Raw genomic sequence first — 57,671 nt, forward strand, 5'->3', positions numbered from 1 at the left:
AGGTGCTTGCCGCGGGCCTGGTCGACGAGGTGCGCATGGACGTCGTACCCGTCGTGTTCGGGTCCGGCAAGCGCTACTTCGGGTCGGTCCACGCACAGCACCTGTTGGAGGATCCCGACGTGGTGATTCAGGGCAACCGGGTGCTTCACCTGCGCTATCGGGTGCGCCGTTGACCGATCTGAGCGGGTACTCGAAGAAGTCCACTGCGAACGGTGACACAAGATCGGGCCTCCGGCTGCGTTTGCGCATCGCTGCCCCGGGACCGACGCGCCAGCCAACATCCAGCCAGCGATTACACCCTCAACTGTGAAGAGCCCACAATGCCACCGCCTCGCTCGACACGGCCCCATTGCGGCAGTCTGATCGACCCGATATCCCGCTGCGTCTCGTCGGACAACGTCCCTCACCTCCGTGTTTGAGAGATGCCTACGCGGCCGTGCAACGAGTCCGGTGTCGGCAGGACGGCGTGTCGCTACGTAGTCCGGTCACCAGATCGATGCCGTTTTCCGGATGGTCGATCCGGCCTGTCGACGGCAGGCCGGAGTCGGCTCTGGCCCCCTTTCCCGATTGCGTCGTCAGGCATGCCTGACGGCCGAGCACTACGAGATAATCGTGCGCGAGCAGTTGTGCGCCGGCTGACCGCCGAGAGCCCGCTCACGGTGTGGGTGGTGATCGGGTGGACCCTCGTGCCGGCGAAGTCGAGCCCCTCGGCGAAGGTCCATGATCATCGGCGCACTGCTGTTCCACACCGGGCTCCCACAGAAGTCATGCCCGAAAGTGTGCCGTACCCCCGCACCGGGTGCCGCACCCGACGTCCCGCGCCGTTGTCCTGCGGCCCGGAGGGGACGGTCTGGCCCCGAACGGCGAGGGGACGTGCATTTCCCTGTTCAGGAAGCGTTCTCGGCGGTGCGGGCGATCTCCACGACGAAGCGGCCGTCCGCGGTCGGGGTGACGCGGGAGTCGATGTGCAGCCCGGATCTGCGCACCGCGGCGATCCTGCCGGTGCGCAGGTCCCGGGCGACGACGCTGGCCAACTGGCGGCGGCTGCGGTCGTAGACCTTCCAGATGACCCATTCCCGGGCCGGGCGCCGGCCAGGGCCTTGATCTCGGCTTCGGCCTGCTGACGCGTCGTCGGGACCGGACCCCGGGACGGGTTGGGCGCCGAAGACGTCCCCGACCGACCGCCGGTCCGGTTCGGCGTCGAGCTTGGCCAGCAGAAAACAGTGGTGGACCGTCCGCGTCCTGAGCTCAGGAAACCGGCACGACCGTAGGTCCACACCCGCGTGCCTCGAGTACGAGACACGAAGACATAGCGCCGGGGGACGAACTGGTCGTCACCACTCCTACTCCACGAGGTCGAACTCCGGCATTGCGCCGATCCCCGCGAGGTCAGCGGCACCAACGTCTCGAAACCCGACCTACGAATCGTCCGATCATCCGATTCGGTCAGAAGCCGGCACCATCGTCGGCAGTGCGATCGACTACACCCGCAACCCGATAGTTCGTCCGTTGCCCTGGCGCAACGAACGCGTCGACCCGCCCCGCGACGACGAGCTCTTCCAGCACCGCGAGAACGACCGTCCAGTCCATCTCGAGCCGATCGGCAAGCTCGACGACCGGATATTCCTCACTCCCGAGTGCCTCCACAATGGTGTCAGCCAGCGATGACGACACCGGCGTGGCCACCGACGACTCGGTGAATCCGGAAGGCTCGGCGTCGGACACAGCAACGACATCCGCACCCTCGGAGGTAATGCCGCGCCGCTCGAGCTCGCCCCACAGCCCCGACATCGACGCGTCCGGATCGAGGTAGTACTCGGATTCGCGGACCCTCCAGAACCTCCACCCGCTCCGGCGCAGTTCACGTTCACGCTCGAGGTCGGCGCGCTGCCGGTCGGGATTGGTGTGCCACTGCTCGCCGTCGCACGCCACAGCCAGCTTGCCTGCCGCGCCGGTCACCACCAGATCGATGACGTGACCGTTCACCTCCACCCGGGGGTTCACGTGATATCCGCGGGCAGCGATGTCGAGGAACACCTCCTGCTGGAAGAGACTGTCGAATGCCTCGTGCCGCTCCTCACCCGTCACACCCGCCGGCATCGGCGCCGCAGGCATCGGCGACGTCGACTGCATGTAGGTGAGCAGCGAATGCCGCAGGTCCGTCGGCCGCAACGTGTCGACGGTCCGCGAATGGAACAACCACAACTGGTCCTGTGCCCTCGATGCGGCGACGTTGAACCGTCGTTGGTATTCGGTCCTCGTCATCGCCGCGATGTTCTGGTCGGGCGCGACCACCATGGACAGAAACACCACGTGCCGCTCGTCCCCTTGAAAATCCGGAGGCGTGCCGACACGGAGTCTGCGTTCGTCCCATTGGTGCGGGGTGAGCCGGTCGAGCAGTTCGTTCTGGATGACGTCGACCTGCGACTGCCCCTGCAAAACCACCACGCCGAAGGTTTTCCCATCGTAGGCGGGGTCTTCGACACACTGCACCACAGTGTCTACGAGGGCACCGGCCTCGACACGGTTCGTCAACGTCGAGTTCTGTCCGGTGACGACACCACCGTCGACGTAGGTGGTGCGCAGAGGCGGAAGGCGGTCGGACCCATACTGCCGCAACGGAACCAGGGGGTCGTCTGCATAGAACTGTTCGCTCGACCAGGCGATGATCTCCGGCATCGATCGGAAATGCTCACGCAACCGGACGATGCTCCCGAACCGCGACCGCAACAACGAGAACATGCTCGAGCGGGGAGTGAAACTATCGCGCAAGTACTTCGGGATGTCGGGCAGGGATGAATCGAGACGACGGAACACTCCGTCGAGCGCACCCAACGACACCGCACTCGGCGCGCATTGCTTATCGTCCCCGACCACGATCACACGCGGCGCCAACCACAGCAGGAACAAGCTACTGATGTCGACCTGGCTTGCTTCATCGACAATGACGACATCGAACAGGTTCTGTACAGGCGGAACCGAAGACAGCACCTGCTGCAACGGCATCACCCACGCCGGCACCGCACCCTGCGCGACCTGCATGGCCTCACGCGCTGCAGCCCGATAACGCTCTGCATATCTCCCGGTACCCTTTCCGATACTCGCGACATGGTCGCGGTACGAGTGCAGGGCTTGGACCTGCTCGGCGGTCGTGCGGTCGAGACACGCGCTCCACGCCTTCTCCGCGACGAGCTGCGTGGTCAACCGCGAGATGTCTTTCTCGACCGCGTCGAGGTCACGTTCGAACTGCCCGTCCTCACGCCCCTCGTTGACGTTCCGCACCCACTGCTCTGCGCGACGCCACGCCCACGCGCTCTCGATGTTTGCCAGACGAACCGGCCACTGCGGCCACGACGGATCTTCGGCGATGGCCTGCGCGAGCGCCGGTGCGGCGTCGGTCAAACGCGCGTGCAGCGACAAGAGTTCGAGCTCCTCCCGCTGTTCACCGGCCGCACGATCCCATGCATCCAAAGCTGCATTGATACCGTCGAAGTCCGCATCGTGGAAGGCCCGTGCCAGGGCGCGCCCTTCGGGCGACGCTCCCCCGGCGATCTGGCCCCGCACATACAGGCCGACGGATTCGAGCCAGGCCTTGCTGGCTTGCGCAGTGCCGACCGCGGCGATTGCCCGCGCCGACTCCGCAACCGACCGCGCCTGTTCGACACTCACAAGCCGCGGCGCACCAGGGTGGATGTCTCGTAACGCCGATTCGACATCCCGTACCCGTGTGACAAGGTTGTCCACGATGCCACGGTCCCGGTTGATCAGTGCCAGGGTGCCGATGGCACGGCTGCGTGACTCGTCGAGTGCGATGTCGATACCGAGATCGCGCAGGACGATCCCCACGACCCGCACCGCGTCGAGCGCACGGAGGTGCTCGGCGACGATACGCACCGAGTGGGCGGTCGTGGCCGCGACCCCGTCGACGGTCGCAGGCTCGCCGAGCGCCTCGACCGCCGACTGCTCGTCACTCCTCCGGAACCGGGAGAGGCCACTGCGCCATGTGTCCCCCGCCTCCAGCTTGCGAGCCAGCGCGTCATACGCCTCGAACGCGGGCCGCCCGGTCACCGGCGTTGCCACCGTGCTGGCACCGACGACGCGATCGGCCTCCTGCGCGGCCTGCACGAGACCTGCGAACTCGGCGGTCTTTCCCCACAGGTGCTGCGCCCTCCCCGACAGGACATCGTCGGCCACGCGTTGAAATCCCAGGTCGAGCCGTTCTGCATCGTGCAGAGCGCCCTGCAGTTGTTCGCAGAGATCGCGGATACGGGCCAGTATGTCGGGGGAGGCGCCCTCGAGTACCCGCAGCAACTCCGGCATTTCGCCGGTCACGTCCTGCGATGCCTGTGCGACCGCGGCGCACGCGTCCTGCACCTCTGTCTGGGTGGGCAGGGACAAGTCGGGGAACGCTTGGTGCCGGCGACGCGCCCGCTCGACGCTCGACCGCTGATGAAGCGCATGGAGGGTGATGAATTCGTCGACGCTCAGAGGTGGGGCGTCGGTGAACAGCGGTGCGGGCAGCCACCCCTGTCCGGATTCCTGTGCGCGGACCCTCCGGACGATCGACGCGACCGTCCCCTCGTAACCGGCGGCGACCGCGGTGTGAACGACCGTCTCCTGCGCGCGCGTCTGCCGGATCTGTTCCGTCAGGATCGCCCGACGGTTGAGCACGTCGTTGCGTTGCGTGGTGAGTTCGTCGATGCGCTGCGCTGCGCGCCGCCCGTTGAATTGCGCCTTGCGGGTAGCGATCTCGCTGACACTGCGGTTGAGCTCCGCAGACCCTCCCCGCGCCGGGTCGGTCACCGCCACACACAGTTCTTGCAGTTCGAGCGGAAGTTTGTCGCGCAGTACACGCAGCGCCTGAGCCTTCTCACTGGTGACCAGCACGCGCTGGCCACCCGCGAGCAGCGCGGACACCAGGTTGGCGATGGTGTGTGTCTTACCAGTACCGGGTGGGCCCTCGACCACGACGCCGCTGTCGCCGGTGAGGCGATCGAGGATGTCGCGCTGCTCATCGTTCGCGGGCAACGGGAACAACGGATCATCGGCGAACAGCGCGGACGGTGTGCCGATGCGGTCGAGCCATGCGACACGGTCGGCCGGTTCGATCGCTTCGACGAGTTGCGCCAGACCCAGCGGCACCTGGTTCGACTCGTCGGCGACGGCCTCGCTCATGCGGTTGTAGTACTCGATGAGCGCATAGGCGCCGCGCTTGCGGAGCACCAGAGCCGGCGACGGTCTCACGAACGCCTCGGGCGACGATGCCTCCTCCGCCTGGTCGACGACGTCCACGCGCACTGTAAGTGCCCGGTCGGTCCAGTCCTTGAGAAACACCCGAGCCGCGGGGTCGAGGGGCGACGCGACCTGAGTCGCGAGGGATTGGTGCAGGTCGCGGGTACTCGATGGATCGAACACTTCCAATCCGGTGAGGAGCTGGGTGTCTTCGAGCGACGGGACGGCGTCGGGATTCAGCCGGACCAGCAGGTCGCCGGATTCCTCGTGCCGCTCGATGAGGGCGGACTGGGTGATCAAGTGTGTGTGCACCCGCGCGCCTGCGACATCGTCGGAGAGGTGCAGCAACCCCGATGCGACGACGAGCTCGAGCGATTCCGGTTGGGCGTCGAGGTCCAGCATCGCGTGCTGCAGGAACGTGTACAGCTGCGACGCGGGCCGTCGTTCCCGATCCACAGCCGCCCACGCCCGCCATTGCGCCAACCAGATCTCGACGCCGTCGACGGCGTCGGGGGCCTGTGGGTCGAGTGTGGGTTCGGCGGCGGAGTTGTCGATTGCCCCCTGCACATACTTCGCGACCAGCGCGGGGGGACGCGGTGGATCTTCGAGGACAACGCGCCGTGCGCGGAGGACGACGTCTCCTGCCGCGGCATCGGCGCTCAGGCCGACGTCGAGGTTTTTCTCGTCGAGCGACAGCACGGCACGGTGTTTGTCGAGGGTGCGGACAGGTGCGCTCCGTGCTTTGACGAGCTCGGCCAGAAAGGCGAGCAGGCGTTGCACGCGATCCCTGAGTTCAGGTTCGCTCACCCTCGGCTCCACACCCACTCCACTCACCCTGCGGACGTCCTTCCGCCCGTCGACGGAAACCGGGCAACTCCAGCTTAGGAACCACCTCCGGCATGTCCGTGTCCGGTCTCGCTTGTCGCCGATTGCGGCCCCCCGAACCCGTCACTGCGATCGCACCTGGCCTGCGTGAAGGACGGCTATCGAGTGCACGGGGGGATGGTACGGGCGGGTACGTCACGGCAGACGCAAGCTCATAGCCCCCGGGGATACCTGCCGCCGACCCGGTCGGGGTCGTCGGCCAGGAACACCACGTCCCGGCGGCCCTGGTTGAAGGCGCGGAAGTTGTCGTAGTCCCAGCCGGCAGGGGCGTAGTCGTCGTTCCACCGCACTCGCGCGGCGGGCACGAACCCGGCGTCGGCATACAGGTCCGGCAGCACGGTGTCGACACAGTCCAGACGGCGGCCATCGAGCGCGGTGGCGTACCGGACCATCGCGCGTGCCGCGCGCGGGTGGGCGCAGTCCCGGTGCGCGGACACCGAGACGATCTCGTCGCCGTGCAGGGCGGCGCCGGCCTTGCCGTCGTCGGTCACCAGTAGCCGCATCCGCCGGTAGTCGTCCTCGTCGTGGACGGACACCGAGGCGGCATAGGGATTCTTGTGCCGGCCGTCAGCGCACCACCAGCTCCGCGCACGCCCGGAACGGTATCGCGTCCACATCGACGACGCCCTTGCCGGCGAGGGTTTCGCCCAGGTCGGGCAGCGGCGGGATGCTGAATCCGGCGGCGAGAGCGATGTCCTGGCCTTCTTGTACCGGTGCGAGGCTGTGCTCGTCGCCTTGGCCCCGGTCTGATCGGCCAAGACCGCGAAGGTCCACTCCGGGTGGGTGATCTCGAGTTGGGCGGCCGCCTTGACGACCGGAGCGAGGTCGGCGCTGTCGAGGAACGCCAGCAGTTGCGCGATGGTCTGCTGTGCGGGTCGCACCGCCGGCCGGAGGTACCGGCGGTGGGGTCACCTCGTCGAAGTGGGCGAGGTCCGCCGCGACACGAGCGGCACCGTCGCGCGGTGCCACGGGCTCGGCAACGGCGGCCGTCGGTGCGCCGGCGCGGGTGTCGACCGCACGGTCGATGGCCTGTCTCGTCACGACCGTTCCGGCTCAGCCGCGTCGTCGCGCCCGCAGCACCGAGTCGCGGACGGTGACCTGCTCCCCGGAGTGCGGGTGTGCCGTGGTCCGGGACCGGACCTCGCAGAGCTCGACCTCCCACTGACCGTCCTCGAGCGCCGGAATCAGCGACTCGGGGGTGAAGAGGAACCAGTGGTGACCGTGGCGCAGCCCGGTCGCCAGGTCGTCGGGGTGGTGACCGACCACCAGCAAGGTGCCACCGGGGGCGACCGCGGAGCCGAGGCGCCGGGTCAGCTCGACCATCCCGCCGTCGGGAAGATGCAGGAACTGCGAGGACACCAGATCCCATCGCTGCTGGCCGGGCTGCCAGCTGCGGACGTCGGCGGCAACCGTGGTGACACGGTCACCGACGCCGGCCTCGGCTGCGTGCGCGGCCGTCTTCTCCAGGGCGGCGACCGCGAAGTCCAGGGCCGTGACCGACCAGCCGCGGCCGGCCAACCAGACCGTGTCGGCGCCCTCACCACAGCCCACGTCCAGGGCCCGTCCGGGTGTCAGGGACGAGACCTCGGCCTCGAGTTGGGGGTTGACGCGTCCGCTCCAGACCCGCTCCCCGGAGTAGCGATCCTCCCAGGCGGGCTGCTCGAACAGCTCGGCCCGGCGCTCGGCGACCGCGCGGTCGGCGTCCTCGGCGGCCAGGTCGGCGTTGACGAACGCTCCCACCCGGGTGCCGTGAGCGGCCGCGCCGATCAGGGTCATGCCGATGTCGGTGGCGTTGCCGGCCGCGTACAGGCCCGGCACCGCGGTCGCCCCCACCGGGTCGACCGCGATCACCGACCCCACCGGCGCCCCGCCCCACTCGACGTGCTGCGGCTCCAGGCCGAGGGAGGTCAGGAAGTCGAGGCGTACCTGCGGCCGGGAGGCCGCCACGATCGCCTCGCGCTCGAGCAGCGAGCCGTCGGCCAGGCGCACCCCGATCAGCCGGTCGCCGTCGGTGACGACCTCCCGCGCAGTGCCGTGCTCGATCCGCACCCCGATCGCGGCCATCCGCTCCACGTCGGCGGCCGGCAGCTCGACCCCGTCGGCGACGACGAGGACGACGTCGTCGGTGAGCTGGCGCCAGAGCAGACCCTGGTGTCCCGCGACCGGGCTGGTCGCCAGTACCGCAATCGCTCGACCGCGCACCTCCCAGCCGTGGCAGTAGGGACAGTGCAGCACATCGCGGCCCCAGCGTTCGGCGAGGCCGGGGACATCGGGCAGCTCGTCCACCACCCCGGCGGTGACCAGCACCCGCCGGGCGGTGACCTCGCGTCCGCTGCCGGTGGCCACGGCGAAACCGTGCTCGGTGCGGGTCACGGCCGTCACGCGGTCGCTCGCCAGCTCCACCCCGTACGCCGCCACCTCGGCCCGGCCGTCGGCCAGCAGGTCGAGCGGGGGCACCCCTTCCCGGCCGAGATAGTTGTGGGCGTGCTCGGCCGGGGCATTGCGAGGCTCGCCCGCGTCGAGCACCAGCACCCGGCGACCGGACCGCCCCAGCACCATCGCACCACTCAAACCGGCAGCGCCGCCACCGACCACCACCACATCGAAACTCTCGTTCTCCGTCATGCCTCCAGGGTGCAGACCCCTCCCGGGATATGGCAAACATCCTTGCCGGATTGGCAAAACTCCGGCACACTGAGCGACATGGAAGACCAGGACGTCTTGAAGAACGTGGGCCCGAGACTACGACAGCTCCGACTCGAACGGGAAGCCACCCTGAGCGACCTGGCGGAGGAGACCGGCATCTCGCTCAGCACCCTCTCCCGACTGGAATCCGGACAGCGCAAGCCCACCCTCGAGCTGCTGCTCCCCCTCGCCCGCGCCCACCGGGTCGCACTGGACGAACTCGTCGACGCCCCGGACACCGGCGACCCCAGAATCCGGTCCAAGCCGGTGACCCGGCACGGCCGGACCTTCCTCTCCTTGACCCGCCGCCCCGGGGGCCTCCAGTCCTTCAAAATGGTGCTGCCCACCGTGGACGACGTCGCCCACCCGACGCCGCAAACCCACGAAGGCTACGAGTGGCTCTACGTGCTCAACGGCCGACTGCGCCTGATCCTGGGCAGCCGCGACCTGGTGCTCGAACCCGGAGAAGTGGTCGAATTCGACACCCGCACACCGCACTGGATCGGCAACCCCGGACCCACCCCCTGCGAAGTGCTCGCAATCTTCGGCCCCCAAGGAGAACGCATGCACGTGCGCTCATGACAAGCGCCCAGCCCCCGACCACGCACCCCCGACACCCCACCGACACCGGCGGCCGGCGACGAGCACGGCCTTGGCGCGGCGATACCGATCCTCACCGCCCCGACAACCTCGGACACCGGGCCCACACCGCCAACGTCGGCACGACCACACCACCCCCACCCACCGGAAACTGCACCCTCAACTCCATTGCGCGGGAGGAGTTGCGCCGTACATGACACTTGAGGCTACGGACGTCCAGCTCTGCATTTACGCGGGTATGCGTTGCGCTGGGGGCCTGCACGTCACTCACCATCTCGCCGCGCCCCGCACGCAAGGGGACCGCAGGCGCGGTCGAGGCTCTAGACCGCCCCCAGAACCGCGGGCAGCGTTGTCGGTCGCAACCCGAAAGCTTCTCGACCGACGTGACAAGGCGTGTCGAGACCGCTGACCGTGAGGTCACGTGGCCCAACCCGCCCGCATGATGTCTTCGAGCGCGCCGCCGGACGTCTCATCGGCCAAGGCGGCCTCCCGCACCCAACTGATCGCGAGCACGTTCAGGAACAAGTCTTTGCCTCGCACGGTCGGTCGGGCGCCGCCGTCGCGTTGGGGAAAGAAGTTGGCTCGAGGTCGGTGGCCGCCGCGGCGAGGCGCGCGTGGACCTGCCCGATACCGGCACCACCCGGTGCCGGCCTGGCGGCGACGGCGCAGGCGGTGTACGAGGTGGCCACCGCACCGATCACCGTCAGCGGCGTGCTCACCTGCCCCACCACGTCCCTCGCCGCCCTCGCTGCCCAAACCGTGACGGTGCCAGGCAGCAACGCCGCCGAGATCGTCCTGCCGAAACGCGCAGACACGCCGAAAGAGATTCTGCAACAGCGCAAGAACATCGCCGAAGACGTCGAAAGGATGCTCGACGACCACCCTCTTTCCCGAGTCTTGATGTCGATGCCCGGCATCGGTGTCAGCACTGCAGCTCGCATCCTGCTCGAGGTCGGCGACGGTTCGGCGTTCACTTCCGCGGCCCATCCGGCCGCCTACGCCGGCATCGCCCCGGTCACCCACCGGTCCGGCCCCTCGATCCGCGGCGAGCACCCCGCGCGGTCGGGCAACCACAAGCTCGAACGAGCGCTGTTCCTGTCCGCGTTCGCGGCGTTGCACGACCCGACCAGCCGTGCCTACTACGACCGCAAACACGCCGAAGGTAAGAAGCACAACGTCGCCCTGATCTACCTGGCCCGGCGACGTTGCGACGTCCTCTACGCAATGCTCAAGAACAAGACCTTCTATCGAGTCCGTGATTCCGTCTCGAGAAGAACGTCGGGCTGCGCGGCGGACCCGCCCCGGTGCGGGGCCTACCTCCCCGACCTGCTCGACCGGGTTTGGAACGGACGCATCGAGCCCGGCAAGGTCTTCGACCTCACCCCGCCCCTCGCGCTGGTCGCCGAAGCCTACGCAGCCATGGACAAGCGGCGCGCCACCAAGGTCCCACTGCGCCCCTGACCGGATTCCGGCACCCCTGCGAGCGGTCCAGCCATGACGCCACCGCCCGCGACGGTTCAGCGCGTGCCGCCGCTCACATTCTCGTGTGCCCCCGTGTAGTGCATCGGACTGTCCAGCAGATGCGCCGGCGGCAGGTTGCGATCGGGCGTGTGCACGACGGGCGCGTCCGCCGGGATACGGCCCGATGCGCGGTCCCAGCCTGCCCGGGCCCGCGGGTGGTAGCGATAACGACGCGGAATCAGCTTCTCCCCCAATCCGATCGAGCGGCCGACGAGCCGATGCAGCCGCTGTTCGCGTGGGGAGAAGGTGTAGCCCATGAGTTCGCGCACCGGTGGGTCGTACAGCCCGATCGTGAGCCAGACGAACCCGCGCGTCATCGGCGGCCGCAGCACCGTCCACACGCTCGCGGGCACCCACCGCAGGAACGGCGGCCGGTCGAGGTGCGACAGGTCCAGCACGTCGCGGGTCGCCTTGTTGTCCTCGAGCACCTCCCGACACATGCGGTCCCAGTAGGCGAGGAAGTCCTCCCAGCTGCCGGGGACGGGCCGCATCGACACCCCGTAGAGCCGGTACCACCGGACGTGCTCGTCGAACAGCCTGTGCTTGTCGGCGAGGGACAGCGGGCCGTCGAACCACTCGATCGAGACGACGAGGCTGTAGAAGAACGTCGCGTGCGCCCAGTAGAACGTGTCGGGGTCGAGGGCGTGGTAGCGCCGGCCCTTCTTGTCGATCCCCTTGATCGTGTCGTGGTAGCCACGCACCTGGGCGGCGGTGTCCGGGGCGCGCGGGCCGTCGAAGACGACGCCGTAGATGGGGTACAGCGACCGGTACAGGCGTTCCCAGCGCTCGTCGAAGAACTGCGAGTGCTCCTCCACGGCCGCGCCGAGGCCCGGGTGCATGTTCTGCATCGATCCGGCCCACGGGCCGAACAACATTCCGCGCCAGCCGCCGAAGTACCTCCACGTCAGGCTGTCGGGGCAGAGTGGCACGAGCTCACTTTGACTACGCACGTTGTCAGTTTGGGCGCGGCAACGACGCGTGTCAAGGTCGCGAAAGCTCGGCCCCCGAGGCACCCCCCCTATTGCCTCATGTCAAGATGCGCGCGAGGTGCGCTTCGTTGACTCATTCAAGGATGCGCGCGTGGAGGAGGGCTCGACGATGGGGCTACGCCCCGGGCCGGCCTTGGCGGTGGTGAGCGTGAGCAGCTCGGCGGTCAGGGCCTGAATCTGCCGCTGGATCGCTGCCGGGTTGAGCGTGACGTAGGTGCCGGCGAGGATCGCCTTGTCCTCGGCCGCGACGGCATCGTGCCGCTCGACGCGACGATGCGGAGTGGTCGCGGTGTCGTACTTCTTGGTCACCTTCGCCCCGTCACGGACCTTCGAGATCAGCTTCTGCTGCGGGCAGAAGAAGTTCGACAGACTCGACTGCAGAACCCAAATACTGTTGAGCAACAACAACTCTGCCGATGTGTCGTAGCGGTGGTAGCCGACCACGGTCCGTACGATCGCCCAGTTCTTCTGCTCGACGTGCGCGCCGTCGTTGGAGTTGCCGGGCCGGGACCGTGTGAAGGTGATCTGCCGCTGCGCGCACCAGGCGAGCAGGTGATGGTTGATGAACTCACTGCCGTTGTCGGAGTCGACCCCGCGGATCGGGAACGGCAGGATGCCGGCGATCTCCTCGAGGGCGGCGAGCACCCACTTGCGCGCCTTGTTCGGCACGCTCCGGTTCTCCGTCCACCCGGTGGCGATGTCGGTGACCGTCAACGTGTAGGCATGGTCGCCGACCGCGTTGCCGCCCTCGTGCCCGACCAGGTCGATCTCCACGAACCCGGGCACCGCGTCGTCCCACTGCGCCCACGTGCGGATCGGGATCTGCGACTTGAGCAGCGACCCCGGCTTGGTGTGCGCTCTGCCCTTCGGATCGAGCCTGCGCCGGTCCTCGGCCAGCCGACGGTCGATGGTCGCCGCCGACATCGACACCAACAACGCTGCGGTGGCGTCGTCGATGCTCAACTCGCCGAACCGACGCAGGATCGGCACCAGGTCCGGCAGCACCGCCGCGAGGCGTTTACCCGCCGGCGCACCGAGCACCGCCCAGCAGAACCGCAGCGCCGCAACCACCTCCGAGCCGTACTTCGGCGATCTCGGGGTGCGTCCCCTGACCGTCGTGGGGTGCAACGCCTGCGTCAACGCCTTGCGGGCGTGGTTGCGGTGCCAGCCGGTCGTCGCACACAACTCGTCGAGGATCACACCCTTGGTGGCCTTGTCGGCCCGGGCGTACCGCGTCGCAATCGTCTTGGTCACGGCCTTGCGTTGACTCATCGACAGCCCCATCGTCCGGGCCTACAGCCCGGCCCAGGCCGGACACGGCAGGCGCTCCGTACGCGCGCATTCTCATTTGAGGCAACGACTACCTCTACGCGCGCATTTTGGATGAGTCAACGCGCCCCCTTGCCACTCGACGATTTCGGACCTATGGTCAGTCCAATACTTCGGAAAGGGGTTCTCGTGGCGGTCCAAGTCGGTTTGTCGATCACCGATTCCCTGTTGGTTCCCGACCCCGCCGCGCGACGGCGACTGCTCAACTCGGCCGCCGACGCCGGGCTCGATCACATCACGGTCGGGGACCACATCAGTTTCCACGGCGGTACCGGCTTCGACGGTATGGTCTCCGCCACCTCGGTGCTCGCGGCCCACGACACGCTCTCCGTCGTCATCGGGGTCTATCTGCTGGGGCTGCGGCATCCGATGCTCGCAGCGCGCCAGATCTCGACCATCGCGCAGCTCGCCCCAGGGCGGCTGGTCCTCGGCGCAGGAGTCGGCGGCGAGGACCGCTCCGAGATTTCCAACTCCGGGGTGGACCCCCGCACCCGGGGGCGCCGCTTGGACGAAACACTCCAGGTTCTCCGAGCATTGCTCTCCGGCGAAGAGGTCACCCACACCGGAGAGTTCTTCACCCTCGAGCGCGCCCGGATCCTGCCCCCGCCCCAACCGGCCGTGCCGATCGTCATCGGTGGCCGAGGAGACGCCGCGATCCGTCGAACCGCGAAGTACGGCGACGGGTGGCTCGCCATCTTTTCGACCCCCCGCCGATTCGGCGAAACCCGCACCGCGATTCTCGAGGCCGCCGCTCGCGAGAACCGCACTCTGAGCACTTTCGGGGTCACCGTCTGGTGCGGTCTCGACGACGACGCCGCCACGGCCGACCACTTGGTGGGCGAGCAGATGCAGACGCTCTACCGCCTGCCCCGGGACAAGTTCCGGCACCTGGCACCGGCCGGCACGCCCGAACAGGTGGCCGAGTGGCTGCGCGCGTTCGTCGACGCAGGAGCGGACAGCATCACGCTCATCCCCGCCGCCACCTCCATGGAGGCATCCGTCGAGCACGCCGCCGCCGTTCGGAAGCTGCTCGTCGAGAGCTGATCGCGCCGCACCTCGGGCTCCGATTCCGCACACGCCGGCTTCGCGTCCGCCGGCGTGCTTGTCGCAGACGACTCCCGCGGGGTGCTCCTACCCGGCACCAGATCCGTGTCGACACCGCGCCGCGTTCGCTCGGGCTGCCCTCTCGTGCGCCGCGCACTGAACTCCTCCGACGCCGTCCACGCATCGGGCCGATCGCTGTCCGGAACCGACCTCGACGGCCCCGGCGTCGCCCGGGCGGCTTACTGTGACAGTCGGACGACGGTGAAGCACCGCTCGCCTCCTCGTCCTTACCGATGCCGATCCCACCGCCGAGTTCACTGTCCGGCAGAGAACTGCCCTCACCACGGTCCGCACGCTGCTCGACGACGCCGCCACCACCGTCCTCGACGCGGAGGAATACAAGCGCCGGGGGCGAGATCTCGAGCAGAGCCGAAAACTCGCCGCCGAGGGAACCTGGGTCAACTCGTAGGCGGTACCGGAGCTTTGGACGATCTGGAGTCGCGCCATACGCCGCCAGGATGTTCGACTTCGGTGCGCGCCGCTCCCGAGCGCCGCGGCACCGAAGCGCATCGGCCCCAGGGTGCGGACGGTGGTGGCGGTAGTCAGCCGCGGAAGGCGTCGAGCCCCTCGTTGGTGAGACGGACGATGAGGTCGGCCAGTCCGGGGGTGCGGCTGACCTTGCTCGGCCAGTAGGCGATCGAGAAGATCGTGCCCAAGCAGGTCTGGGTCGCGACGGCGACCTCCGCCGGCGTCGCCCGAGGGAGGCACCGGGCCACCGCGGCTTCCCAACAGCCGACGTAGAGCTTGCGCCGGCGGTTGACCTTGCGACGCCACGGGTCCACCAGTGACCGGTCTTCACGCTGGGTCACATTGACCAGGTGCCGGTGCCGGATCGCGAACTCGACATGATGGCGGACCAGACGCTCGAAGTCGGAGTCGGCGTCCTCGTCCACGGGTTCCGCGGCGCGGATCAGCTCGTCCATCGCTTCGTCGAACAGGGTGGCCAGGATCTCGTCCTTGCCGGAGAAGTGACGGTAGATCGCCGGCCCGGTGAGGCCCGCGCGAGCGCCCAGCTCGTCGACGCTCGTACCATGGAATCCCTTCTCGTAGAACAGTTCCGCGGCGATATCGAGAATCTTCCGGCTCCTGTCCACTCGGCGAGTTTAGCACGATGCGTGAACGATCGTTATACTCCGGGAACGCTCCCCGCCATGCGGCGCCGACCCGGGCGACAGGAACGGCGCCGGCCGACAGTCGCGCCGAGCAGATCTCGATGCGCCGGCAACCGACCGCAACCGTCAGGAGATCCCGTGACCGACACTGTCACCCTGCCCACCTACGACCAGGTCGTTCGTCTTCCCCGCGAGTACGGCCCACTGGTCGTCCCGCCGGAGTTCGAGGACGCGAACGGCCACATGAATATCCGGCACTACCTGGACCTGGGTGCCGAAGCGATCGACATCGCGTTTCGCCGGATCGGCCTCACCGACGATTACCGGGCGACTCGCAAGCAGGGCTTCTTCACCGCGGAGCATCACCTGAAGTACTACGCGGAAGTGCACGTCGGCCATAGAGTCTCGGCCTACTTCCGGATCGTCGAGCGCTCCGACAAGATCATCCACGGCATGGCCCTGCTCGTCGACGACACGACCGAGGCACTGGCGAACACGCTCGAGGTCGTCGCACCCCATGTCGACCTCACCACCCGTCGCGTCGTTCCGTTCGCCCCGGACGTCGCGGAGGCGGTCGATCGGGAACTCGCGATCACCGAGCGGGTCGACTGGCCGGCGCCGGTGTGCGGCGTGATGGGGATCAGGTCACAGCGCAACAGAGCCGGTCGATGACCGACGCATACTTGTCGCGATCACGCGCCGGCGCAGCTTCATCGTGGCCGTGACCTCGTCGCCGCCCGGCGGCCACTCCTGATCGAGCAGCGTCCACGCACGGTCCCCGGCCCGAGGCGAGGCGCCGGAAGTCATCGGTGGCGTACGCCCCGGCCCAGCCGACCAGTGCATCCTTGCCCGGGCTGCGCCGGACGAGCCGCTCGAGCATGTCGCCCACGACCATTCGCATCTCGCGCCGGTCGCGGATGCCGACTTCTCCGGAAATCCCGTGCGAGAGTTCGACCGGAATCGTCCCTCCCCCCCGCCTCGCTGTGGGCAGATTGCGCGGTTCCCACCCGGGCTCAGGACGCGGCAAGCAACTCGCCCTTGAAAACGATCGTTAACGCGGATACATTTGTCATACGGTCGGACCAAACCCGACGACCCCGTCCCCGCGACCTGTTCTCGCGGCGACGGCGAAGCCACCCGAGCAGGAAGGGACCAGCAGGTCGATGACTGATTTCACCGCATTCACGGACGTGACGTACGAGGTCGACAACGGGCTCGCCTGGATCACGATCAACCGGCCGGACCGCTACAACGCCTTCCGCGCCCGCACAGTCGACGAGCTCGTCAAGGCCTTCAAGGCAGCCTGGGGCAGCCCCGAGGTCGGCGCCGTCGCACTCACCGGCGCCGGCGAGAAGGCCTTCTGCTCGGGCGGCGACCAGAAGCAGCGCATGGAGACCGGCGACTACGGCCCGTCCGACAGCGGCCTGTTCGAGGTCGAGGCCCTGCACCGTGTCATCCGGGACACCCCGAAGCCCGTCATCGCCGCCGTCAACGGTGTCGCCGTGGGCGGCGGACACGTACTGCACCTGCTGTGCGACATGTCCATTGCCGCCGAGCACGCCATCTTCGGACAGAACGGCCCACGGGTCGGATCCTTCGACGCCGGCCTGGGCACCGGCTACCTCGCCCGCGCCATCGGCGAGAAGCGGGCGCGGGAGATCTGGTTCATGTGCCGCCGCTACAGCGCCCAGCAGGCCCTGGAGTGGGGTCTGGTCAACAAGGTCGTGCCCGCCGACCAGCTCCGCGCCGAGGTCCGGGCGTGGGCCGACGAGATCCTGCAGCTCTCCCCCACCTCGCTCAAGGTGCTCAAGCAGTCACTCAACGCCGACACCGAGCACTTCATCGCCCAGGGCAACATGGCCTACTCCACGCTCAAGCTGTTCGGTGAGTCCGCCGAGGCACTCGAGGGCATCAGCGCGTTCAACGAGAAGCGCAAGCCCGACTTCTCGAAGTTCCGCGGCGCCTGACCATCCCTTGCTCCCGGGCGGCGGGACACCACCGTCCCGCCGCCCGGTGACCTGCCCCCAGATTCCGTCGCCCTCCCCGGTCCTTCACAGAGAGCAGTTGTCGACATGCGCTTCAGCCGAGAACAACGAGAGTTCGCAGTCGCGGTCCGCGAGTTCTGCGACGCCGAGTGCAAAACTCTTCAACAACGCGATGCGCTGACCGAGGGTGGCACCGTGGCCAACAGCCAGGTCATCCTCGACAAGTTTGCGGGGCTCGGCTGGCTCGCGGTGTCGTTGCCCGAGGAATACGGCGGAGGCGGCGCCGGGATGGTCGAGGAGTGCATCTTCCTCGAGGAGACCTCCCGCGGCCTCGCCCCCATCACCGGCTACTCGACCGGCCTGACCGCCGCCCAGACGTACCTGCGCTACGGGACCGAGGAGCAGAAGCGCACGATCGTCTCGAACATGGCCGCGGGCAAGCTCGAGGCGATCGCCCTGAGCGAGCCCGGCGCAGGATCCGATCTCGGTGGCGTCCGCATCAAAGCCGAGCTCGTCGACGACCATTACGTGATCAACGGCCAGAAGACGTGGATCTCCGCGGCCCACGTCGCCGAGCACATCCTGCTGCTCGCCCGCACCGATTCCTCCGGCTCCAAGCACGAGGGTCTGACCCTGTTCATGGTGCCCACCGATACCCCCGGCCTCGAGATCCACGGCATCGCCACCATGGAGGCCCGCACCTGCAACGACCTCTACTTCACCGACGTGGCCGTCCCGGTCACCGCAGTGGTCGGCACCCCGAACCAGGCGTGGCGTCACCTGATGCGCGGTCTGAGCGTCGAGCGGCTCATCATCGCCACGATGTCGCTCGGTGCGGCCGAACGCGCGCTCGACGACGTCATCGCGTTCGTCACCGAACGTGAGCAGTTCGGTCGCAAGATCGGCAGTTTCCAGGCGATCCGCCACCGCATCGCCGATCTCGCCACCGAGATCGCCTTCGCGAAGTCCTTCGTCTACGAAGTTGCCGAACGCATCGATGCCGGTGAGGAGGACAATCTCAACCGTGAGGGCTCGATGGCCAAGCTCAAGTGCACCGAGATCGCGAAGAAGACCACCCTCGAAGCCATGCAGATGATGGGCGGCTACGGCTACACCCGCGAATACGGCATGGAAGAGCAGGTGCGTCGATCCCTCGCACCGACGATCTACGGCGGCACCAACGAGATCCAACGCGAAATCATCAGCAAGAGCCTGGGACTGTGATTCCCGTTCCCCGACCGATAGGACCCGATGGCATGACTACCTCCCCGTTCACGTCCGAGGCCCTCGCCGGCAAGCGAATCCTCATCACCGGCGGCGGAACCGGCCTCGGTCGCGGCGTCGCCCGCCACCTGGTCGACCACGGCGCCGAGGTTCACCTCTGGGGTCGCCGGCCCGCCGTCCTCGAGGAAGCCGCCACCGAGGCGTCCGTCTCGCGGCCCGGCTCGGTCCACTGGCAGACCGTCGATGTCCGCGATGCTGAGATGGTGTCCGCCGCGATGGACGAGATCTGGACCCTGCACGGCCCGCTCACCGGCGTGATCAACAACGCCGCCGCCAACTTCATCGCACCGACCGAATCGCTCAGCCCGCGGGCCTTCGAAGCGGTGACGTCCACGGTGATGAACGGTTCGTTCAACACCACCCACGCCGCCGGTCGACGCTGGATCGAGGGCGGCACGAAGGGCGTGGTCCTGTCCACGCTGACCACCTGGGTGTGGAGCGGGTCGGCGTTCGTCGTCCCCTCCGCCATGGCCAAGGCTGCCGTGCATTCGATGACCATGTCCCTCGCCGTCGAATGGGCGCGCTACGGCATCCGCCTCAACGCCCTGGCCCCGGGACCCATCCCCACCGACTATGCCTGGGAGATGCTCAACCCCACCGACAAGAGTTCGGTCGGCGCCACGCAGGCCGACCAGGTCCCGATGGGGCGGATGGGCACCATCGAGGAGCTTGCCAACCTGACGATCTTCCTGCTTTCGGATGCCTGCGACTACCTCACCGGTCAGACCATCGCCATGGACGGCGGCCAGATGCTCGCCGGACCCGGCACTTTCGCCGGTCTGACCTCCATGACCGATGCGGACTGGGCCTCCGCACGCGAACGCAGCAAAGCCGCAAGCGAGGCCGCCAAGGCCCAGCGCGGCGTCTGAGCTCCCCGCCCGACGGGCCTTACCGCCGGAAATCACTCTCCGGCGGTAAGGCTCTCGGGCGCGTTCCCGCACTCGGCTACACCGCACGGCCGTCAGGAGAGCCATGACCACCGACAACCCCACCGCGCTCCGGTTCTTCTCCACCGGCGCCGAACGGCTGTTTCGAGTCGCCGACGTGACCGGTGACGACACCCACGGGTACACCGAAATGGTCACGGGACCATGGCTTGCCGACAAATTCGGACGAGCGTGCCGAGGGACTCTCGGTGTCGTGATGGACGACGTGATGGGACATCCCGTCAATGGAATGACGCCCGAGGGATTCTGGGCGGTGAGCACGGAAATCCACCTCGACTTTGTAGCGGATCCACCGGTCGACGGCTCGGTTCTGCGCGCCGAGAGCCGGGTTCTCGGTCGAGGCTCACGGACCGGGCTGGCCGGTGGTCGGGTCGTCGACGCGCAGGGCCGCCTGATCGCCTGCGGGTCCACCCGCCTCCAGACAGTGCCGCTCACCGACCCACCGGGCGCACCAGCGGTCTCCCCCGACGATCTGGACTCTCGAGTCCGTGCCCGCTCGATCGTCGAACTGCTGGGAGCCGAACACGCGTGTGGGGCCAGTGGGATCGAGTTCGGCCCGTCTCCGACGCTCGCGAATCCGATGGGCAACATCCACGGCGGTGTGCTTCTGTGCGCCTCCGAGATCGCCGGCTCGGCTGCGCTGGCCATCGACGCGGACTTCCGCACCACTTCGATCCACATCTCGTATCTGCGGCCGTGCCCGTCGGACGAACCCGTCACCTTCGCACCGAAGGTTGTGCACCGGGGTCGCAGCCTCGGGATCGTCGAAGTCTCCAGTCGCAACGCAGCCGGGAAGACGTGCACCGCCGCCACCATCACCTGCAGTGCCGTCCACTGACCGGCGAGGACACCCCTTTCGACCCGCAACAGCCCCAGGGAGTGCTCATGACAGCCTCGGTCGTCGTCGCCGGCGCGGACTGGCAGAGGCACGGCCGGTGCCGAGATGCGGACCCCTCGCTGTTCTTCGGACCGGAGAACGAAGGCGGTCACGAACGAGCGCTGCGCGAAACTGAGGCGAAGAGCGTGTGTCGGCGATGCCCCGTGCTTCTCCGATGCCGAAAGCATGCACTGGCGCATTTCGAGCAGTACGGCATCTGGGGCGGCCTGACCGAGAGCGAGCGCAAACGACACCGGCGACCGCTGTGGAGATTCCCGTAGCCATCGGGCCTAGGGCCGGAATGAAACCGATCCCGGCGGTATCCACCGGTTCGTCCATCAGATCGGCGCCGGTGACGAATGCAGCCTGCCCATTACAACACCCCGGGGGTATGCAGTATCGTGCAAATGGTACGACCGAAAGGATCTTTATGGACGCCGTGGTGATGCAGGAGTTCGGGGGGCCTGATGTCTTGAGGTGGCAATCGGTCCCCGATCCGATAACCGGCCCCGGGTGGATCACCGTCCGGCTGAAGGCCGCCGCACTCAACTGGCACGACGTCCTGGTGCGACAGGGCAAGTACTCGTCACCCCTGCCGCACATCCTCGGCGCGGACGGCGCGGGTATCCGCACGGACACCGGCGAGGAGGTCCTCGTGCTCCCCTCGCTGTGGTGGGGCGATCGCGAAGCCGCCCCGGGCGCACAGTGGGAGATCCTCGGTGATCACCAGCGCGGCACCTACGCCGAGTTGGTCCGAGTCCCGAAGGACTGCGTCGCGCCCAAGCCGCGCAGCCTCACCTGGGAACAGGCCGCTGCACTGCCCCTCGTCGGCCTCACCACCTACCGCGCCCTGTTCACACGCGGCCGCCTCCGCTCCGGCGAAAACCTCCTGGTCCTCGGCGCCGGCGGCGGCGTCGCGACCATGGCCGTGATGCTCGCGGCCGCCGTGGGCGCGCGCGTCACCGTCACCTCCTCGTCCACGTCCAAGATCGCGCAGGCGCAAGAACTCGGCGCGACGAACGGCGTGTTGTACACCGACCCCACATGGCCGGACGCCGCTCGCCGACTCTCACCCCATGGCCAGGGCTTCGATCTCGTCCTGGACTCCGTCGGGACGTGGGAACAGTCCATCGCCGCATTGCGACCAGGGGGCCGATTGGTCGTGCTGGGGGCGTCACGCAGCGAACACGCCACCCTCGACGTCCGCCCGTTCTACTTCGGGCAGTACGAACTGATCGGGACCACGATGGGCAGCCCGCACGACTTCACGGGCCTCCTCCGTCTGCTGGACGCCGAAACAGTCCCCCCACTGCCCATCAGCGCGGTGTTCCCTCTCGCCGAAGCGGCCGCCGCACACAAGCACCTCGAGCAGGGAAGCGGGTTCGGGAAGATCGTTCTCTCGCACAGCTGAGAGCCGTTCGCGCACCGGCAGTCGACGCCCCTGTCGCTATCATCGAATCCCGATACAACTGACTGTCGGTGCGAGACACGGTTCGGCGACGACGAGAGGACGCGTAGTGGCGAGTGAACGGCCGACGCCTGCCCGCGACAGCCGCGACGTGATCGACTGGATGCGCGCCGAGTGGTCGGAACGGCGGGATTCGGCCGAACTGGAGTTCGCCACCACGATGGCCCTACTTCGTACGCATCAGTGGGTCGTCCGCGCCATGGACCGGGAACTGCGCTCACTTCGATTGTCGCGCAACGCCTATCTCATTCTGACGTCGCTGCAACTCTCGGAGGATCGAACTCGCCCACTCGGAAAGCTGAGCAAGTACCTCATGGTCCATCCCACCACGGTGTCGATGGCGGTCGACCAACTCGAGAAGGCCGGCCTCGTCGAACGTCATGCTCATGCGACGGATCGCCGGACCGTCCTCGCCACTCTCACCCCGGCCGGCTTGGACGTGGTCGAGGAAGCGAACGATCGACTCGCCGGCGCCCGGTTCGGTCTCACCTCGGTCGACACCGAGACTCTGGAATCGCTGATCGCACACCTGCAACTCGTCCGCCACGCCGTCGGCGACATCGAGACCGGCCACTGAACGACTGAGCTCCTCGCGGCCGAAGCCGTCGAGTGCCGCGCTCCCCTGCGTCGACCGCACACCTCTTGCCACTTGAACTTTGTCGACCTACTATTCAAACCTAGAGTTCTTTTCGGCAGGGAACAGGTCCACTCGCCTTCACATTGTGCGTCAGCACTTCCCTCGCCGTGATCACCCCCGATCGAATCACGCACAGGAGCACACTCCGATGGTTTCCTTCGCATTCACCGACGAGCACGAGGAGTTCCGAAAGACGCTGACAGCGTTCAGCGACCGCGTCCTCCTCCCCGGCTACCGCGACCGAGCCGCATCGACGGACTTTCCCTTCGACATCCTGAAAAGACTCGGCGACATCGGCCTGCTGGGCATCGGGCTACCCGAGCAATACGGCGGGACCGGCACCGAAGATCCGATTCTGCTCGGAATCGCCACCGAGACTCTCGCATACGGCGACGTGAACATGGCATCGGCTCCCGTACAGATCGGTCTGGTCGCCTCCCAGCTGGCGCTGTGCCGGGACGAGGTCCAGGAGCGTTACCTCCCGCCCCTGATTCGCGGCGAACAGACCGTCGCCATAGCCTTGACCGAGCCGGGCTCGGGATCCGACGCGAGCGCCCTTCGCACCACCGCCACCGCCGTGGAGGGCGGGTGGCGCCTGACCGGTGAGAAGACCGCGATCTCGTGGGCGATGAACGCCACCGCGGCACTCGTCTATGCCCGCGAACCCGGATCGGAGCGGGCGCGGGGCGTCAGCTGCTTCGTCGTCCCGCTCGACGCGGACGGAGTCACACTCAGCCACATGCCGGGCATGGGTTGCCTCCCGCTGGGCTGGGGAAGCATCCACCTGTCCGACGTCTTCGTCCCCGAATCGCATCTCGTCGGCGAACTCGGCAAAGGCTTCCACTCGGTCATGGAGCACTTCGACTTCAGTCGTGCCGCCCTCGGGCTGATGTGTCTCGGAGCCGCGAAACAGAGCCTCGAGGAGGCCGCCGACTACGCCCGGCATCGGGAAACCTTCGGGCAGCCGCTCTCCGAACACCAAGGCCTCGCGTTCCAATTCGCCGAACACGCCACCTACCTCGAGGGCGCTCGCTGGATCTGCTATCGGGCGCTGTGGCTTCGGGAAACCGCTCAACCGCACACCGCCCTCGCGTCGATGAGCAAGTGGTGGCCGCCCGTCGTGGCCAAGAACGCGATCGAGTTCGCCATGCGGGTACACGGAAACCTCGGCTACTCGACCGAATCACCTCTGCAGCAGAGATACCGCGACGTCACCGCCTACCTCGTCGCCGACGGCACGGCCGAGATCCAGAAGCGCATCATCGCCAAGGACATCTTCGCCCGCGGCACGGTATCGCTCTGACCCACCACTCCCGAACGGACTACACGAATGAACACGCGTGACATTGCAGCACCGAAGGAACTGAAGGACAGCAGCGCCCTGGTCGTGGGAGGCACAGCCGGAATCGGCCTGGCGACCGCCGTGGGTCTCGCCCAGACCGGCGTACCGCGGATCATGATCGTCGGTCGCGGATCGCAACGTGGAGCTGCTGCCCGAGAACGCATCTCGTCCGCCAACTCGTCGTGCGACGTGACCTTCCTGTCCGCCGATGCGACCACCGTCGACGGCGCCACGCACATCGCGTCCGAGGCCGAACGGGTCCTGGACGGCGTCGACATCCTGGTCTCCACGACGGCCGCCGACACCCGGCCGGAACTCTTCGCGAACATCCCCACCGACGACATCGCACGCATCTTCAACCAACTCGCACTGCCGTGCATGTACCTTGCGAGCGAAATCGTTCCGCACATGTCTGCAAGGAAGTCCGGGGTGATCATCAACGTCGCCTCGGATGCCGCGAAGACCGCCACGCCCGGCGAAGCGGTCATCGGAGCAGCCAAGGCGGCGATCGTGATGTTCACCCGAACCCTCGCCATCGAAGCCAAACGCAACGGGATCCGAGCCAACGTCCTGACCCCGTCACTGGTCGCCGGCACCGGTTCGACCGAGCGGATCACCTCCGACGGATTCAGCGCCAAACTGTTCGCCAAGGCCGCCCAACAAGCGCACCTCGGCGTCCCCGAATCCGAGGACCTGGCAGCACTCGCGGTCTTCCTCGCCTCCCCCGCTGCACGACGGCTCACCGGTCAGGCCATCAGCGTCAACGGGGGAATATCCGCGGCCTGAGAACTGCCTCCGAAGCGGGGGCAAAACCCCTCACCTGGGTGACGCGACGGCACCGCAATTGCATGAGACTCGAGTCCAGCACGAGAGGACGTGCAACGAGAGCGCCGGTACGTCCTGACACTGTTCAACCCCCACCCAGAGAGAAGGTTGATCATGACGACGATCGAGTCCGCAGAAATTGCATCGATTCCAGACGAGATCGCACGACAGATCGTGCTCCCCGAGGGACACAGCGATGACACGAAGCTGCACGAAGCCTACCGGTGGCTGCGCGAGAATCAGCCGCTCGCGCAGGGACGGGTGGAGGGATACGACCCACTCTGGCTCGTCAGCAAGCATGCCGATCTGATGGAGATCGAGCGACAACCGCACATATTCAGTGCCGGTGGGGGCGAGACCAAGGGCTCCCACAATCCCATTCTCGCCAACCAGGCCGGGGACGAGTTCACAAAGAAGCTCACCGGGGGAAGTCTCCGCATCCTGGATGCGTTGCCCTATCTCGACCCTCCGGAACACACCACCATCAAGGATGTCGCGTTCGATTGGTTCCGACCGGCGAACCTCAAGAAGTGGGAAGAACGCATTCGCGAGACCGCGAAGGATTCCGTCGATCGCCTCGTGTCCGGGAGCCACGATCTGGACGCCGTGCAGGAATTCGCGGTGTTCTTCCCGCTGCACGTCATCATGTCGCTTTTCGGTGTCCCCGTCGAGGACGAACCGCGCATGATGGCGCTGACCCAGGACCTCTTCGGGGTCGCAGACCCGGAAGCGACGCGCGAGGATATCGAAAACGTGTCTCCCGATGCCGCAGCCCAGCAGTGGGCGGCCGCGATCTCGGACTTCTACGCCTATTTCGATGTTCTCGTCGAGAACAGGCGAGCCGAACCGCGAGACGATCTCGCGACCCTCATCGCGGTTGCCAAGGATGCGAACGGCGAGTATTTCCCCAAGACGTTCGCCTACGGATGGTTTGTTGCAATTGCGACCGCGGGCCACGACACGACAGCGAGCACACTCGCGGGATGCCTGCAACAACTGGCCCTGCGTCCCGACGTCCTCGATCGAGTGCGGGGCGATCTCGACCTGGTACCGCACCTGGTGAACGAGGCGCTGCGCATCGTATCGCCGGTGAAGCAGTTCACCCGCGTCGCTCTCAGCGACTACGAACTCCGCGGGCGCACGATCAAAGCCGGCGACCGCCTGATGCTGTTGTTTCAGTCCGGCAACCGCGACGGAGAAGTGTTCGACGACCCCGATACCTTCGACATCGACCGGCGTCCGAACAAGCAGATCGCTTTCGGGTACGGACCGCACATGTGCATCGGACAACATCTCGCGAAGCTCGAGATGCGGGTCATGCTCGAGGAACTGCTGCCGAAGCTTCGCCGCGTCGAGGTAACCGGGGAGCCCAAGATGATCCAGACCAACTTCGTCGGCGGGCTACGGCACCTTCCCGTCCATCTGACCTTCGCCTGACCAGGGGGTGTGCCGAGGCGATGATCGCACTCGGCGCACCACCCTCAAGTGAGAAAGCACCCGGAGCACATGACGAAAGTTACGTACCATCTGCCGGACGGGACATCGGCGCGGATTGACGTCGAACCCGGCGAGACGTTGATGAACGCCGCGTTGCGCAACAATCTTCCCGGCATCGTCGCCGAATGCGGCGGCAGTTGTGCATGCGCGACCTGCCACGTTCACCTCCCCAAGAAGTACAGCTACTGCTTCACCCCACCGACCGACGAAGAGACGGATCTGATCGCGTATCTGGACGCCGCGGACGACGAGTCCCGCCTGTCCTGCCAGCTCGTCGTCGACGACAGCGACAACGAGATTCACATCCGCGTCGCAGACAGTAGGTGAGTCGATGACGACTCGGATGCGCGGGGACACCACGATGAACGTCAGGCACGCCTTCTACCTCGTCGTCGGGATCGCTGCAGTACTCTTGACGTGGCCATTCGCGTTCGACTGGATCGGCGACGGCGGCAACATCCTCAACCCGGTGGCATTCTTCGGTGATGGTCTCGCACCTGGCGGAACAGCTGCCTTCCTGAGTATCGACATGTTGATCGCGTGGACGGTATTCGTTGTGTGGGTGCTCACGGACACCGCTCGGATCGGCATGGGCCGGAAGTGGGGCGTGGTATTCGTGCTCCTGTCCTACATCGGCGTGTCGATGGCCTTCCCTTTCTATCTTATTGCCCGCGAGCGCTTCCTGACTCGCACGACGGCCGGTCGACCGGTGACGGCCGAGGTGCACTCCCCGGGATCCGGTGTGATGCAGGACTAGCAGCCGACAAGACCCTGTGTCGAGCCGAGCTCGACATCGCCGTCCCTCGGAAGGTGCACGACCACCGCCAAGGGACCGACATGGAGGACGGGCGCGCGAACACGTCGCTTCTGCCGCAGAAGTGCGTATTCACAAAACAACTCGAACTGACGACAGGGACCGGCCATGACCGAGAACAACTACGCCTTCCTCATCGGAGGTAAGTGGCGCGCACCCACCTCGCGCGTCATGACCACCGAGGAATCTCCCAACGACGTACACGTGGTCTGGCACGGCCCCGAAGACGCCGAGGCCGACGTGGACGCGGCAGGGCGCGCGCTCGACGATCCGACCGGGTAGTCCCGGCGGGACCGATACACCGGGTGCAGGCGAGCTGGGCCCCGAAGCAGTCGAGGCGTACCTCCCCCGAAGTCGATCTACCTGGGACCACGCGGGTGGGGATGCGGCATATCCGCGCCCACACCCGACGGCTCATCCCATCGAGGCATTTCCTTCGCCCGGAAGGCTGAGATCGCGGCCGAACAGTTCTTTTCCCTCATTCCGGTCGACATCATGATTCGACCACCAACTTGGGCCCGCCTCCCGCTGCGGAGGGGCACCTGAAAGCAAGGATCTGCACATGGATGTCATGGAGCACTCAGGGGCAATCCTCCCCGAGGACCGCTACAGCGCGAGCACTCTGCACGCGTTCCGGTCGCACGGTTACTGGCGCGACGAATGCCTGACCGAGCACATCGACCGCTGGGCGGAGACAGATCCGGATTTCGTCGCCGTCACCGACGGCTACGGCGTGCTCACCCGCAGCGAGCTTCGCGCGCAGGCGTACCGTCTCGCGGCGTCCCTGAGAAAACTCGGAGTCGCCCCTGGCGACCGGGTGCAGGTGCAGCTGCCGAACTGGAACGAATTCGTCGTCATCTATGTGGCCGTGGCCCGGATCGGCGCCGTTCTGGTGCCCACGATGCCGGTCTACCGACATGACGAGGTGCGCTACGTCCTCGAGCACTCCGGCGCCAAGATCTCCTTCGTCACCGAGGAATTCCGCAAGTTCCGCTATGCCGACATGTTGACCGAGGTACGCCGCGAGGTGACCGGACTCGAGCACGTCGTCGTCGTACGCGGGGCGGTAGGCGTTGGAGAGCTCGCGTTCGATTCGCTGATCGCCGGCGACCATGTGCCCGGTAACGACGAGCTCGGATCGCCACCGTCGGCGGATGCCGCCCACGCAATCATCTACACCTCCGGGACGGAATCACGCCCGAAAGGTTGCCAGCACACGTTCAACACCCTGTCCTTCACCGTCTACGGTCTCGGTCGCGAGGTGATGGGCTTGAATTCCGACGATGTGGTCTTCATGCCGTCCCCGGTGACGCATGCGACCGGGCTCGCCGTGGGAGTGGCGACACCGTTGATCCTCGGAAGCGGAATTCACCTTCTCGACGTGTGGGAGCCGCACGAGGGACTTCGACGTATCGCGGAGTACAGGACCACGGTCAGCATGGCTGCGACGCCGTTCCTCCAGATGGCGCTCGGGGCGATCGAGGCCGGCGCAGTTCACGACCTGAGCTCGATGCGACTCTGGGTGAGCGCCGGGGCCCCGATCCCCGAAACCCTACTGCGGAATTGGAAGGCGGCGCTCCCCGATTGCACCCTCCTTCCGGTGTACGGCAGCAGTGAGGGACTTCTGGTGACGGCCGTGCGCGTCGACGATCCCGTCGAGAAGGTGCTCTCCTCCGACGGGCGGGCTTTCGACGGTGTCGATCTCGAGATCCGCGACGGAGAGGGGACCGTCCTGCCGGCAGGCGAGGAAGGTCAGATCTTCTACGGAGGACCGGGCATCTTCCTCGGATACTGGCGTGATCCCGAGCGCACGGCCGCGGCGGTCGACGGCCGGGGATTCCTCGCGTCCGGTGATCTCGGCCGCGTCGACGCGGACGGCTATCTCCGGGTCACGGGACGAATCAAGGACCTCATCATCCGGGGAGGCATGAATATCTCGGCACGGGAGGTGGAGGAGCACCTCTTGGCACATCCGCGGATCATTGCGGCAGCGGCGGTGTCGATGCCTGACGCCCGCCTCGGCGAGAAGGTGTGCGCCTTCATCGTCGTCAACGGCTCCGCGCCGACTCTGGAGGAGGTGGCCGACTTCCTCCGGAACGAACGCAAGGCCATGATGCAGAAGATTCCGGAAAAGCTCGTGGTTGTGGATCAACTCCCTACCACCGCGACCGGAAAGATCCAGAAGTTCCTCCTCCGCAAACAGGCAGCCGAATCGGTTGCCGACGCCTGATCGGCTACCGCCGCCCGGGGCGGCTCATCGGGAGCCGACCTCGGACGGCAGGCCACGAAGGAGTCGTGCACTTCGAGATCGCTGGCCGCCGCGTATCTGCCCGTCAGCGAAAGGACTCGAGCTGCCTACCGCGAGCCTGTCATCTCGAGGTAGCGGTAGATGGCTTCGGACCGATTCATCGCGCCCAGTTTTCGGAGAATCTTCTTGACGTGTGTCTTCACCGTGAAGATGCTGATCACCAACTCCTCGGCGATGTCGGCGTTGGAGGCGCCCCGGACAACCAGTGCGAAGACCTCGCGTTCACGAGCAGTCAGAGAGCCGAGCACCGGGGTACCCAGGTCTTCGTTCAAGCCCCCCGCCGGCGCGACGGCCCACCGAGTGGAGTTCTCGTCGACGAAATGCACATCGGCATGCTCGAGAAGCTCGGCTTCCCTGGCCTCCTGCTGCAATCGTTGGACTATCAGATTCTTCTGTTCGCTGAGGCAATCGGCGAGCATCACCCGTTCGAACAGCGTTCCGGAACTTCGCGCGAATGCGCCAACCACATCTCGTACCACCGCATCCAACGCTTCACCGGTGGTGCGACTTCCGTGCACGAGCCCGATCACACCCGTCGACACGGTGATCGGAGCCACCACGTACGAGCTCGAGGCGAGCATCTGCGCAACCTCCGGGCTCGGTCCGATGTCGGCGTCCGATCCGGCGAGTACCGCCGACCGTGTCTCCCAGGCCCTGCCCTCGGCCGATTCGGAGGTGAGGGGTAGGGCGTGCGGCAACTGGAGTACCTCTTCCGTCCTTGCCACGCTGTAGAGTTCGAGCGCTGTCCACGTTCCGTTGTGTACCTCGGACAACAGTATTCGGTCGAGGTGGGCGGTGTGCGCCACTTCTCGGCAGATGAGTTTGCGGAGACCGGCGACCGACTCGGCTCCGCGAAGACGACGGATCGCGCCGGCGAAGTCGTGGGGAGAGAACACATGTTCCGGTCCGGAATGCTCCGCGCGGATTCGCCGGCGCAAGTCCTGGAGATCGACGATGAGTCGACCGAGTGCCCGTTGCCGCTCGGGGTCGAGTTCGGTAAGCACGGTGAACGCAGATTCGGTGGCTTCGTCCAGCAGTGTCACTCGAGTGTCGAGAGATTCCGACCGAGTCTTGCAGGTACGCGGGCCGACGCCGTAGGTGTTCCGGAGCTGGTCGAGGAGGGCGATGACGGCGTGTGACAATTCGCGGTCGACGGCGGCCCGGGCGGCTCTTTGCCCCTGAGATTTCTCCTTCATCGCTGTCGTCGAGCCTGGCCCGAGTAGAGAGCAGCCGCGGCAGCGCGCGTAGGTGCGTGCAGCTTCTTGAGTACCGCTTTCACGTGCGATTTCACGGTGCCCTCGGAAATGACCAGCGCTCGGGCGATCTGGCTGTTCGTTGCTCCGGTGGCGAGATGGGAGAGGATCTCGCGTTCCCGGAAGGTCAGTACCGAAGCCAGTTCGACCACATGGTGGTCGTCGGGCTTGCCATCGGCACCGTCCGCCGGACCTTCGGCACGGCGGGAGAGAATCGCGTCGGCCTTCGAGATCCGATCGAGCATGGCCTGAGTTGCGTCGAACGACTTCTCGATCCGTGCACGCTGTAGTTGTAATCGATGCTTGAGAACGGCCTGTTCGTAAATGATCGCCAGGATGGTTGCGAACGTGTCCAATCGGTCTCGATCACCCGGGTCGAGCGCATCGGTCGACCCAGGACGATCGGCATGGAGCAGCCCGATGACCTTTCCCCCGGACATGACCGGCGCAGCAACGTACGCCGACGTCCGGGACGCACTGACCATCTCCTTGTGTGTGCGGTTGTCATCGGCCGGGGCCGCAACCAGCGCCGGAACCCGTCGACGTACCAGCTCGGTTTCCAGAGGTGCCTCCACCAACGAGAGTTCGGCGGAGTCTACGTAGTCGGAGAAGTCCAGTGGGGAGCCGTCGAGTTCGGGCCGCAGATAGAGGCGGCGCGGCTGCCACCGAGTGCCCGACACCGCGGAAATCAACGAGCGTGCGAACGGCAACGCGGTGCAGACGGCCTCTGGAGCCGACTCGATGATCTCGCGCGGCGGAAGCTCCCGAAGTTGGAGTGCCGCGTCGTGCACCTCGACCACTTCGGCGACAGGACGAATCGCCTCGACCTTGGCGAACTCCTCCTCGAGGTGTTCGATGCGGACGAGAACTCGACACGCGTCCTCGATGTCCGTTCCGGTCACCCGTCCCTCGGTCAGCGCCCTGGCGAGTCGACGCCGTGCCATGGCCAGCGACACCGACAGGGCGGAAGAGGACAGGGCGGAAGAGCGCATGTCGCAGGATTGGTCGCCCAGCAGTTTGCCGGCCGTACAGAGGCACTCGGCGGCTCGCTCTACGAGATACGTGAAGTCATCCGACTCACCTTCGCATCGCATCCCGACCTCGTTGTCCACGGCACTCCCACCTCTTTGTGATTGAAATCACCGATCGATTGTACCTAGACCGAGGCCCTACAGTCCAATGGTATGACCTATCGAAGGAACTCCGGAGGACTTCCGCTGGATCAGCGGCCCACCCGGGCTCCGCCCACAGGAGCACGCTGCGCCGCATGTGCAGCACGATGTTGCCTCCTGTCCCACGTCATCCGAACGCTTTGGACTGTCCTTTACATTGGACTGTCCTTATGTTCTCATCGTGTGACGGAGACCACTCCTCGTGGTTCCGTGCGCAGCATCGCCGCCCCGACCACCGATATCAATCACAGGAGCTTCCATGAGCGCAGTCGGCACGACTGGGTTGCAGGCGCCCACGCGGCACTTGAATCGCTGGTGGTACGTCATCACCGGCTTTGTCACCCTGTTGTTCGGCACCAGCACGGTCAACGTTCTGTTCAACGTCCTCGGCAAGCCCATGACCGAGGAGTTCGGATGGGACCGCAGCGTCATCGCCAACGGCCTGTCCATCGAGACGGTGATGGTCGGAGTCAGCATCGTCATCCTCGGCTTCCTCATCGACCGCTACGGTCCGAGGATGCCCTCGGTACCGATGGCCTTGGCGTTCGGAATCGGCCTCATGCTGATGTCCGCACTTCCGAACAACGAAATGCTCTTCTTTGCCCTCTGCATCGTGATCGGTGCCGGCGCGGGCGCCGTGAATCCGGTGGCGCACTCCACCGTGGTCAGCGCGTGGTTCCAGGATCGCCGTGGCATGGCGCTGGGCGTCCTCATGGCCGGTCTCGGCGCCTGCGGGGTACTGATGCCCTATCTCGCGAACTGGGTGCTGGGCATGGGTGGCTGGCGCCTCGCCTTCCTCGTCATCGGCGCCGTGTGCACCGTCATCCCGGCGTCGGTCTACGCATTCGTCACCCGGATGCCCGCCGAACACGATGCCGAGCGCGCAGCCGCACGTCTGCAGGGCCGGATGGCCGGGGAGTCCCTCCTCACCGTGGCGCGGAAATACCGACAGTTCTGGCTGCTCTCCGTCGCGATCTTCGTGGTGTCCTCGGCCACCTTCGGTCTGATGTCACAGGTCGTGCCGATGACCACCGACAAGGGCATCAGCCAGGGGGCTGCCGTTTCCATCCTGTCCGTACTCAGCCTGGCGTCGATCTCCGCTCGTCTGCTCGTCGGCTACCTGCTCGACCGGTTCTACGCTCCAGTCATCGGCTCGATCATCTTCGCTTTGTGCGCAGTCGGAGTCTTCCTCATGATCACCTCGTCGGAGATCGGCCTGCTCTTCGTGGGTTCCGCGTTGATCGGCCTGGGTTTGGGATCCGAGGGCGACCTCGCCGCCTACATGGTGAGCCGATACTTCCCCAAGCACTCGTACGGTCGGGTGCTGGGATTCATCTACTTCCTCTACGCCCAGGGTGCGGCATTCGGCATCTTCCTGCTCGGACAGATCTACGGAGCCACCGGGTCGTATCGCGCCGGTGCCGTACCGATCATCGTGCTGGTCGGTATCGGGATCGCCTGCCTGCTCATGATGGGCTCCTACCGCTTCACCCTCGACCACAAACAGGTCGATGCTGTTGAAGAAGCCCGGGAGACGATGACATCGCCGGTTTCCACCTGATACCCCGCCGACCCGAAGGAGCACGATTAACGCCCCTCCTTCCCGAAGGCAGGAGATTCCCGACTCGGACCGCAACCGCACCACCACCACCACCACCCGGAGGGAGGTGATCCGTTTGACTCACGTCGTCGACACCGGTGTGGCCACGCTCCGCCACAACCAGAACCACCCTGGCAGCGTTCCGGTCCCGGCACGCGGTGTGCCCGCATGCTCGGCATCGGAAAATTCGTTCCTCGAGTCCGAGGGGTTGCTCGGCTCTCGCGAAACACCTCGCACACGTCATGGTCGTGTACGCGGGCCGCACCAACACCACCGCCGCACACCGTTTCCGGTGCCCGTGATGCGGCAGATCGAACCGCTCCTCGGTGGCCGTCGCGGTGCGGGCCACTCCCCAGTCGATCCCGACACCACTGTTCTCCTCGACCACCCGGATCGGCCCTGCCTCGCGGGTCACCACGAACGAGGCATACCAGTGCCCGAGGCAATCGCGGGTGATGCGCACACTCGACGGCTCCGACGGCAGTGCCCGCGACCACACCACCGGAACACGCACGCCTTTGGGCAACACCAACCGGCCGTCCCGGATCCGGAACCCGCGGCGGGTGTACTCGAGCGACGGCAGGGTCTTCTTCCGCGCCTTGAAGCGCGGCCGGCCCCGGCCCTTGACCGTGCACGAGGCGTCCAACGCCTGCGCGTAGGTGCGCAGCATCTGCTGCTGGGCGACCTGGGAACCGTCCCGCAACCACGACGAGCGGGCTCGGGCTTCGGTCAACTGCCTGCAAAGTGTCCCGAAACCCGGCTTGCGGCCCGTCGTGAACTGGTGGACGGCTTCGTTCCACAGGAACCGGCAGCGACGCCACTCCTCGATCAGGGCAGCGGCGGCGGTGGTGCCCGGCCGCAACCGGTAGTTGTAGCGCACCACCTCGACCCCCATGCCCGGCACGCCAACCGACCCCACCGACAGGTGTGCCCGACACCACCACTCCCCCGAAAGGAGGACGGCGCTTCCTCTCCCTCGTGAACGAGGGAGTATCCGCGCCGCACATCAGATGACCGACGGATTCCACGACGCCCTGGTAACCCGGGCCACCCCGGACATGCCGGAGAAATTCTTCGACCGGTTCATGTTCAACCTCCACCCGGACGGCAGCACCGCACCCTCGGTCGTCCTCGGCGCCGGGGTCTATCCGCCGCGGAACGTCGTGGACGGTTTCGTGGTGCTGACCACGACGGCCGAACAACGCAACCTCCGCTTCTCCACCGAGCACAACACCACCGACGCCGCGTCCGTCGGACCCCTGCGGTGGGAGACCGTCGAGGACAACACGACCTGGCGAATCCATCTCGACGAGAACAAGACCGGACTCGAACTAGACCTCCTCTGGCACGCCCGGGCACCCTACTGGCTCGGATCGGTGGAGGTGGCAAACACCGACGGAAACGTCACCTCGTTCGACCACCTCTTCCAGCCCGGCCGCTACGAAGGCACGCTCACGTTGGACGGCACCACGACCGACGTCACCGGTTGGTACGGACTGCGGGACCGCTCCCGCGGAGTACGCACCATGTCCGGAGGCCAGGGCCTGCACATCTGGTACCAGGCCCAGTTCCCGGACCGCACGTTCGGATTCCTCCTCGTCGAGGATCGAAACGGCGGACGGATCCTGCTGGAGGGCGCCGTCATGCACGACGACGGCCGACTCGACGACATCACCGACGTCCGGCACCACCTGGCGTTCACGGCAGGCAACGACCTGACCAGCGGCACCGTGGAGATCGTGACCGCCGCCGGCGCGACCTACCGCGTCGACGCCGACGCCTCGGCCGGCGGTGGATACATGGCCGGTGGCGGTTACGGCGGACACCACGGAAAGGTTCGCGGTCGCGACTTCGAAGAGTTCGACGTCTATCCCCTCGACGGGACGGCGGGACCGACGACTCTCGACTCCGCCCTGACGGACCGATGCTGCACGTTCGAGTGGAACGGGCAGACCGGATACGGCATTTTCGAATTCGCCCTGTCTCGGTCGTCGTCGTACGCCTACCGCCCCTCCTTGGCGTAACACGCCGAGCCCGTGACTACCCCTGCGCCTATCTGAGGGTGCAGGGGTAGCCCAGGGCCGAATCACGTTCAGACTCGATCTCGCATCCGCACTATGAGATCGGCAGGCCCGGCCATTCGGGTCTCCCTTCGCCTGTCGGTAGGTGATGGACACTCGACGAACTCACTGTGTCGCGGGCGCGGGGCGTGCCGCTCCTCTCTGCCACGACGAGGCCGCGTCGCTGCCGCGCCTCTCGTAGGGAACGAAGTCGGTCCCATACTTCTCCCGCATGATGATGATCTTCTGGATCTGTGCCGTACCGTCGGCGATCTCGACGGACATCACATCACGCAGGCGTTGCTCGAACGGAAGTTCCTGCGAGTAACCGTAGTTGCCGTGCAGGAGGAGACATTCCTTGACCGCTGCGCTCGCGACGAGCGGGCCGTACCACTTCGCCATCGCCGCCTCGATGGTGTGCGGCAGACCGAGAGTGCGTTTCTCGAGCGCCGCGTAGCAGATCATCCGCGCCGCCTCGACCTTGGTGAGGTGTTCGGCCATGGGAAACGACACGCCCTCGAACTTCGCCAGCGGAGCACCGAACGCCGTACGCCGGCGCACGTACTCGGCTGTCTCGTCGAGGGACGCCCGGGCCGCGCCGAGTCCGGTCAGTGCGAGCAGCGGCCGAGTGAAGTCGAACCCGTTCAGCACGCGGGAGAAGGCACGCCCTTCGAGGCCGATCAGGTTCTCCGGTGGCACCTCGACACCGTCCAGATGCAGCACCCCGCGACCGAGGATGCCCCATCCCGTATCCGGAACCGTCGACGTGGCAATGCCACGCGCATCGAGCGGCACCAGGAACGTCGACACGCCGGCATCCTTGCCGTCCCGGATCGTCCGTGCGGCGAGGATGATCGCTTCCGCGTCGGCGAGCATGGTCACCGACGTCTTCTCGCCGGAAATGGTGTACCCATCTGCGGTAGCTCGCGCGACGGTCTTGATGTTGGCGGCGTCGGATCCGGTCTCGGGTTCCGTCAAGCCGAACGCGACGTACGTTTCACCCGCCACCAGGCGCGGCAGCCACCTCTCGACGATCGTCTCGGATGCGTGGTCCCGGATCAACGTGCTCATCAGCATGACGGGAATCGTGATGTTGGCGACGTTGAAGTCCGCGTAGGCGAGTTCCTCGACGGCGACGCCGGCCGCAACGAAGTCCTCCCGCTCGAGAGGGTTGTATCCCTCCCCTGCGAGCAGGCCGTAGAGCCCCAGGCCGGCGATCTCGCGATGCAGATCCCACGGGAACGTGGAGGACTTCGCGCGCTCGAGATACCCGGGTGCCAGGCGTTTCGCCGCGTAATCCCGCACCGCGTCACGGATCCCGCGCGCATCGGAGTTCAGCAACTGGGTCAACGGGTGGTCCTTCCGCCGGTCACGGTTCGGTCCTCGGCCGCGGCGGACGTCGTCACGACACCAGATCGGCCGAGGACTGCTCGGCCGCGTCGCCGTCGGTCATCGGTGCCGCGATCAGCGTCCCGGCGGCGATCTGTTCCTGCACACGGAACTTCTGGATCTTGCCCGACGGGGTCATGGGAAGGGACCGGGTGAAGTACCACAGGGCGGGTGTCTTGTGTGCGGCGAGTCGTTCGCGGACCCAGGACTTCAGCTCGGCCGCGCTGGGGGGCGAGTCGGGGTCCTTCACCCGCACGACGGCGCCGATCTGTTCGCCCCATTTCTCGTCCGGCACACCGATGATCGCTACCTCGGCGACGTCGGGATGCCGGTAGAGCAGTTCCTCGATCTCGCGGGGATAGATGTTGAGGCCGCCCCGGATGATCATCTCCTTGAGACGACCGGTGATCTGGAGGAAGCCGCGGCTGTCCATCACACCCAGATCGCCCATGCGCAGCCATCCGTCCGCATCGATGGTGGCGGCGGTCTCGTCGGGCATGTCCGAGTACCCGAGCATCACCTGGTAGCCGCGACAGCAGACCTCGCCCTGCTCACCGGCGGGAACGATCTCGTCGGAGAACGGATCGACGATCTTGACCTCGAGCTCCGGCAGCGGCTGTCCCACCGTGGTCGCCTGGTCGACGACATCGTCCGTGATCCGCGTCTGGCTGATCACCCCGTGCATCTCGCTCTGGCCGAACAGGATCGTGAAGTTGCAGTGGAGGTCCTGGGTCACCCGTTCGACGAGCGCCTCGGGTACTGCCGCCGCGCCGGACATGACGGTGTGGATGCTCGACAGGTCACGCGTGTGCCGGTCCGGATGGTCGAGCAGGGCGATGAGCATCGTGGGCACCATCAACGAGTGGGTGCCCCGGTAGGTCTCGATCATTTCGAGCATCGCGGCCGGCTCGAAGGCCGGCAAGATCACGTAGGTTCCGTGGACGGCGAACGTGCCGAGCTCGGTGACGCCACCGCCCCCGATGTGGTACATCGGCATGGCGTTGACACAGACCAGCGGGTCCGTCCGGCCGGCCCGCTCGAATACGAACGCAGCCTCGTTGACAAGGCCTTTGTGGTGCAGCAGTGCGCCTTTCGGGAAGCCGGTGGTGCCCGAGGTGTACTGTAGTTGCACTGCGTCCGTCGGCGAGACGGCCGGGAACTGCGCGTTCGGATCGCCAGTACGCACGAACTCGGCCCACTCGCTGCCGGACACCACGGTGTGCAGTCCCGGAACAGTGGGCCGGACCTGGTCCAGAATCGCGGACAGATCCGCCCCGCGATAGGACTCGCGGAAGAACAGACCGGCTGCCTTGGACTGCCGCAGGATGTATTCGAGCTCATGTGCGCGATACGCCGGATTGATGCCGACCAGCACCATGCCTGCCATCGCGATCGCCTGGTGCAGGATCACCCAGTCGGCACTGTTGGGCGCCCACACCGCGATCCGATCGCCCGGGGAGAAGTGCGTGAGCAACGCGCGGGCGGTCGATTCGGTGTCGGCGAGCAACTGGCGGTAGGTCCATTTTCTCCGGTCCGCCGGGTCGGCAACGCCGTCGACGAGCGCGACGCGGTCGGGAGTGGTCGCGGCTACCTCCCGAAGAAGATCACTGAACGTGATGTCTCGAATGCCCGAGCTCGTGGACGCCGGCCAGTAGGACATCTGTAGCGACATGGCGTGTTCCTGCTTTCGGCTGTGCGGGATGAAGGAAGGGAAGGCTGCAGGGACCGATCGGCGCCCTGGACCGGGCCTCCCGAGATGTTGTCGCGGTCACACCCAACATAGTACCGATCAGATGCCTTCCGCTACATATCTGTCAAATATTTTGGGTCAGAGCCTCATCCGATTTCGCCCCCGAGACACGTGAAGCCGGCCAAGGTCCCCACCTCGACCGGCTTCTCGCTGCGGCAGCTATCCCGCGGAAATCCCCCCGTTCGGGCTGACCACCTGCCCGGTGATCCGCCGCGCCTGCGTACCGCAGAGGAACAGCACGAGGTCGGCGACATCGCCCGGCTCCGCCACCCCCAACGACGCCAGCCGACTCGCCTTCTCGAACAGCTTCGCACTGAAGGGCTCGGACATGACGCGATCGAAGCCGCCGGTATCGCGGATGAGCGACGGTGTCACGGAATTGACTCGGATGCCGTCCCTCTTGGCCTCCATTGCAAGGGTTTTGGAGAACATGACGATTGCTGCCATGGCCGCACCGATCACGCTCTCGCCCGGCGTCGGGTGCTTCGCCGCATCGGAGGCGATGTTCACAATCACCCCGCCGCGCTGCTGTCGCATCGCGGGCAGGACGGCTCGACACATGTTGATCGGGCCGAGAGCCTGGTTCAACAGCACCCCCGGGATGTCCTCGGGGTCCATCTCGTGGAACAGTCGCGGATTGAACGACCCTGTCGTGCTGTTGACGAGGATGTCGGCGGCACCCAGCGAATCCGCAAGTTCCGCCACAACCCGCACGGCCTCCCCCGGAACATTCACGTCGGCCGCAGCGAACAGACACCACACGCCAGGCGCGAGGGTCCGAATGTGCTGTGCCGCTTTCTCGCCACGTTCGACGTTGCGCCCGACCAGACCGATCCGCTGGGCGCCCGCACGCACGAACCGGCGCGCCACCTCGAGCCCGACACCACTCGTCCCCCCGACGATGTAGATCGTCGACTCGGCCGGTACCGGCACCCGGAACTCACTCGGTTCTCTCATCATCACTCGTTCCTCCGCAGCTCGAGCATCACCGGTCCGCCGGCATGCGCATGATTACCGTCCAGGACACCGTCGCAGCTCGCACAGTGCCGACCACCGCCCGAGCTCCGCGATGCCATGTTCGTCTCCGTCGCGGCATCACGCGCGGACAGAACCTTTCGGGCACCGCGATACTCGTCGCGCGCAAGCAGCCCCGCGCCGTAGGCCCCGGCGATCTGTGGCTGGTCGAGCACCTCGATCGGATGTCTCAACGCCTGCGATACATAGCGGATCGCAGCCGGGTTCTTGGCCACCCCGCCGGTCATCACCGCAGGTGTCGCCCTGCCGACCTGGCCGACCAGACCCAGGGTGCGCGCCGCGACGGCACGGTGCACGGACGCGGCGATGTCGGCCTTGTCCTGCCCCTGGGCGAGCAGGGAAATCACCTCGGTTTCGGCGAAGGTGGCACACATACTGCTGACCTCGAGGCCGTGCGCACCGGCGAGCGCGAGATCCCCTACCGCATCGATGTCGACCTCGAGCGCGCGGGCCAGGACATCGAAGAACCGACCCGTTCCGCTCGCGCAACGGTCGTTCATGGCGAAACGTTCCACCAGTCCGTCGTCGTCGACGATGATCGCCTTGCTGTCCTGGCCGCCGATGTCGATGACGAGCCGAACCCCCGGACGCAGGGCCGCCGCGCCGCGCGCATGGCAGGTGATCTCGGTGAAGGTGCGGTCGGCGCCCGGAACCAACCGGCGGCCGTACCCGGTGCTCACGGTCCGCCGAATGACCTCGCGTGGCACTCCCGCCGCGACCGAGGCGCCCTCGATCGCACGGGCGACTGCTTCACGGCTCACAGCGCCCATCTGCACGACATCCGTCCCGCACAACGCACCGTCCTGATCGACGACGGCAGCCTTCGCTGTCGTCGATCCCAGATCGACGCCCATAACGAACCACTTGTCGGTACTCATCGCACTCGTCTCTTCCCGGTACGGTGTCGCGCTAGACCGCGGACCTCATCCGCTGCACATCGATCGCCTCCAGCATCGCTTCGAGTCGGCTGTCGAACAACTCGTCGTTGTAGAACGATGCGTCGGCAACGTCCCCTTCGAAGACGAACGACTTGACTCCACGCTCGGCCTCGGCAGCCCGGGCGAGCATGGACTGCGGGTTGGTCATCGCCCGGCAGGTCCGGGTGGAGTGGAAGGCGATGCCGTCGATCGCATATTCGTCGAGACGACGCAGCAACAGTTCCTGCAGGTTCTTCAGCCCATGGTTGAGCGGACAGAGCAGGTAGTGTTGCGCCATACCGAGCAGCGGATTGTCGACGTCGATGAGTTGTGGTTCCTGCCAAAAGGATTCGTGGGTGTACCGGCCGGCCACCACGGCCACGTCGTACTCGGCGAACTTCCGGGTCAGGAACCCGAGTTTGTTCCAGTTCATGATTCCGTCGAAGTAGACCCGGTAGCGCTCGTTCTCGACGGCGCTGACACCGTCGGCGATCCGCTGTTCGATCTCGGCCTTCACCCCGGCGAAGTAGTCCACGAGATCCTGGTTGCCGGGCAGGAAGTTGATCGGCGCGATGCTCGCCACCCAGTCCCAGTAGGTCGCCGGGGTCGGCGCCTGCCGGCAAAGTTCCATCCCTTCGAGGCGCAATTCCGAAGCCCGCTTGATGTACGACATGCTCTCGCTGAGCGCATCCCAGTCGAACGGCCGGCCGGTCTGGTACTCCAGGAAGTCGACCAGCTCACGGAGTTGACCCTCGACGTACTTGCCGACCTCGACCCACTCCTCCCCCCGCATGTATCCCGCGTCGGGCTTGTTGCCCCACAGCATCGGAATCGAGACGTTGAACAAGGGCAACTTGCGATCGAACACCCGGTACGTCATGGCGTCCCACTGCTGTCCGGTGCTGCAGCCGGCATATCCGTTCACGAAGAAGTCCGGTGCCGGCAGCTTGCTCGCGAGCTCCTGCTGGTCGGTCAGGCCCACGACGCCGGTCTCGTTCCGGTTGGTGTTCTGGTGCGTCAGCACGGCGCATCCGAGGTGCGTCCGGGCGTACGAGCACAGCTCGTTGATGTAGCCGTATTCGGCCCCGGCAGCCTGGGCCGGACCCTCGAGATGCTGGGCGGCCAGTCGTGCAGCGAAGGCCTCACCGTGGCACCATTCGAGGCCGGCCGCCTGAAAGAGCGGGTTCAACGCGGCGCCGTTGTACCAGACGACGTGCTTACCGCGCTCCTTTGCGGTGAAGATGTTCTCCCAGTAGTCGGCGACCAGCTTCCCGCCGGCGCGGGTACTGGACAGGCGGTGGGCTTTTTCCTTGCGCGGTTGTGCAATGGTCATCACGATCTCCCTCGGGTGGTCGAGCAGGTTTCAGGACGGCACCGGCACGTGCTGCCGGCGGATTCGCTCCACGAAGGTCTCGACCCTGGTCCGGAGCGTTTCCACAGGATTGCCCTCGTGTTCGGTTTCGATGAGGAGCACGGGTGTTCGGTTACCCTCCAGCGCTTTCCGAAGCTCCGGGTAGTAGAGCATGTGAGGTTCACAGAACTTCGCCATCATCACGACCACGCCGTTCGCGTTGCTACGGGCGAGTTCGTCGATCAGATATCGATCCCAGTCGACCTGGGTGGTCACTCGGGTGGGGCATGGGGCGTTGAGATTTCGCTCCAGATACCAGCTCGACAGCGCCTGGAACGGATCTCCGTTCTCGGGCACATCGGTGGAGATGTAGCGGTATCCGGTGTACAGGTCGTCGTCGACCACGATCACCCCCGCCTCCTCGATCACGTCCAGGAGTTCGGGCCGCGGGGCGTGGCAGAAGTGGCCGGACAGGTAGAGCCTGACCACGTCGTCCTGCGCTTCGGCAGCCGGGTCGATCCCGTCGAGAAGACGCTCGAGGGCAGCGGTGTGTTCGGCGATGTCCATCACCATGCTCGACTTCACCAGCACTTGCATTTCGCTCGCAGTGATGCGGAGTCGGCCCGAGCGACGCAGCTCGTAGAACTCGCGCAGCAGACGCCGGTTCGCGTTGAACATCCGAATGCTGGCCGTCAAGGTGTCGGACGTAATTGAAACCCCCAGGACCGTTTCGATCTCGGTCGCGAGGTCGCTGATGCGACCCGCCACCCGCGGCCCGGTCCACGCATCGTCCATGGCGCTGGTGAGCTGGGCGAAATGCACAGGCTTCTCGGGTCGCGCCCATCGGATCACGTCCACCGCGCCGAGCAATTGCACGCAGTGGTCCGCCGCCACGAAGGCGTCGAAGAGGTCGAGCTGACCGAGCGCCGCCTGGTCGGCAACACTGCGGGTGTAGCCGCAGTAGAACTCGGCGAGCAGGTTGCGGCCTTCGGTGACCGGGGTGCGGTTCTCCTGGATGAGCACCGGAAGGGCGCCTGCGGCGTGCACGAGTTCGGACGGAAAGTTCATCGGGAAAGATCCGATCACGCGGCGGCCATGGGTCGCCTTCCATCTCTGCGCGTAGGCGACGGGATCGTCGGCCGCGGTGCGCAGCGTCGCCATCAGTTCTGGACTGAGTCTGTTCACGTTTCGCCCTCGGATTCGTCGATGGATGCCGGCAGCGACAAGTCGGTGTTTCGCTGCGGCGTCGAACTAGATAATACTTAATTTGATAGTTAGTATCCAGAGTTGTCAAACATTGGTGCCGTTCGGAGGTAGAAGATGACGCGTGTACTCGACGGGCTGCGGGTGGTCGAGCTGGCCGGGATCGGCCCGTCCCCCCATGCCGCGATGCTGCTGGCCGATCTCGGGGCGGACGTCGTGCGGATCGAACGTCCGGGCGGGGTGAGCCAGCTCCTGCCCGTGGAGCAGGACGCCGGGCTGCGCAACCGCCGCTCGGTCCGCGCCGATCTGAAAGATCCCGACGATCTGCAGCGCGTGCTGAGTCTCGTCGACAATGCGGATGTGCTCGTCGAGGGCTACCGACCCGGCGCGGCGGAACGCCTCGGCATCGGCCCCGACGTGTGCCGGGCACGCAATCCCCGACTCGTCTACGCCCGGATCACCGGATGGGGACAGGACGGTCCACTGGCTCCCTACGCGGGGCACGACATCAACTACCTCGCCCTCACCGGAGCGTTGAACGCGATCGGACGGAAAGGCGAACGCCCGCTGGCGCCGCTCAACCTGGTCGCCGACCTGGGGGGAGGCTCGATGCTGGCGATCACCGGCATCCTCGGCGCGCTCTATGCGCGGGAGCGGTCCGGGCAGGGTGACGTCGTCGACGTCGCGATGGTCGACGGCGTCAGCACGCTGATGACGATGTACTGGACGCTGACCGAAAACGGCCTATGGTCCGCCGACCGGGGAACCAACGTCGTCGACGGCGCGGCCCCGTTCTACGACACCTACGAATGCGCCGACGGACGGTACGTCGCAGTCGGCGCGGTCGAGCCGGCGTTCTACGCGCAACTACTCACGGGCCTCGGACTCGACCCGGCGGACCTTCCGGATCAATACGATCGAGCGGCCTGGCCCAGTGTGCGCACCCGGTTCGCCGAGATCTTCCGCGGCCGCGATCGCGACCGATGGGTGGAACACTTCGCCCCCCTCGACGCGTGCTTCACGCCGGTGCTCGCCCTCGACGAGGTCGCGGCGCACCCGCACATCGCCGCACGCGGGACAGTCGTCGAATCGTTCGGGCAGCGCCAGCCGGCGGCATCGCCACGCTTCGCGAACGCGGCGCCGGCCACGTACTCGGCGCCTCGCGTGCCCGGCGCCGACACCGACGCCGTCCTGCGCGACTGGGGTGTCGTCCGCGGTGCGCACTGACGAGCGCCAGCCCACCGCCCCCGCACCGCCGGCGCCCGGGGGGTGTGGCGTGGCTGCGACCGCCTGCGCGACGATGGACCCATGACTGATCCCGACATCGGGTCCGTATCCGACAAGGACGCAACCCCCGCCCGCAGCGCCCGATCCGTGCTGGTGACGGTGCTCGGTGAGTTGGTCGAACCATACGGCCGACCGGTTCGTACCGCGGCACTGCTCTACGTCCTGAAGGGACTCGGGTTCGGTGAGCCCGCGGCACGGCAGGCTCTGGCCCGCACGGGATCGACCGGGTTGATCGCCGCCGAACGGGTCGGTCGGGAGACCCTGTGGCACCTGACCGACGAAGCGCACCGACTGTTCGCCGAAGGCGACATGCGTGTCTTTCCCCCCGATGTCGACGTCACCCAGTGGGACGGCCGTTGGCTGGTGATCAACGTCCCGGTTCCCGAATCGCACCGCTCGAGCCGGAAGAAACTGTATGCGGCATTGCGGTGGGCCGGCTTCGGAAACCCGACCCCCGGCGTCTGGGTGACCCCCCACGTCGATCGCGCCGCGGAGGCGGCCAGGACGATCGAGTCCCTGGGGTTGGCCGACAACACTGTCACCTTCGTCGGCCCGATCGGCCAACCGGGCATCACCGAGGCCGAACTCGTCCGGCGGTCCTGGGATCTCGACGAAGCCGAGAAGGTCTACGACGAGTTGCTCGCCCGGTTCGACGTGCGCGGATTCGCCTCGGACGACGAGTTGCTCCTCACCCACCTGCAGTTGGCCGATTCCCTGCGCCGGATGCCCTATCTGGACCCACGACTGCCCGAGGTCCTGCTGCCGGACTGGGCCGGACTGCGGACGGCGAAGCGACTACGCGACCTGCGTACCGAGTGGACACCGGCAGCACACGCTCGCTGGCGTGAGATTGCGGGCGTCGAGTAGGGACCATCGGGTCGGCGCCCGGCCGGTGCCGGACCGATCAGACGCCGGCTGCTGTCAGGCCCGCCGCCCGGCGGGCGGCGTCGAGAAAGGCACGCACCAAGGCACCGTCGCGGTAGTACTGATCCCCGACGCCGGCGACGGCCCGCCGCCGCCCGTACTCGTACAGCACCGCCAGCTTCCACAGGGCCAGTGCCGTGTACCAGTCGAGGTTCGACAGGTCCGCGCCGGTGGCAGCCGCATACCGCTGGGCGAGTTCGTCGCGCGTCGGGTAGCCGTCCTCGAGGACCGCCACACCGAGATCTTCGGTCGGCGTGCGGTCCTGTCCTTCGACGGGATACGACGCGAGGAAGTACCCCAGATCGAACAGCGGGTCGCCGATCGTCGCAAGCTCCCAGTCCAGCACCGCCGCAATATGTCCCGGCGGTTCAGGAGCAAGGATGACGTTGCCGATGCGGTAGTCGTTGTGGATGATCGCCGCACCGGACTCGGCGGGAACGTGGGCGGCGAGCCACGCATCGATCTCCGCGAACTCCGGCGGCGGCGTCCCGTCCTCGGCCGCCACCAACCGGCCCATGCGGCGCAGGTGACGCTCGTTGAAACCGTCCGGCCGGCCGAGGTCACCGAGGCCGGCGGCCCGCCAGTCCACCGCGTGTAGTGCCGCGAGGGTGTCGATCAGCGCCTCACCGATCCGGCGACGGTCGGCCGGCGCACTCAGTGCCGCCGGAGTCTCGGTGGTGACCACCGGGCCGGCGACGTAGTCCATCACGTAGAACGGGACGTCGAGCACGTCGCCGGTCTGCCCGACGGCAAGCACGGCCGCCACCGGCACGCCACTGCCGGCGAGTGCACCGACGAGCCGAGCCTCCCGCAGCATGTCGTGGGCACCCGGCGGGACGGGCGGCGGCGGCGGTCGACGAACAATCACCCGACGTACCCCGTCGGACACCAGGTACGTCAGATTGGAATGCCCGTCACCGATACGCGACGTTGTCAGCGGCCCATCGGTGATGCCCCGCTCACGCAGAAATCGTTCCAGCGCGCCGAGGGTGTCGGGAGTCCATTCCCAGGTCATATGCTCGCCTCCATCAGATTGTGCCGCCGGCGCGCGCCGCCCGGCCCCGATCCTGCACGCAGTCGTTCGTCGACGTCTACGCCCCGGTGAAACGCGGAGCTCGCTTCTGCTTGAATGCGGCCAGCGCTTCCGGCATGTCGGCGCATCGGGTCAGTAGCGCCTGTCCCCGGTTCTCCAACTCGAGCGCCGCCGCGTACGACGTCACTTCCTGGTTCCGCTGCAACGCGCGCTTCGACATCCGGATCCCGCCGGGGGAATTCGTCGCGATCGTCTCGGCCAGTGCGACGGCCTCGTCGAAGAGGTTCTCGCTCGGCACCACCCGGTTCGCCAGCCCGATCCGGACCGCCTCCTCGGCGCCGACGAAGCGTGCCGTGTACGCGATCTCGGCCGCCCGGCCCGGCCCGACGAGGCGGGTCAGTTGCCAGGAGGTGCCGAGTTCCCCGACGGACAACCCCACCTTGACGAAGGCCGCGTTGAACTTCGCGGTCGGGGCGACCAGCCGGATGTCGGCGGCGAGGGCGAGCGACATACCGCCGCCGGAGGCAGCACCGTGGATCGCCGCGATCACCGGGAACGGCAGATGCCGCAGCGCAGCAAGGCCCCCGGTCGCGGTCTCCTGGAACTTCAGGAATTCGCGCACGCCCATTTCGGTGATCACACTGATCTCGTCGAGGTCGAACCCGGCGCAGAACACCCGATCTCCCGCACCGCGGATGATCAGCGCCCGCGCGTCGGTGTCGCGCAATGCGTATGCGGCGGTGTTGAACTCTTCGAACATCTTCACGACCATCGAGTTCATCCGGTCGGGCCGGTTGATCGTGAGAACGGCGATCTTGTCCTCGAGCGCCTCGAGGGTGAGGGTCTCGAGCCGGGGTGGCTCGTAGTTGCTCAGCACGGACGTATTTTCTCGCGTGTCCATCTGCGTCATGTCGATCACCGGCCCGTGAACTTCGGGGTGCGCTTGTCCTTGAACGCGGCCAGCGCTTCGGGCATGTCCTCACCGCGGGTGAGCAGCGCCTGGCCGCGGTTCTCCAGTTCGAGCGCCGCGGCGTAGGACGACACCTCCATGTTCGCGTGCAGTGCGCGTTTCGACAGCTGCACGCCGGCAGGCGAGTTCGCGCAGATGAGGCGCGCCATCGCGAGCGCCTCGGTGAGCAGCGACTCGGCGGGCACCACCGCGTTCAGCAGCCCGAGCGACTCCGCTTCGACGGCCTCGATGAATCGGCCCGTGTACGCGAACTCCGCGGCCCGCGCCGGGCCGATCAACCGGGTGAGGTGCCAGGAGGCGCCCAGGTCCCCGGCCGAGAGGCCGATTCGCACGAACGCCGCGTTGAACCGCGCGGCCGGCGAGCCGATCCGGATGTCGGCAGCCAGGGACAGGGACAGTCCTCCACCGGCCGCCGCGCCGTTGACCGCCGCGATCACCGGAACGCGGATGCTCCGGATCGCCGAGAGCGCCCGCGCCGCCAGCTCCTGCTGATCGAGCATCCCCATCGGCGTCAACGACGACAGCCCTTCGGCGTCGTCGAGATCGAACCCGCCGCAGAACGCCTTGCCGGCGCCGGTGAGGATCACCACACGCAGGTCGTCCTCGCGATCGAGTTGCAACGCCACTTTCTCGAGTTCGACGAACATCGTGTTCGTCATCGAGTTCATTCGTTCGGGACGGTTCAACGTCACGACGGCGATCCCGGGTTCGGGTCGCTCGAGCGTGAACGTTTCCCATGTCGTGGGCTCGGTCACGGGTTCACTCCTTCTTCGGTCCGGCGGTTCCAGGTGGGCGCCGTGAGTTCGTGTGATCGGTCAGGCTTCGGCGGGGGTTTGTCGTACCGCGCCCGAACGCAGCCATTGGTCGGTGCGGTCGGAGTCGATTCCCCAGTCGGTCAGAATCTCGGTGGTGTGCTCCCCCGGACTCGGCGGACGGCGGTCCACCGCCGCCGCCGAGCGGCTGAACCGGGGAGCGGGGGCCGGCTGGACGAGTCCGTCGACCTCGACGAAGGTCCCGCGGGCGACATGGTGGGGATGCGACGGCGCCTCGTCGACGTCGAGAACCGGGGCGATGCACGGCGTGTGCCCTTCGGCCGCGTCGAGCCACTCCGCGAGGGTGCGGCCCCGTACGGCGTCGGCGAACACCTTCTTCATCTGCGGCCATTGCGCGCGGTCGTTCTGATCCGGCAGATCGTCGGGCAGGCCCAGCAGGGCTACGAGGTCGGCGTAGAAGTGCGGTTCGAGCGCGCCGACCGAGAGCCATTTGCCGTCGGCGGTCTCGTAGGCGTCGTAGAAGGGTGCGCCGCTGTCGACGAGGTTCGTGCCGCGTTCACGGTTCCACGACCCGCTCTGCGCGAAGCCGAAGAACGGCGTCGCAAGGAGGGCGGCCCCTTCCACCATCGAGGCGTCGATCACCTGCCCGATGCCTGAGCGCTGCCTCTCGAAGAGCGCAGACAGCACTCCCAAGGCGAGAAGCATTCCGCCACCACCGAAATCACCGACCAGGCTGAGCGGCGGGGTGGGCGGCTGACCGTGGCGTCCGATCAGCGACAGGACACCACTGAGTGCCACGTAGTTGATGTCGTGACCGACGTGCTGCGCGAGAGGGCCGTCCTGCCCGAAGCCCGTCATGCGACCGTAGATCAACCGCGGATTGCGCTGGGCACAGTCGTCCGGTCCGACCCCGAGCCGCTCGGTGACGCCGGGGCGGAAGCCCTCGATCAGGACGTCGGCGTCCGCCACGAGCGACAGCACCACCTCCGCTCCGTCCGGGTGCTTGAGATCGACGGCAAGCGAACGGCGTCCCCGGTGCAGCAGTTCGGTGCGGAAATCTGCATTCGGCCCGACCAACCCTGCGCCGGTGGCACGGTCGACCCGCACCACGTCCGCACCGAGATCGGCCAGCAGCATGGCACAGAACGGCCCCGGGCCGATCGAACCGATTTCGACCACCTTCAGACCCGACAGCGGACCCGTGAACGAGCGTTTCGTGTCGTTCTGCGTCATTGCTGCACCTTCCCGAATTTGGTCTGATAATAATACCTTCTTGTGGTTCAGGGAAGGCTCCCAGAACACAGGAATGCTCCGGTTCAGTCGCGGACCATGCTCGTCTCCCCCGAGCGGTCGGCAGCGCGCCCACGTCGAAGCCGAGCCTGCGCACTCACCACCAACACGACGGACATCAGGACCACGACGCCACCGACGACCAGCGCAGGAGTGACCGGCTCGGACAGGACGACGGACCCGAGAGCGACGGCCACCACGGGGTTCACGTACGTGTGGGTCGCCACCAGCGACAGCGGTGCATGGTGCAGCAACCACGCGTATGCAGTGAATCCGACGACCGAGCCGAAGATCACGAGATAGCCGAACGCGCCCCAGGCCCGCAGTCCGATCTCGCCCCCGAAACGCTCGCGGGTGACCACCGACGCCAGCATCATCGCCGCACCGGCCGCCAGGAGTTGATACGTCGCGCCCACGTACACGTCCTGCGGCAGCCAGAGCCTCGGCTTGATCCAGGAGCCGAACGACCACGACAGGCTCGACAGCACGATGACCGCCGCGCCGACCAGCGGGAGGCTCGAACGGTCACCGCCGGTCGGCAGCACCAGCACGGCCAGGCCGATGAGGCCCACCCCCACCCCGGCCAGCTCGAGCGCTCGCGGGCGGTCGCCGGACACGGCACGGTAGATGCAGATCCACACGGGCACCATCGCGACGAGAAGCGCCGTCACTCCGGAGGGCACGCCGTGCAACTGGCCGACCGACGTCAGGCCGTTTCCACACGCGAGGAGCAGGACCCCGAGGAACGCGGCACCGCCGGCCTCACGCCGGGTGACGAGCAGCCGCCTCCAGCCGCGGCGCACGGCGAGAAATACGGCCATCAGCAGGGCGGCAAGAAGGAATCGCGCACCCATCGAGCCGAGGGGCGGCACCTCCTCGATGACCAGGCGGATCGCGAGGTAGATCGATCCCCAGATCAGGTAGACCAGCGACAGGGCGAGCGCGACCGCTCCCCGCCCGGCGGATCCGGACGACACGGCGCTCAGGAGAAGCGCGGGGCGCGCTTCTCGAGGAACGCGGTGATGCCCTCCTTCGCCTCCCCGCTCTCGAACAGGTCCTGCTCCTGGGCGACCTCGAAGCGGAAGCCCTCGTCGAGCGGCGTGTCGAACGCGGCGTCGACCGTCCGGATGACGGCGCGCTGCGCGGGCAGCGACATCGTGCACAGCTCGGCCGCGAGGGCGAGCGCCGCCTCCGTCGCGCCGCCGGCCGCGACGAGCCGGTCGATCAGCCCGATCGCGTGTGCCTCGTCGGCGCGGACCTGGCGGGCGGTCAGCATGATGTCGAGCGCACGACCACGGCCCACAAGACGCGGGAGACGTTGGGTACCACCGGCTCCCGGGATGAGACCGAGCTTGACCTCGGGAAGCCCGAACTTCGCGTCCGCCCCGCCGACCCGCAGGGTGCAGGCCATCGCGAGCTCGAGGCCACCCCCGAGCGCGAGACCGTCCACCGCGGCGATCGTGATCCGGTCGGCCGACGCGAGCCGGTCGAGCGCCCCGCGGAGCCGATCGCCGTAGGCGGTAAATGACTCTGCATCCACCGACGACATGTGCTTGATGTCCGCCCCTGCAGCGAAGAAGCCGGGGATATCCGATCGGACGACGATCACCTTCACCGAACCGTCGGCATCGGCGGCGTCCAGCGCCGCGTTCAGGCCGTCGATGATCGGCAGGCCCAGGGCGTTCGCGGGCCTACGCTGGAGCGTGATCGTCATGACGCCGGCAGCGGCGTCACTCCATGTGACTGCGGGCGTAGCGGTTTCCGACATGCACACCATCCTGTTCGAACCAGCAATGACCCAACCATACTAATTGTTGGACCGAAATGGAAGGTCAGGGCCGGCGCGGGAACTTATCGAACTCCGGACGGCGCTTCGCCTTGAACGCCTCGCGCCCCTCCCTGGCTTCTTCCGTGGAGTAGAACAGCAGATTCGCATCGTGGGCGAGCTGCTGGATGCCGGCCATGCCGTCCTCCGACGCATTGAAACTGGCCTTCATGAGGCGCAGCGCGAAGGGGGAGAGCTCGAGCATCTCGCGGCACCACTGGACGGTTTCGCGCTCGAGGTCGGCCAGTGGCACCACGGTGTTGACCAGCCCCATCTCCAGGGCCTGCCGTGCGTCGTACTGGCGGCACAGGAACCAGATCTCCTTGGCCTTCTTCACCCCGACCAACTCCGCGAGCAGACCCGCGCCGTATCCGCCGTCGAAGGAACCGACCTTGGGACCGACCTGGCCGAAGCGGGCGTTGTCCGCCGCGATTGTCAGATCGCACACCAGATGCAGGATGTGCCCGCCGCCGATCGCATACCCGGCGACCATGGCCACCACCGGCTTCGGCAGTCGGCGAATCTGGATCTGCAGGTCGGTGACGTGGAAGCGTCCCACGCCGCCCGCCTTACCCGGCTCGGTGAGGTAGCCGGTGTCTCCGCGCACCCGCTGGTCACCTCCCGAGCAGAACGCGTCGGGCCCCTCCCCTGTCAGCACGATGACACCGATCGAGGAATCCTCCCGGGCATCGACCAACGCGTCGGAGATCTCCATCAACGTCTGCGGCCGGAACGCATTGCGCACCTCGGGACGGCAGATCGTGATCTTTGCGATCCCGTCACCGCTGTGCTCGTACCGGATGTCCTCGTACTCTCCCACCGGAGTCCAGGCCACGGTTGCGCCTGCTTCGTTGTTCGTCGTCATGTCGCGATCATAGGCGCACCTGCAAACGATCGTTAACGTTCCAGCCGTGTTCACACTCCCGATCGTCCGCCGCTCCTTGTCCACCAATCACTTCCAGCCCCGCACTGTATGGACTTTGCACTGCGTGCGCGTGGATGCAGACCTTTCCGTCACGTCCGTCGACCCGGTGTCACTGTGGTGCAGCCGACCGTCACGGAGACGCACAAGGACGGTCTCGCCGTCCCGCCGTCGGGAGCGACGGAGTCGGCGATTTCGAGATCCATGCGTGCCTCCTCGGCCGGCGAAGCTGTCAGTTCGAGGGCTCCCCGACATAGCGTCCCGGAGCGGGGCCGAGCGGATACTCGGCTTCGTGCAGGACCGGCGACGACATGCGGTCTCCTGACCTCTCACTTACCCAGTCGGCCCACGGCTCCCACCAACTGCCCGTCACGCGGGTGGCCTGGTCGAGCCACTGGTGCGGGTCCGCACCGGGGGCGCCGCCGGTCCAGTAATGGGACTTCGGATTGCCGGGCGGATTGACGAGGCTCGCGATGTGCCCGGAGTAGCTGAGAACGAACGTGCAATCACCTCCGAGGAGCTGTGTGGTCCGGTAACACCCCTTCCAGGCGGTGAGATGGTCGTCGATCGCACCGGAGACGAAGGTCGGGACTGTGACGGTCCCCGGGTCGACGGGCGTGCCGAGCACCGTCATCGAGCCCGGCTTCGCCAGCATGTTGTCGCGGAAGATGTCGAGGAACTGAGCATGTAGGGAGCCGGGCAGATTCGTGCCGTCGGCGTTCCACGCAAGTATGTCGAATGCAGGCGGGGTCCTGCCCATCAGATAATTGTTGACGACGTAGTTGAACACGAGGTCGTCCGGGCGCATCCACAGGAAGGCGTTGCCCATGTCGCGGGCGCTGATGATGCCGTTCCTCAATGAGCGGCCCCGCGCGAAAGACACCAGCTTTTGCCCGGCGAACGCATCGAGCAGTTCCTTGTTCTCGAAGTCGAGCATGGTGACCGCATAGGACATCGAGTGCACCCGCGTGTCGCCGGTGGCCGCCATATGATTGAGCAGCCCGGTCGAGATGATGCCACCCGCGCAGAATCCGATGAGATTCACGTCGTCGCTGCCGGTTTCTGCTCGAACCGTGTCGATCGCCTCGGAGACTCGCCGAGCGTAGGTGTCGAGATCCCATCCGCCCTGGTCCTGGTTGGGGTTACGCCAGGAGAGCATGAAGGTTTGCAGACCGCGGGACACGGAGTGTTCGACGAAACTGCGTCCCGGCTGGAGGTCCAGGAAGTAGAAGCGGCCGATCGGGGGCGGCACCACCAGTACCGGACGGGCGTGCACGGTGTCGGTGGTGGGCACATAGCGGAGCACCTCCGCGACCTCGTCCCGGGCCACCACGGCACCGGGTGTGACGGCGAGATCGCGGCCGACCTCGAAGGCACCGTGCGGGACCATGGCGGGCATGCCACCGTTTCGCCGCACGTCGGTGACGTAGTTCCGGAGTCCGCGCACCAGGTTCAGGCCGGCCGTGTCGAACGTCTCCTTGAGGACCGTGGGGTTCGTCATGAGGTAGTTCGTCGGGGCGAGTCCGCTCACGACGATCCGTGCTGCGAAGGCGAGTTGTTGTGCCCGAACCGGATCGGCGATTCGGCCGATACGGTCGACCGCGTCCTCGATCTCCCGAGCGGACAGCAGATAGGCCTGACCGATGCGCCGGTACATCGGGTTCGAGGTCCACGCGGGATCGACGAATCGACGATCCCCCTTCGGGGGTGCGACCTCGGAAGCGCCGAGGGCGATCCGAGATAGTTCACCGCCGAATCGGGCCGAGCCGGCGGCAACCGCGCGGACACCCTCGGCGGCTCCGCTCACGACGCCGGCCCACCGGCCCATCCGTCGATACAGGCCGCTGCCCGGTAGGGGAATCTTCATGGTTGGTGGCTCCTTCGGGTGCCGCACTATCGCGTTCCTGCCCGAACCGCGAGAGCCGAGTCGCCTTACCCCCGCGCCCGTTCGAGATTCACACGAATTTGAATTACGTTCATGGTCAAATTGTTCGAGTAATTCGAGGGGACCTGCCGCAGGTGGGTGGGCCGCTCGGTCTCGGATCGACCCGATCGCACGCGGCACGCCGAGCTCCGGACACGACGGACGGACACGACGGACGGACACGCCGGCCGGCAGCCGATCGACTGCCGGCCGGTGTGTGGGACAGGCAGTGGCGCTCAGGCCATCGTCAGGCCACCACTGACGGACAGGGTCTGGCCGGTGACGAACTCCGCCTCGTCGGAGGCGAAGAACGCCACGGCGGCGCCGATGTCGGTGGCCTTGCCGAGCCGCTTCATCGGCACCGCGCGGGTCATGCCGGCGATCACCTTGTCGGCTTCCTGACCGGAGTTGTCGGCGAACTTGCGCAGGGCCGGGGTGTCCGTCGGTCCGGGGCACACCGTGTTGGCGGTGACGCCCTTCGTGGCGACCTCACGAGCGAGGGTCTTGGTGAACGCGATGATGCCGCCCTTGGCACCCGAGTACACCGCTTCGAGCGACGAGCCGACGCGTCCGGCGTCCGAACCGATGTTGATGACGCGCCCCCAGCCACGCTCGACCATGCCCGGCAGGGTCGCCTGGACGACCCGCAGCTGGCCCTTGAAGTTGATCTCGAGAATCCGGTCCCAGAACGCCTCGTCGGTCTTCAGAAACGGCATGAAGTCGTCCCATCCGGCGTTGTTGACGACGATCTCGACGGGACCGAACTGCTCGGCGACCTGCTTGACCGCCGCCTGCACGGACTCGGTGTCCGTCACGTCGACCGGGACGGCGATTGCCTGGCCTCCGGCCTCGCGGATGGCGGCCGCGGTCTCCTCGGCGGCCTCGAGGTTGAGGTCGGCGACCGCGACGCGGAAGCCCGCGGCACCCAGCGCATCGGAGATTCCCTTGCCGATGCCCTGCGCGCCGCCGGTGACGAATGCGACTCGATTGCTCATGATTTCACTCCGTGTTGTTGGTTCTGATGTCGAAGTCGTACCGGGGACGAGGGCGTCAGCGCACGCCCGCGGCCCACTGGATCGGGCCGGCCACGATCGAGTGGCTGGTGAGCTTGCGGCCCAGCACCTGCTGAGCTTCGCGAGCGGCGTCGATGACCAAGTCGAGGTCGAGGCCGGTCTCCACGCCCATTTCGTGGAACATGCTCACCAGGTCCTCGGTGGCGATGTTGCCGGTCGAACCCACCGGGACGGGGCAGCCGCCCAGTTCACCGAAGCTCGACTCGAAGCTCGCGCACCCCGCCTCGAGCGCGGCGAACGCGTTCGCGAGGCCCTGGCCGCGGGTGTTGTGGAAGTGCGCGGTGACCTCGACGCCGGGCAGACGTTCGATGGCCGCGGCGAAGAACTCCGAGGCGTAGGCCGGATTGCACATGCCGGTGGTGTCACCGAAGCCGATCTCCGTGGCTCCGGATTCGGCGAATCTCTCCGCCAGGTCCAACACCCGCTTCAACTCCACCTTGCCCTCGAAGGGGCATCCGAACGACGTCGCGATGACCGCAGCGCAGTGCAGGTCCTCGGCGACGATCCGGCGAGCCATGATGTCGTTGTCCGCCATGGTTTCGTCGACGGTGCGGTTGACGTTCTTCTTGTTGTGGGTTTCGGATGCGCTGACGAAGATCGCGACCTCGTGGAAGGTGTCGCGAACCTTCAGCGCGTTGTCCAGTCCCTTGCTGTTCGGCACGAGGACCATCAGCCTCACGTCGTCGGGCACGTCGATGCGGCTGAGCACCTCCACCCCGTCCGAAAGCTGCGGGATGACGTCGGGCCGCACGAAACTGGCGACCTCGATACGCTTCAGGCCGGCGCGCCCGAGGGCGTTGATCAGCCGCACCTTGTCGTCGGTCGGGATGGTCTCCGGCTCGTTCTGGAAGCCGTCGCGCGGACCGACTTCTCGGATCTGTACCCGTTGGGGACGCGTCATGGCGTTCACTCCTCGTTTCCGCTCGCTCCGCTACGAAGCAAGGTCGTGCTCGGTCAGTGCGATGTCCAGCTGCTCGCGATGTTCCGGGGCTGCCACGGCGATCATTCGTCGGGCCCGTTCCGCGAGCGAACAGCCCCGCAGTTCGGCGACGCCGTGCTCGGTGACGACGTAGTCCACGTCGGCGCGGGCCGTGGTGACGGATCCGAACTGGAGGGCCGGCTTGATCGACGAGCGGCCCCGCGCGGTGGACCGCAGCGCGATGACCGAGCGGCCACCGGTCAGGGCCGCGGCCCGGGAGAAGTCCACCTGTCCGCCGACCGCGCCGACGTAGGTGGCTCCGGCCTGTTCCGCCCCCACCTGCCCGGTGAGGTCGACCTCGATGGCTGAGTTGATCGACACGAGCGCGGTCAGCTGCGAGAGCACTTGCGGCGCATGGGTATAGCTGGCGGGACGGAATTCCACCGGCAGGTGCGGCAGGCGCTCGTACAGGGTGGCCGTGCCCAGCGCCGCCCCGGTGACGTGGCGTCCGATGTCGATCTGTTTGCGCGCACCGGTCAGCACGCCCTTGTCGATCAGCCGCAGCACCGCATCGGAGATCATGCCGGAGTGCAGGCCGAGGTCCCGATGTCCTTCCAGGGCCGCCAGCACCGCCGAGGGCAGCGTGCCCACACCGACCTGGATGGTGTCGCCGTCCTCGACGAGGCCGGCGACGTGCCGGGCGATCGCCGTCTCGACGGCGGCGGGCTCACGGTCGGGCGCTTCGAGCAGCGGCCGGTCGGTCTCGACGACCGCCGCGAACCGCGACAGCGGGATCCTGGGTGCACCGTGGGTGGTCGGCATGCGCTGATTGATCTCGGCGATCAGGACGGGGGTGTGCTCGAGTGCGTCGGCGACGTAGTCGACGCCGACGCCGAGCGAGCAGTTGCCGTCGGCGTCGGGAGGAGCGACCTGCACGAACCCGACGTCGCACGGCAGGCGGTGCTCGGCGAACAGCCGGGGCAATGCCCCGTAGTGGCAGGGCACGACCTCGAGCCGGTCCCGTTGGCTGAGCCGGCGCAGTTCACCGAGCCCGCCGTAGGAGACGACGGACAACTCGTCCGGGGTCTGCTCGGTGAGTCGGCGGTCCCAGGTCAGTCCCACGAACGCCCGGACCGGGCCGATCGACGGGAGCTGGTCGAGCAGGGCGTGGACGAGCGGGGTGGGTTCCGCGCTCGTCTGGCTCCACCAGATTCCGTCGCCGGCCCGGACGTGGGGCGTGAGGTCGATCATCAGTCGATCCGTTGGATCAGGGTGGCGGTTCCGAGTCCGCCACCGCAGCACATGGTGACCAGTCCGATTTCGGCGTCGCGACGTTCGAGTTCGGCGACGATCGTCGCGATGAGACGGGCGCCGGTGGCGCCGACCGGGTGCCCGAGCGCGATCGCGCCGCCGTTGACGTTGACCCGGTCCATGTCGGGCTTGAGTTCGCGTTCCCAGGCCAGGACCACGGAACTGAACGCCTCGTTGATCTCGAAGAGGTCGATGTCGTCGATCGTCATCCCGTTGCGGTCGAGCAGCTTCTGTGTTGCCGGAATCGGA

Annotated in this window: 50 protein-coding genes and 2 pseudogenes (2 of these 52 cut by a window edge); 23 read left to right on the forward strand and 29 right to left on the reverse strand. The window is 66.8% G+C overall.

Going from position 1 to position 57,671, the window contains the following annotated elements:
• Positions 1-173, forward strand: partial view of a dihydrofolate reductase family protein gene (locus KZJ41_RS22545; RefSeq protein WP_102799255.1) — the end only. It extends 409 nt beyond the left edge of the window; only the last 173 of its 582 coding nucleotides appear in the window; its start codon lies beyond the left edge, outside the window; its stop codon occupies positions 171-173.
• 714 nt (positions 174-887) lie between these two features.
• On the opposite strand, the gene KZJ41_RS22550 is transcribed toward KZJ41_RS22545, so the two are convergent.
• From KZJ41_RS22550 to KZJ41_RS22570, 5 genes are all read right to left on the reverse strand, one after another.
• Positions 888-1,034 (reverse strand): hypothetical protein, encoded by a 147-nt coding sequence (locus tag KZJ41_RS22550; protein ID WP_006930801.1) that lies wholly within the window; start codon positions 1,032-1,034, stop codon positions 888-890.
• 412 nt (positions 1,035-1,446) lie between these two features.
• Positions 1,447-6,012 (reverse strand): AAA domain-containing protein, encoded by a 4,566-nt coding sequence (locus tag KZJ41_RS22555; protein ID WP_373566489.1) that lies wholly within the window; start codon positions 6,010-6,012, stop codon positions 1,447-1,449.
• A 257-nt stretch (positions 6,013-6,269) separates the two neighbouring features.
• Positions 6,270-6,653, reverse strand: coding sequence for a hypothetical protein (locus tag KZJ41_RS22560; RefSeq protein ID WP_232334157.1), 384 nt, complete (start codon positions 6,651-6,653; stop codon positions 6,270-6,272).
• A gap of 31 nt (positions 6,654-6,684) precedes the next feature.
• Positions 6,685-6,891, reverse strand: coding sequence for a hypothetical protein (locus tag KZJ41_RS22565; protein ID WP_029545710.1), 207 nt, complete (start codon positions 6,889-6,891; stop codon positions 6,685-6,687).
• A 279-nt stretch (positions 6,892-7,170) separates the two neighbouring features.
• Positions 7,171-8,742 (reverse strand): bifunctional NAD(P)/FAD-dependent oxidoreductase/class I SAM-dependent methyltransferase, encoded by a 1,572-nt coding sequence (locus KZJ41_RS22570; protein ID WP_251549666.1) that lies wholly within the window; start codon positions 8,740-8,742, stop codon positions 7,171-7,173.
• 78 nt (positions 8,743-8,820) lie between these two features.
• On the opposite strand from KZJ41_RS22570, the gene KZJ41_RS22575 reads away from it, so the two are divergent.
• Positions 8,821-9,384 (forward strand): helix-turn-helix domain-containing protein, encoded by a 564-nt coding sequence (locus tag KZJ41_RS22575; RefSeq protein WP_251549668.1) that lies wholly within the window; start codon positions 8,821-8,823, stop codon positions 9,382-9,384.
• A 753-nt stretch (positions 9,385-10,137) separates the two neighbouring features.
• A pseudogene (locus KZJ41_RS22580) lies at positions 10,138-10,653 on the forward strand (IS110 family transposase); the annotation flags it as partial.
• 266 nt (positions 10,654-10,919) lie between these two features.
• Here KZJ41_RS22580 and KZJ41_RS22585 read toward each other — a convergent pair.
• Positions 10,920-11,852, reverse strand: coding sequence for an oxygenase MpaB family protein (locus KZJ41_RS22585; protein WP_256997116.1), 933 nt, complete (start codon positions 11,850-11,852; stop codon positions 10,920-10,922).
• A gap of 102 nt (positions 11,853-11,954) precedes the next feature.
• On the reverse strand, positions 11,955-13,184 hold the full coding sequence (locus tag KZJ41_RS22590) for a transposase family protein (RefSeq protein WP_251549569.1): 1,230 nt from the start codon (positions 13,182-13,184) through the stop codon (positions 11,955-11,957).
• Between the two features lie 186 nt (positions 13,185-13,370).
• On the opposite strand from KZJ41_RS22590, the gene KZJ41_RS22595 reads away from it, so the two are divergent.
• On the forward strand, positions 13,371-14,285 hold the full coding sequence (locus KZJ41_RS22595) for an LLM class flavin-dependent oxidoreductase (protein ID WP_006941782.1): 915 nt from the start codon (positions 13,371-13,373) through the stop codon (positions 14,283-14,285).
• A gap of 602 nt (positions 14,286-14,887) precedes the next feature.
• On the opposite strand, the gene KZJ41_RS22600 is transcribed toward KZJ41_RS22595, so the two are convergent.
• Positions 14,888-15,439 carry a TetR/AcrR family transcriptional regulator gene (locus KZJ41_RS22600; RefSeq protein WP_029545717.1) on the reverse strand — a complete coding sequence of 184 codons (552 nt, stop codon included), beginning with the start codon at positions 15,437-15,439 and terminating at the stop codon, positions 14,888-14,890.
• Positions 15,440-15,595: 156 nt separating this feature from the next.
• Between KZJ41_RS22600 and KZJ41_RS22605 the strand changes: the two genes are divergently transcribed.
• From KZJ41_RS22605 to KZJ41_RS22675, 15 genes are all read left to right on the forward strand, one after another.
• Entirely contained in the window at positions 15,596-16,129 is a 534-nt protein-coding gene (locus KZJ41_RS22605) for a thioesterase family protein (protein WP_102799258.1), read from the forward strand.
• A 491-nt stretch (positions 16,130-16,620) separates the two neighbouring features.
• Positions 16,621-17,424 (forward strand): enoyl-CoA hydratase-related protein, encoded by an 804-nt coding sequence (locus KZJ41_RS22610; RefSeq protein ID WP_006941794.1) that lies wholly within the window; start codon positions 16,621-16,623, stop codon positions 17,422-17,424.
• Between the two features lie 105 nt (positions 17,425-17,529).
• A complete protein-coding gene (locus tag KZJ41_RS22615; RefSeq protein ID WP_006941795.1) occupies positions 17,530-18,666 on the forward strand; it encodes an acyl-CoA dehydrogenase family protein in 1,137 nt (378 codons plus the stop codon).
• A 32-nt stretch (positions 18,667-18,698) separates the two neighbouring features.
• Positions 18,699-19,595, forward strand: coding sequence for an SDR family oxidoreductase (locus KZJ41_RS22620; RefSeq protein WP_006941796.1), 897 nt, complete (start codon positions 18,699-18,701; stop codon positions 19,593-19,595).
• Between the two features lie 103 nt (positions 19,596-19,698).
• On the forward strand, positions 19,699-20,511 hold the full coding sequence (locus KZJ41_RS22625) for a PaaI family thioesterase (protein WP_006941798.1): 813 nt from the start codon (positions 19,699-19,701) through the stop codon (positions 20,509-20,511).
• A gap of 47 nt (positions 20,512-20,558) precedes the next feature.
• On the forward strand, positions 20,559-20,831 hold the full coding sequence (locus KZJ41_RS22630) for a WhiB family transcriptional regulator (protein WP_029545720.1): 273 nt from the start codon (positions 20,559-20,561) through the stop codon (positions 20,829-20,831).
• Positions 20,832-20,980: 149 nt separating this feature from the next.
• Complete coding sequence (locus KZJ41_RS22635; protein ID WP_251549670.1) at positions 20,981-21,961, forward strand: zinc-binding dehydrogenase; 981 nt, start codon at positions 20,981-20,983, stop codon at positions 21,959-21,961.
• 106 nt (positions 21,962-22,067) lie between these two features.
• Positions 22,068-22,595 carry a MarR family winged helix-turn-helix transcriptional regulator gene (locus KZJ41_RS22640; RefSeq protein ID WP_006941801.1) on the forward strand — a complete coding sequence of 176 codons (528 nt, stop codon included), beginning with the start codon at positions 22,068-22,070 and terminating at the stop codon, positions 22,593-22,595.
• 208 nt (positions 22,596-22,803) lie between these two features.
• Complete coding sequence (locus tag KZJ41_RS22645) at positions 22,804-23,958, forward strand: acyl-CoA dehydrogenase family protein (RefSeq protein ID WP_102799261.1); 1,155 nt, start codon at positions 22,804-22,806, stop codon at positions 23,956-23,958.
• Between the two features lie 27 nt (positions 23,959-23,985).
• On the forward strand, positions 23,986-24,783 hold the full coding sequence (locus tag KZJ41_RS22650) for an SDR family NAD(P)-dependent oxidoreductase (RefSeq protein ID WP_006941808.1): 798 nt from the start codon (positions 23,986-23,988) through the stop codon (positions 24,781-24,783).
• A gap of 153 nt (positions 24,784-24,936) precedes the next feature.
• Entirely contained in the window at positions 24,937-26,259 is a 1,323-nt protein-coding gene (locus KZJ41_RS22655; RefSeq protein WP_006941809.1) for a cytochrome P450, read from the forward strand.
• Positions 26,260-26,328: 69 nt separating this feature from the next.
• Entirely contained in the window at positions 26,329-26,646 is a 318-nt protein-coding gene (locus KZJ41_RS22660) for a 2Fe-2S iron-sulfur cluster-binding protein (protein WP_006941812.1), read from the forward strand.
• Between the two features lie 4 nt (positions 26,647-26,650).
• Positions 26,651-27,076, forward strand: coding sequence for a DUF2834 domain-containing protein (locus tag KZJ41_RS22665; RefSeq protein WP_102799262.1), 426 nt, complete (start codon positions 26,651-26,653; stop codon positions 27,074-27,076).
• Positions 27,077-27,241: 165 nt separating this feature from the next.
• The gene (locus KZJ41_RS22670) at positions 27,242-27,415 is read left to right on the forward strand and encodes a hypothetical protein (RefSeq protein WP_006941816.1); all 174 of its coding nucleotides are present in this window, start codon (positions 27,242-27,244) and stop codon (positions 27,413-27,415) included.
• A gap of 280 nt (positions 27,416-27,695) precedes the next feature.
• Positions 27,696-29,363: an AMP-binding protein gene (locus tag KZJ41_RS22675; RefSeq protein ID WP_006941818.1), complete on the forward strand. Its 1,668-nt coding sequence runs from the start codon at positions 27,696-27,698 to the stop codon at positions 29,361-29,363.
• 125 nt (positions 29,364-29,488) lie between these two features.
• On the opposite strand, the gene KZJ41_RS22680 is transcribed toward KZJ41_RS22675, so the two are convergent.
• Positions 29,489-30,484, reverse strand: coding sequence for a LuxR family transcriptional regulator (locus KZJ41_RS22680; protein ID WP_231385945.1), 996 nt, complete (start codon positions 30,482-30,484; stop codon positions 29,489-29,491).
• A 149-nt stretch (positions 30,485-30,633) separates the two neighbouring features.
• On the reverse strand, positions 30,634-31,806 hold the full coding sequence (locus KZJ41_RS22685) for a LuxR C-terminal-related transcriptional regulator (RefSeq protein WP_006941822.1): 1,173 nt from the start codon (positions 31,804-31,806) through the stop codon (positions 30,634-30,636).
• 319 nt (positions 31,807-32,125) lie between these two features.
• Between KZJ41_RS22685 and KZJ41_RS22690 the strand changes: the two genes are divergently transcribed.
• Positions 32,126-33,427, forward strand: coding sequence for an MFS transporter (locus KZJ41_RS22690; protein ID WP_029545732.1), 1,302 nt, complete (start codon positions 32,126-32,128; stop codon positions 33,425-33,427).
• Positions 33,428-33,494: 67 nt separating this feature from the next.
• Here KZJ41_RS22690 and KZJ41_RS22695 read toward each other — a convergent pair.
• Positions 33,495-34,361 (reverse strand): annotated as a pseudogene (locus tag KZJ41_RS22695) (RNA-guided endonuclease InsQ/TnpB family protein); the annotation flags it as partial.
• A 115-nt stretch (positions 34,362-34,476) separates the two neighbouring features.
• Between KZJ41_RS22695 and KZJ41_RS22700 the strand changes: the two are divergent.
• Positions 34,477-35,490 (forward strand): hypothetical protein, encoded by a 1,014-nt coding sequence (locus tag KZJ41_RS22700; RefSeq protein ID WP_029545736.1) that lies wholly within the window; start codon positions 34,477-34,479, stop codon positions 35,488-35,490.
• Positions 35,491-35,652: 162 nt separating this feature from the next.
• On the opposite strand, the gene KZJ41_RS22705 is transcribed toward KZJ41_RS22700, so the two are convergent.
• The 6 genes from KZJ41_RS22705 to KZJ41_RS22730 all read right to left on the reverse strand — a co-directional run bounded on the left by KZJ41_RS22705 (position 35,653) and on the right by KZJ41_RS22730 (position 43,129).
• The gene (locus KZJ41_RS22705; RefSeq protein ID WP_006934158.1) at positions 35,653-36,876 is read right to left on the reverse strand and encodes an acyl-CoA dehydrogenase family protein; all 1,224 of its coding nucleotides are present in this window, start codon (positions 36,874-36,876) and stop codon (positions 35,653-35,655) included.
• Positions 36,877-36,928: 52 nt separating this feature from the next.
• The gene (locus KZJ41_RS22710; protein ID WP_006934159.1) at positions 36,929-38,587 is read right to left on the reverse strand and encodes an AMP-binding protein; all 1,659 of its coding nucleotides are present in this window, start codon (positions 38,585-38,587) and stop codon (positions 36,929-36,931) included.
• A gap of 237 nt (positions 38,588-38,824) precedes the next feature.
• A complete protein-coding gene (locus KZJ41_RS22715) occupies positions 38,825-39,625 on the reverse strand; it encodes an SDR family NAD(P)-dependent oxidoreductase (protein ID WP_006934160.1) in 801 nt (266 codons plus the stop codon).
• Positions 39,625-40,578: an acyl-CoA dehydratase activase gene (locus tag KZJ41_RS22720; protein WP_006934162.1), complete on the reverse strand. Its 954-nt coding sequence runs from the start codon at positions 40,576-40,578 to the stop codon at positions 39,625-39,627. Before KZJ41_RS22720 ends, KZJ41_RS22715 begins: the two co-directional genes overlap by 1 nt.
• A gap of 31 nt (positions 40,579-40,609) precedes the next feature.
• Positions 40,610-41,950 carry a 2-hydroxyacyl-CoA dehydratase subunit D gene (locus KZJ41_RS22725; protein ID WP_029545743.1) on the reverse strand — a complete coding sequence of 447 codons (1,341 nt, stop codon included), beginning with the start codon at positions 41,948-41,950 and terminating at the stop codon, positions 40,610-40,612.
• Between the two features lie 30 nt (positions 41,951-41,980).
• Positions 41,981-43,129, reverse strand: coding sequence for a 2-hydroxyacyl-CoA dehydratase subunit D (locus KZJ41_RS22730; RefSeq protein WP_180987086.1), 1,149 nt, complete (start codon positions 43,127-43,129; stop codon positions 41,981-41,983).
• A gap of 159 nt (positions 43,130-43,288) precedes the next feature.
• Between KZJ41_RS22730 and KZJ41_RS22735 the strand changes: the two genes are divergently transcribed.
• A complete protein-coding gene (locus tag KZJ41_RS22735) occupies positions 43,289-44,398 on the forward strand; it encodes a CaiB/BaiF CoA-transferase family protein (protein WP_006934170.1) in 1,110 nt (369 codons plus the stop codon).
• An 81-nt stretch (positions 44,399-44,479) separates the two neighbouring features.
• Complete coding sequence (locus KZJ41_RS22740; RefSeq protein ID WP_006934171.1) at positions 44,480-45,325, forward strand: PaaX family transcriptional regulator C-terminal domain-containing protein; 846 nt, start codon at positions 44,480-44,482, stop codon at positions 45,323-45,325.
• A 37-nt stretch (positions 45,326-45,362) separates the two neighbouring features.
• On the opposite strand, the gene KZJ41_RS22745 is transcribed toward KZJ41_RS22740, so the two are convergent.
• The 12 genes from KZJ41_RS22745 to KZJ41_RS22800 form a co-directional block, all read right to left on the reverse strand.
• On the reverse strand, positions 45,363-46,397 hold the full coding sequence (locus KZJ41_RS22745) for a phosphotransferase family protein (protein ID WP_006934172.1): 1,035 nt from the start codon (positions 46,395-46,397) through the stop codon (positions 45,363-45,365).
• Between the two features lie 76 nt (positions 46,398-46,473).
• Positions 46,474-47,325: an enoyl-CoA hydratase/isomerase family protein gene (locus KZJ41_RS22750; RefSeq protein ID WP_044475784.1), complete on the reverse strand. Its 852-nt coding sequence runs from the start codon at positions 47,323-47,325 to the stop codon at positions 46,474-46,476.
• 5 nt (positions 47,326-47,330) lie between these two features.
• A complete protein-coding gene (locus tag KZJ41_RS22755) occupies positions 47,331-48,140 on the reverse strand; it encodes an enoyl-CoA hydratase/isomerase family protein (protein ID WP_006934174.1) in 810 nt (269 codons plus the stop codon).
• A 60-nt stretch (positions 48,141-48,200) separates the two neighbouring features.
• Positions 48,201-49,391 (reverse strand): CaiB/BaiF CoA-transferase family protein, encoded by a 1,191-nt coding sequence (locus KZJ41_RS22760; RefSeq protein WP_006934175.1) that lies wholly within the window; start codon positions 49,389-49,391, stop codon positions 48,201-48,203.
• 83 nt (positions 49,392-49,474) lie between these two features.
• Positions 49,475-50,425, reverse strand: a complete 951-nt coding sequence (locus KZJ41_RS22765; RefSeq protein ID WP_029545748.1) for an EamA family transporter — start codon at positions 50,423-50,425, stop codon at positions 49,475-49,477.
• A 5-nt stretch (positions 50,426-50,430) separates the two neighbouring features.
• Complete coding sequence (locus KZJ41_RS22770) at positions 50,431-51,216, reverse strand: enoyl-CoA hydratase-related protein (RefSeq protein ID WP_006934177.1); 786 nt, start codon at positions 51,214-51,216, stop codon at positions 50,431-50,433.
• Positions 51,217-51,280: 64 nt separating this feature from the next.
• Complete coding sequence (gene menB / locus KZJ41_RS22775) at positions 51,281-52,138, reverse strand: 1,4-dihydroxy-2-naphthoyl-CoA synthase (RefSeq protein ID WP_029545750.1); 858 nt, start codon at positions 52,136-52,138, stop codon at positions 51,281-51,283.
• A 289-nt stretch (positions 52,139-52,427) separates the two neighbouring features.
• Positions 52,428-54,062 carry an alpha/beta hydrolase gene (locus KZJ41_RS22780; RefSeq protein WP_006934186.1) on the reverse strand — a complete coding sequence of 545 codons (1,635 nt, stop codon included), beginning with the start codon at positions 54,060-54,062 and terminating at the stop codon, positions 52,428-52,430.
• Between the two features lie 293 nt (positions 54,063-54,355).
• Entirely contained in the window at positions 54,356-55,114 is a 759-nt protein-coding gene (locus KZJ41_RS22785; protein WP_006934189.1) for an SDR family NAD(P)-dependent oxidoreductase, read from the reverse strand.
• 55 nt (positions 55,115-55,169) lie between these two features.
• On the reverse strand, positions 55,170-56,093 hold the full coding sequence (locus tag KZJ41_RS22790) for a hydroxymethylglutaryl-CoA lyase (RefSeq protein WP_006934203.1): 924 nt from the start codon (positions 56,091-56,093) through the stop codon (positions 55,170-55,172).
• 30 nt (positions 56,094-56,123) lie between these two features.
• Positions 56,124-57,362 carry an acetyl-CoA hydrolase/transferase family protein gene (locus tag KZJ41_RS22795; protein WP_006934204.1) on the reverse strand — a complete coding sequence of 413 codons (1,239 nt, stop codon included), beginning with the start codon at positions 57,360-57,362 and terminating at the stop codon, positions 56,124-56,126.
• Positions 57,362-57,671: the 3' end of a thiolase family protein gene (locus KZJ41_RS22800; protein WP_006934205.1), read on the reverse strand. Its footprint extends 884 nt past the window's final position; only the last 310 of its 1,194 coding nucleotides appear in the window; its start codon lies beyond the right edge, outside the window; its stop codon occupies positions 57,362-57,364. Before KZJ41_RS22800 ends, KZJ41_RS22795 begins: the two co-directional genes overlap by 1 nt.

The sequence above is a fragment of the Rhodococcus sp. 11-3 genome, from assembly GCF_023704055.1.
GTDB lineage: Bacteria > Actinomycetota > Actinomycetes > Mycobacteriales > Mycobacteriaceae > Rhodococcus > Rhodococcus aetherivorans.

Excerpts from the sequence above, each read along its gene's own strand:
- KZJ41_RS22660 (WP_006941812.1), top strand. The coding sequence starts at position 26,329 with ATGACGAAAGTTACGTACCATCTGCCGGACGGGACATCGGCGCGGATT.
- KZJ41_RS22675 (WP_006941818.1), top strand. The coding sequence starts at position 27,696 with ATGGATGTCATGGAGCACTCAGGGGCAATCCTCCCCGAGGACCGCTAC.
- KZJ41_RS22635 (WP_251549670.1), top strand. The coding sequence starts at position 20,981 with ATGGACGCCGTGGTGATGCAGGAGTTCGGGGGGCCTGATGTCTTGAGG.
- KZJ41_RS22655 (WP_006941809.1), top strand. The coding sequence starts at position 24,937 with ATGACGACGATCGAGTCCGCAGAAATTGCATCGATTCCAGACGAGATC.
- KZJ41_RS22740 (WP_006934171.1), top strand. The coding sequence starts at position 44,480 with ATGACTGATCCCGACATCGGGTCCGTATCCGACAAGGACGCAACCCCC.
- KZJ41_RS22795 (WP_006934204.1), bottom strand. The coding sequence starts at position 57,362 with ATGATCGACCTCACGCCCCACGTCCGGGCCGGCGACGGAATCTGGTGG.
- KZJ41_RS22575 (WP_251549668.1), top strand. The coding sequence starts at position 8,821 with ATGGAAGACCAGGACGTCTTGAAGAACGTGGGCCCGAGACTACGACAG.
- KZJ41_RS22690 (WP_029545732.1), top strand. The coding sequence starts at position 32,126 with ATGAGCGCAGTCGGCACGACTGGGTTGCAGGCGCCCACGCGGCACTTG.
- menB (WP_029545750.1), bottom strand. The coding sequence starts at position 52,138 with ATGACGACGAACAACGAAGCAGGCGCAACCGTGGCCTGGACTCCGGTG.
- KZJ41_RS22700 (WP_029545736.1), top strand. The coding sequence starts at position 34,477 with ATGACCGACGGATTCCACGACGCCCTGGTAACCCGGGCCACCCCGGAC.
- KZJ41_RS22780 (WP_006934186.1), bottom strand. The coding sequence starts at position 54,062 with ATGAAGATTCCCCTACCGGGCAGCGGCCTGTATCGACGGATGGGCCGG.
- KZJ41_RS22665 (WP_102799262.1), top strand. The coding sequence starts at position 26,651 with ATGACGACTCGGATGCGCGGGGACACCACGATGAACGTCAGGCACGCC.
- KZJ41_RS22715 (WP_006934160.1), bottom strand. The coding sequence starts at position 39,625 with ATGATGAGAGAACCGAGTGAGTTCCGGGTGCCGGTACCGGCCGAGTCG.
- KZJ41_RS22645 (WP_102799261.1), top strand. The coding sequence starts at position 22,804 with ATGGTTTCCTTCGCATTCACCGACGAGCACGAGGAGTTCCGAAAGACG.
- KZJ41_RS22760 (WP_006934175.1), bottom strand. The coding sequence starts at position 49,391 with ATGACGCAGAACGACACGAAACGCTCGTTCACGGGTCCGCTGTCGGGT.
- KZJ41_RS22730 (WP_180987086.1), bottom strand. The coding sequence starts at position 43,129 with ATGGCGACGCTGCGCACCGCGGCCGACGATCCCGTCGCCTACGCGCAG.
- KZJ41_RS22670 (WP_006941816.1), top strand. The coding sequence starts at position 27,242 with ATGACCGAGAACAACTACGCCTTCCTCATCGGAGGTAAGTGGCGCGCA.
- KZJ41_RS22750 (WP_044475784.1), bottom strand. The coding sequence starts at position 47,325 with ATGACGCAGATGGACACGCGAGAAAATACGTCCGTGCTGAGCAACTAC.
- KZJ41_RS22785 (WP_006934189.1), bottom strand. The coding sequence starts at position 55,114 with ATGAGCAATCGAGTCGCATTCGTCACCGGCGGCGCGCAGGGCATCGGC.
- KZJ41_RS22790 (WP_006934203.1), bottom strand. The coding sequence starts at position 56,093 with ATGACGCGTCCCCAACGGGTACAGATCCGAGAAGTCGGTCCGCGCGAC.
- KZJ41_RS22610 (WP_006941794.1), top strand. The coding sequence starts at position 16,621 with ATGACTGATTTCACCGCATTCACGGACGTGACGTACGAGGTCGACAAC.
- KZJ41_RS22770 (WP_006934177.1), bottom strand. The coding sequence starts at position 51,216 with ATGTCGGAAACCGCTACGCCCGCAGTCACATGGAGTGACGCCGCTGCC.
- KZJ41_RS22625 (WP_006941798.1), top strand. The coding sequence starts at position 19,699 with ATGACCACCGACAACCCCACCGCGCTCCGGTTCTTCTCCACCGGCGCC.
- KZJ41_RS22735 (WP_006934170.1), top strand. The coding sequence starts at position 43,289 with ATGACGCGTGTACTCGACGGGCTGCGGGTGGTCGAGCTGGCCGGGATC.
- KZJ41_RS22720 (WP_006934162.1), bottom strand. The coding sequence starts at position 40,578 with ATGAGTACCGACAAGTGGTTCGTTATGGGCGTCGATCTGGGATCGACG.
- KZJ41_RS22710 (WP_006934159.1), bottom strand. The coding sequence starts at position 38,587 with ATGTCGCTACAGATGTCCTACTGGCCGGCGTCCACGAGCTCGGGCATT.
- KZJ41_RS22745 (WP_006934172.1), bottom strand. The coding sequence starts at position 46,397 with ATGACCTGGGAATGGACTCCCGACACCCTCGGCGCGCTGGAACGATTT.
- KZJ41_RS22615 (WP_006941795.1), top strand. The coding sequence starts at position 17,530 with ATGCGCTTCAGCCGAGAACAACGAGAGTTCGCAGTCGCGGTCCGCGAG.
- KZJ41_RS22570 (WP_251549666.1), bottom strand. The coding sequence starts at position 8,742 with ATGACGGAGAACGAGAGTTTCGATGTGGTGGTGGTCGGTGGCGGCGCT.
- KZJ41_RS22620 (WP_006941796.1), top strand. The coding sequence starts at position 18,699 with ATGACTACCTCCCCGTTCACGTCCGAGGCCCTCGCCGGCAAGCGAATC.
- KZJ41_RS22630 (WP_029545720.1), top strand. The coding sequence starts at position 20,559 with ATGACAGCCTCGGTCGTCGTCGCCGGCGCGGACTGGCAGAGGCACGGC.
- KZJ41_RS22590 (WP_251549569.1), bottom strand. The coding sequence starts at position 13,184 with ATGAGTCAACGCAAGGCCGTGACCAAGACGATTGCGACGCGGTACGCC.
- KZJ41_RS22725 (WP_029545743.1), bottom strand. The coding sequence starts at position 41,950 with ATGACCATTGCACAACCGCGCAAGGAAAAAGCCCACCGCCTGTCCAGT.
- KZJ41_RS22650 (WP_006941808.1), top strand. The coding sequence starts at position 23,986 with ATGAACACGCGTGACATTGCAGCACCGAAGGAACTGAAGGACAGCAGC.